Here is a 57,492-nt window from a genome sequence, read left to right on the forward strand (position 1 = left end):
CTCTATTGCTTGGTGACCATAGCGTCTGTGACCCACCCGATCCCTTCCCGAACTCGGACGTGAAACCAGTCTGCGCCGATGGTACTGTGGCTCAAGCCCCGGAAGAGTAGGGCGTCGCCAGGCATTATAGCTCGCGCTTCAATACCCATCCACAATATCTGCTTCACGCAAGAAAGCCCGCCCGCAACGGCGGGCTTTCTTGCGTCTGATACCCCAAAATCTAGAGCGTTTTCACTATGAGCGGAAACGCTCTGGTCTTTTGATGCCATTTTCCGAGCCCTTGGCCGTAAACGGTCAATTCGAAAATAGTCGAGCGCGGGTTCCGATCTGATTGAACCAGATTGCCGCCTTGGATTCCTTTTTTGCTGTGATTTCTTAACCAGCGATCGGTTCCGATCGCTTGGAAATCGCTCTAACAGCCCAAGACCAGCCTCAAACCGCCTGATGCGACTGCCCTTCCACGAAAGACCAGGAAGATCAGCGTTCCTTGGATCCAGTGCGGGACAGCAGGAAAACCACATAGCCCTTGAACTGTGGATGGCGTGACAGCATCAGCGGTGCCTGCCAGCTTCCTCCCTCGACCAGCGCGACCCGGAAGGGGATGGGAAAGTCCTTCATCCGGCGGAAATAATCCTCATAGCCGGGAATGGTGCTGCGTCCCTGATAGGTCTGGATGACCACCTCGTCGATCAGTCCTGCCAGTCGAAGCAAGGCATCTGGGTCGCCATGCGCGCTCCAGTCCATCAGACCCGTGATCGACAGTTTCCAGTCCTGCGGCAAGCGTTTGCGCAGATCGTGCAGGAAGCGCGCATAGCCGTCGATGCCTCGCGTGGCGGCATCGAAATCGACCTGAAGCCCGACGACTTCATTCCCTGCCGCCCGCCAATGCGCCAGATCATCGAAGATCGCGCTGTAAACGGCGTCATTCCAATCCAGCCGATCCGCCCTGACGACCAGCCAGACCTTTTTGCCCGGCAGGCGCGGCGTGCCCATGCGCAATCTTTCCATGCGGGCCGTTCCGCCGCGCCGGACCTCTCCATCAAGAAGATAGAGGATCCTGGCATGAACATCCCGTGTCGGACGTATGCCGGGCCAAAGGTAGAAGGCGTCATAGGCCGCCGGAACGACCTTTCCCGCGTCCGTTTCCGCCTCCTGCCGGCAACCGGCCAGCGCCAGGAACGCCAGCAGCGCCATCGTGCCTTTGCCCGCGCCCATATCTCACCAATAATAGCGCAGCGACCTGGCCCATCGACTTTGCGGATAGCGTTGCTTCAACTCCGTGAACCAGGCCTTCCGATCGGCCTGGGGCGCCTGCGCCGCATCCATTTCTTCCGAGGTCCGATAGGGACCGGCGCAGCCATTATAGCCGGATGGCGAATAGCACATGACGGCGCGGTAGAGGGCATAGGCCCGGTCGTCGGGCGCCGCTCGCCTGTCCGCGATGATCGCGGCGTAGATATCCGAGCGTGAGAGGGAACGGCCGGAAAATCCGTCCGGCCCGCTGCCGAGCATGGACCTGTCCTCGCTCGCATTGAACAGGCCGAACCCGTCGAAACCGTTCAGCCGGTAGAAATCGCCCAGGCACAGCCGCGCCTTTGCATCGCCGGGCGACTTAGCCAGTGTCGCGGCGATCTGCGCTATGCTGGGGCAAGGAAAGCCGTCGGACCATTGCCCGGTTCGGAACAGCCCGGTCGGGATCCTGTCCTGCTGGGAAAAGTCCCATAGTCCGCCTTCGCTCCCCGCATTGGCGGGCACCAGAGTCAGATCGTTGCCGAAATCGCCAAAGGCACCCCTTGTCAGATCCTTGTAGAGCAGGGTGAAACGGGCCACGTCCCGCTCGCGCGCGGGACGGGTGCCATCCCTGGCCGTCATGCGCAGGATGGCGGGCGGCGCCAGGGTTTGCAGCAGGATCGTCCGGGTCATGCTGTCCGTGATCGGCGATCCGGGGGCGAAGACCTGCTCCACCCGTCCGTCGCGCTGCCAGCGAATGGCCAGCCCCATTTCAACCAGGGGCCGCTCATAAAGCGGGCTTGCTCCCTTCAGAAGGTCGCGCCAGAAACCCGCTTCATTGGGATCGCGCGTCCGGCCGAGGGCCATGCCGCGCAGGACCTGCCGGCTGAAGGCGAGGGGCGTGAAGCCGCTGCTGCGCGCCGCATCCGGCAGCAACGCCAATATCGCCTTCGGATCGTCTCCACCATAATAGGCCCGGCTGGCCTGAAGCAGTCCATAAAGATCAGGATGGGCCGCAAACTGCCTCTTCTGCGCCGTCAATTCGCTCGCGGAAAGAGGAGCGGGATCGGTATTCTGCCCCCGCATCTGCTTGAGATCGGCGACCGCCAGCAAGAGCGGTACGCCGTTCTGACTGCCGATGATCCTGCCCGCATCCGGGCGCTCCAGCAGCTTGATATCGATTTCCTCGGCCAGGTCGGCTGCCGCTTCATCGTCGCCGGGCATCGTGGCCACCAGCTTTTCGTAGCTCTGGACAAGCGCCGCCATGTCTCCGCTCAGCCATGCGACGCGGCGCGTCAAGCCTTGTGCCGACGTGGCATAGCGGCCCTTGGGATAGGCCTTGAGATAGGCGCCGATGGCGTCGCCTGCCTGCTTGACCGCCGCCGCATCGACCTTTTCCGGCCCGGCAAAATCGCCATATTCGTCCACCGCCTTGGTCACCGCCGCGCGCAGGCCGATGCGGATCGGCATATATTGGGCGGTTTCCGCGACCCATTTGCTGCGGCTGCGCGTCAGCGAAGCAAAGCCCTGTCGCGCGCTTTGCCAGTCGCCCTTGTGGAAGGCGTCGGCCGCCTTCAGATAGGACAGATATTCGCGGCCGAGCCTGGTCGAGATCGGCGCATCGTCCCAATGGGCGGCATCGCAGCCGGTCCTGGCGCGCAGCCCGGTCAGCTCGGTCTTTTCGGCTGCCGGCAGGTCCGTCTCGACCGCAAGCGCGGCGTTGAACGCGGCCACGCCATCCGGGGAAACCGCGCAGCCGGCGGCATCGCCATTGCCCATGGCGCTGCTTTCCTGGTCCTTCTCCCCCGCTTGTGGCCAGAAGGCTGCGCGCAGGCCGGGCCATGTCATGAAGGTACGGCCGAACTGCGGATTGTTCACATCGCCGTCGGCCCCGGCGCGATCGCTGTTCACGGGTTTCAGGCTGCGCATCAGCAGCAGGATGTTGATCCGCGTATCATTGCCCGGACTGATCGCCGCCCGCCCGCCGCAATCATAATCGGGCGAAGCCAGTTGCCAGCCCGGCGAACAGGAGGAGTCGGCGCAGGCCCAGAGCGCGCCGCCCAGGCCGATCCCCGACAGCGACAGCAGGAGCAGCGTGACGGCGACCGGATGCTTTCGCGGGAAGGTCAAATTCTGGCCCATGGGAATTCCTGCCGATCATCTTCTGTCTTCATCCGGCCCAGACTGAACAAAAGATCGCGTCCAGGCAATCAGGAACGCAAGGGCAAGGGGCAGGTCGTTTACGCCACCTTCGCCCGCATGAGGAGGATGGTTCCGATCGACAAGGCAGGGGTAGTGGTGATTGCGGGTGGATGCTGCGTCGAAATGCCTCCACGACGCGCGTCATCGGGTGCCTTGCCGGGGCAATGGCAGAACAATCATCGCGCATTGAGAACTGATAATGACGAACTGAAAACAGTTGAAGCGGACAGGCAATGGGTGAATGGCGAAGAATATTTCAGATCTGAAAATTGTTTTCAGATCATGTTTGTATTCCGGAGTCACCGAAGACTGTAAAGGATAGAGGATGCGAATATCCGGTTTGCGCCAATTCGGGAAGATATCAAAAATGGCTACTCCAAAGGGTATATATCCTTTAAAAATCAGCTCCTTGGGCGTCAAATTTCCTTCTTCTCCGGGCATATGCATGGTTTCGCTAACGCTTTTCTAACCTTCTGGATGCAATGTTGATGCAGATTAAGGCGTATCGACTTCAGCGGACGGGGATCGTCATGCGCAAATATTATGCGTTTATCCTGCTGGCTCTCGTGCCAGGCAAGGCAGCGGCGACAGACGCCACTACGACAATGGGTGTTTCCGCGACAGTGTTGAATGCCTGTCTTGTCTCGGCCACGGACATGGCGTTTGGAAGTTACGATCCGACATCGGCAACGCCGAAGGATACGACCAGTACCATAACAGTGACTTGTACGCCGGGAACAGTATTCAACATAGGTTTGAATGCCGGAAGTACCGGTGGAGCGACAGTGTCCACGCGCCAGATGCTCAATGGCGCCACTCCCCTGGACTACGGATTGTACAGCAATACGGGACGCAGCACCAATTGGGGAAATTCGGTTGGATCGGACACGGTGTCGCAGACCGCGTCGACCATCCTGCCATCGGCCTTCACTGTTTACGGCCGCATTCCGGTCGGGCAGAGCGTGGCTGCGGGGAATTACGCTGATACGGTGACCGTAACCGTCAGCTATTGAAGGCGGATTTCGTCATGACAGGATCATGCCATGGTGCCGGACCCGCGCGGGTTCTGGCGGCGATAGGACTTTGTGCGCTTTTCGGGATGGCGCAGGCGGTGGACGCCGCGACGCTGCGCATTTTGCCCGTGCGGATCGAGATGGCCGCCGACAAGCAGTTCTGCTCGCTTACCATTTCCAATGATGACGCGACCCCTGCGACGGTCCAGATCAGGGGCTTTGGCTGGCGCAAGGATGCAAGCGGCGCGGACCAGCTCGACCCCGTTGACGGCCCGGTCGTCAATCCCTCCATCGTCAGCATCCCCGGCGGAGCGAGCAGGCTCGTGCGATGCAGCCTGCCGGCGCGCACTGGACCGCGCGAGGAAAGTTACCGCCTGATCATCGATGAACTGCCGACGGCTACGACCGTGCCGGGCACGGTGCGGGCATTGCTGCGCATCAGCATGCCCATATTCCGCGCACCCCCCGGTGCAGCGCCTTCGCTCCGCTGGTCCACCGCGAAGGTCGCCGACGGAGGATGGACGCTCAGCCTGTTCAACCAGGGCGACCGGCATGTCCAGGTGACCGGCATGACCCTTCGCACCGCCGCGGGCGGAGACGCGATCGCGCGCGTCGACAGGGGCTTCTACCTGCTGGCGGGCGGGCGCATCGACCTTCCGGTCCAGCCGCCGGACGGCCGCGCGGTCGCCACCGTCCAGGTGGAGACGACCCAGGGACCGCTCACCGCCCGCCCCGCAGCGTCTGGGCAGTGAAGGCGCGCAGCGGATGTCGCCCGCTCCGGCATGGCCTGGCGCAAGGCAGGGGCTTTCGATGCTGGGTAGGGCGCTCATCCCGCTTTGCCTGCCGCTGGCGCAGCCGTCCGCCGCGTCCGATCTTCCCATGACGCTCGCCGTCATGGGCAGGCCCGGCGACAGCCAACGCCCGGTGCCCGTGGGCGTCATCATCAACGGCCAACCGATCAGCGATACCGGCCTTGTCGTGCTGGACCGGGGCAGGCTGTTCGTCCGCCAGGACGTGCTGCGCCAATGGGGCCTGCAAAGGGCCGTGCCACTGCAGCGCATCGAGGTGGAAGGAGCGGATTACGCCCTGCTGGACGGCATGGACGGCCTTTCGGCGCAACTCGACAGTTCAGGCGGCACCTTGCTGATCGATGCCGCGCCCTCGCTCTTTTCCCCCACCCATGTCGGTGCCGAACAGCGCGGCCGACCGGTCATGGCGCCGGTGCCGCTGCAATATGTCGGCTATGACCTGTCGGTCGCGCGATGGGGGCGGGACTGGGCCGCTTCCCTGCTGCTGGACGCCGGCCTGTCGGGCGCCTGGGGCGTCGCCGGTACGACGGCGCTGGTGCAGCAGGGCGTGGATGGTCCGGCTGCGGTGCGTCTCGACAGCAATGTCATCCGCGACTTTCCCGATCGGCGTTTGCGGCTGGTGCTTGGCGACACCATGACGCGGGGGGCCGACTGGAACCGGCCGGTCCGTTTCGCCGGGCTGCGGCTGGGCACCGACTTCTCGCTGACGCCTGAGGCCGTGACCTATCCGCTGCCCCGGCTTTCGGGCTCTGCGGCGCTGCCCTCGGTCGTTGATCTGGCGGCGGCCAGCAGTCGCCAGAGCATGGCGGTCCAGCCCGGCGATTTCCGGATCGATTATCAGCCGCTCTTCAACGGCGCGGGCGAGGTGACGATGACCATCCGCGACGCGACCGGCACCGCCCGTGTCGTCACGCAGAGCTTCTATGCCAGCCCCCGGCTCCTGCGCGAGGGGCTGGACGATTTTTCGCTGGAAGCGGGGTTTCTGCGCAGGAATTTCGGGGAAAGCAGTTTTTCCTATGGCGCGCCGTTCGCCGCGGGTTTCTGGCGTCATGGACTGGCGGCGGGGATGACGCTGGCTGGACGGGGCGAGGCGAGCGAAAAGGTGCAGATGGCTGGGCTGGGACTTGGCGCGCTCCTGTCCTCCTGGGGCGAATTGTCGCTGTCGGCCGCCGCATCGCACAGCCGCGACGGCGACGGCCTGATGTGGCGGGCGCAGGTCCAGCGGATCACCCCGCATTATTCGGTGACGGCGAGCTATATGGAGGAAGATGCGCATTTCACGCAGGTCGGAGAGGATGAGCGGGCCGCCGCGGGACGTCGGGAACTGGCGGTCGCGGGCAGCATCAACCTGGGCCGCCGCGGCAGCATCAATGCCCATTATCTGGAAAGCCGGAGCGATGGAGACCGTTTCTCCATGGGTTCGCTTTCCTATGCCGCTGGCCTGGGCCCGGCCTGGATTACGCTGGGCGCGCGGCGGACGCGCCTCTCGGAAAGCCGGACCAGCAGTCTTTTCGGGTCGCTCACCCTGCCGCTCGGCGCGCGTTCAAGTGTCGGCCTGTTCGCGGATGGCGGGCGTACCGCCGCCAGTTTCAACCAAAGCCCGCCGCCCGACCAGGGGTGGGGCTATCGCATGCTGGCGTCGCGCGGGTCCGACGCGCCAACGCAGGTGGAAGGCGGCGTGACATGGCGCACCGCGGCCGGCGATCTCGACCTTTCCGCATCGCATATGGGGGGAATGGAGGGCGTGCGTTTCCAGGCCCATGGCGCGCTGCTGCGGGTGGGGGGACAGATCGTCGCCGCGCCGCAGCTCGACTATGCCTTCGCGGTGGTGGACGTGTCGGCCGATCAGGATGTGACGGTCTTCTTCGAGAACCGGCCCGTCGCGGGTCGGGCCGGGTCGGGCAGGTCGGCGATCGTCGCGGGCCTGCAACCCTATGCCGCCAACCGCATCGCCATTGATCTGGATGCCTTGCCGATCGATACCCTTGTGACCGCGGCCGAGCAGGTGGTGGTGCCGGGGTACAGGCAGGCGGTGAGGGTCAGCTTCGGCGGCCCGGCCGCCCGGCCACTGACATTGCGGCTGGTGGACGGCAGCGGCCTTCCCGTTCCGGCGGGGCTGACCGTAACGCTGGAGGGTACGTCGTCGGGCATTTCGGGGCATGATGGCGAAATCTACCTGGCCGACGCGCAGGACGGGCAGGAAATCCTGCTGGCGGGGCCGGCCATCGCGTGCCGCGCGACCGTTCCGACGAGGCGGGCCGACGCCGGTATCTCGCAATCGGCGCCTCGTGCCTGCCTGCCCTATCAGGAGGGGAAATGATGAAGCTGATCGGATGGACGCTTGCCATTTCGGCTGGCCTGGGGCTGGCAAGCCCGGCCTGGGCCTGCACGCTTTGCAGTTGTTCGGCATCGACGACGGGGATCAGCTTCGGCGGCTATGATCCCACCGCCTCCGCGCCCAGGGATGGCGCGGGCAGCGTGACGCTGAGCTGCACAGGGGTGATCTCGCTGGCCGGCACCATTGATATAGCGATCAGCCCCGGCCTGTCGGGCGATGCCCTGGCGCGCCAGATGGCGCAGGGCAGTGCGCGGCTCAACTATAATCTCTACACCACCGCCAGCCGGACCACCATTTGGGGAAATGGATCGTCGGGGACCAGCACCGTGACCGCGTCATTGAACGGATTGCTGTCGTTCAGCCAGACCGTCCCCGTCTATGGCCGAATAGCCGCGGGCCAGTGGCCCCAGGCGGGGGCCTATGCCGACAGCCTGATCGTCACGATCACATATTGAACCTTCGGCTTCAGCTGCCCGCGTCCGCCGCCACGGGGCCGATCATGAAGACGCCCTCCCTCTGGCCGGAGGCAGACAGAAGCGGCACGGCCTTGACCTGGACGAGCTGGCTTTCGCCATGGCCGCCCAGCAGCCTCGCCCTCATGCCGAACGGCTTGCCGTGGGTGAGAAGTTCCTCGACCGCATCGTTGATCGCGCCGCGCGCGGAAGCATCGAACAGGGTCGCGAAGCGGGTGCCGGCCAGCCGGCCTTTCTCGGTCCCGACCAGCGCCGCAAGTGCGGGTGAGATGTCGGTGATGACCGACCGGACGTTGAATGCGCCGCGGGCAAGGCCGGGCAACCCGTCGATCAGATCCTCATAGGCCGCGATCTGCGCATCCTGCGCGCGCAGCGTCACCCGATCGGCAATCTCGTCGACCAGCACGATGAATCCGCCCGGAAAGGCCGCGGCCTGCACGCGATAGACCAGCGGCGGCGGTCCCGCGACATTATGTTCGAACGTCTCCGGCACGCCGGTGTCATGGACCCTTTCCAGCGCGCGCAACAGGAAGTGCGCGTCCGAACTCTCCAGCATCTGCGGCAGGAACAGCTTGCCGACATGCTTCTCGCTGATGCCCAGCCGCCGGCGGGCGGCGAGGTTGACCCGCACCGGCTTCAGATCCCGGTCGGTCAGCAGGACCTGGGTCGGAATCATGTCGAGCAGGATTTCCAGCTGCGCGCCCTGGTCGGGGCCGGTGGATTGATCGCCCGCCAGCCGATGGAACAGGTCCGTCGCGATGAGCGTCAGCCCGACATGCCCATGGTTCATGATATGGACGGGTTCGGTCATGGCCTGGCGCGAATGCACGGCAAAATGCCGAATCAACGCTGTGGCGGTGACCACTTGGCCGGGCGGCAGATCGTCCACGGACTGGCTCCCCTTTGCCTCCATCCCTGTCGATATCGGTATTATATGTTCGAAGGGGTGTAAATCATCAAAACGGAATCGTAACGATTTTGTCTTTGCCGATCAGATATTTCCTCGACTCGCCCATCCGCCTTCGGAAAATGCAGAAGGGCCAGACGGGCAAGATGGTTCCAGCATAATGCGCAGATACGAATTTTGCGTAAAATCCTGTCCTTTCGCCTTCGCGCGGCCTTAGCGGCGACGCCTCCATTCTGGCCTGGGGACATCGCAAAGCCTGATCGAGCCGTCACCGGGATGATCAGGCCTGCCTTCAGGGGGCGGATCTATGGACCGAGGGGCGAAATGGCATCGAACCGGGACTGCCGGAAGCATCAGCCGGGGGAAGGGCCGCTGGGCTTGGCTGGCGGGCGCCGGCCTGATCGCCGGCCTGGCGCCAGGGATGACCGCCCATGCCAATGTGGTCAGCGCCTGTTCGGGCGTCAGCCTGCCGAAATCAGTGCTGACCGACACGATCGGCGATGTCATCACGCCGGTGCTGGCGCCGGTTGAATCGACCCTCAGCACCCTGACCTTCGGGACGGTTGATCTGGGCATCAACGCCGCCCTGGCCAACGCGGCGGCAGGCGCGCCGATCACCCTCAACGTTCTGGACGTGAACGGCAATGCCGTCGACCTGCTGTCGGACCCGACATGCGAAACCACGTCCGACAGTTTCAGCCTGACCACGCCCAAGGGCATCTCCTTTGGCGGCAACAAGATCACCGGACTGGGCACGCCGGGGTCCGAAGCCAGCGCGGGCGAGCTGGACGCCATCGCCATCGGCAATCTCGCCAGCACGGCCACGGGCGCCTATGGGGCGATCGCGATCGGCGCGGGCGCGTCCGCCACCCATGCGGGCAGCGTGGCGCTGGGTTCGGGATCGCTGGCGAACGGCATGACGCTGAACCTGCCCGCCTTCCTGATCGGCGGCACGGCCAGCGCGGAAGTCAATATCGGCGGCCGCCGCCTGACGGGGCTGGCGGGCGGCGCCGATCCCGGCGACGCCGTCAATGTCGCCCAATTGCAGGCGGTGAACGATGCGCTCGGAACGCTTGCCGGCAATGCGGTGCAATATGATGACGGCACCAGGACGCAGGTGACGTTGCAGGGTTCGGGCGGCACGCGCATCACCAATGTTGGCGCGGGGGCGGTGAACAGCACCAGCAGCGACGCGATCAACGGTTCCCAGTTGCAGGCGACCAACAATCTGGTGGCGCAGAACAGCGCGGCCATCACCCAGTTGAGCTATGACCTGGCGGTGCTGAACGACCTTGCCGTCAAATATCAGGACAGCAGCAAGGCCACCGTCGTGCTGGGCGGCGCGGGCGGCACGACCATAGCCAATGTCGCGGCCGGCAGCGCCCCGACCGACGCGGTCAACCTGTCGCAACTGGGTAGCGGCGGCGGAGGGACCGGCGGTGGAGGCGGGGGCGGCGGCGGCGGAACTGGCGGAGGCGGGACTGCACCGCAGGACGCGCTGCCCTATGATCCGTCGATCCAGGCCTATAATGCGGCGCGCGGCGGCATCGACCAGACGATCAGCGGCGTTGCCGCCGGTGAGTTGAGCGAAACCTCGACACAGGCGGTCAACGGTGCGCAGCTTCATGCGACCAATGTGCAACTGGCCTATAATCTGACCGCGATCACCGAGCTTCAGCAAGGGCGCGCAGGCTATCTACAGGTCAATAACAGTTCCGGCTACGCCACGCCGGTCGCCAGCGGCGCGGACAGCATGGCCGCCGGCGCGGGCGCGGTCGCCTCCGGCAGCGGCAGCCTGGCGCTGGGGACGCAGGCCCAGGCGATCGCGCCGGGCAGCGTCGCGCTGGGCTATGCTTCCGTCGCGGACCGGGCCAATACGGTATCGGTGGGCAGCGCGGGGGCCGAACGGCAGATCGTCCATGTGGCCGACGGCATCGCGCCGACCGATGCGGTGAACCTGCGCCAGCTTCAGGGCGGGATGGCAGGGGCGGTCGACAGCGCCAACGCCTATACCGACATCCGCTTCAACCTGATCAATGCCGGCCTGCGCGACCTGCGGCGCGACGCGGAGGGGGGTACCGCCGCCGCCATGGCGATTGCCGGCATACCCCAATTGTCGGAGGCGGGTGGCGGTACGCTGGGCGTCGGCGTCAGCACCTGGCAGGGGGAACATGCGATCGCCATGGGAATATCGAAGGTGTCGGACAATGGCCGCTTCATCATCCGGGCTTCAGCAGCCTATAACAGCCGCAATCAGGGAGGCGCCAATGCGGGCATGGGCATTGCTTTCTGACCGGCGGTGGATCGCCCTGCTGGCGCTGGCCCTGCATCCATGGCCCGGCCATGCGGCGGAGCCCCAGTTCCTGCCGGAAGTTGCGCCCCTGTCGGAATTTCCCGACGCGGGCAGCGCGACACGGCGCGAGGGCGTCTTCCTGCCGCCGCAGGCGCCGCGCCTGCTGACGCCCGGCATGACGAAGCGGCAGGTCTATGCCCTGTTGGGCGTCCCGCATTTTCATGAAGGCCTGCTGGGTGAACGGCGGTGGAACTATATTCTGGACTTCTACACCGGGCAGGGGACGGAATATCGGATCTGCCGCCTGCAATTGCGCTGGGATCGGCGGATGCGGCTGGAACGCATCGCCTGGAGCGACGCGTCGTGTCGCGACATGGTCTATCCTCCCGCGCAACCGCAGGCCGCCGCCGGACCGCTGCCACCTCCGGTTCCGGCGGTCCGGCCCCGGTCGCTCACTGTCCATTTCGATTTCGACAAGGCCGCTCTCAGTGAAGAAGCGCAGCGCGACCTGGCCGCCTTCATGACCGAAGCAGGCCCTGACGGCGGGATGCTCTCCGTCACGGGCTTCACCGACAGTGCAGGGCCTGACGCCTATAATGATCGGTTGAGCCTGATGCGCGCGGACAATGTCGCCAGGCATCTGGTGGCGATGGGCGTGCCGCTGTCGAAGCTGCAAATTTCCGGAGCCGGGGAGCGATCCCCGGCCCGATCATCCGACGGTCCGGCGAAAGAGCCCCTCAACCGGCGCGTTCTTCTGGAGTGGACGGCGGGCGCCGGTTGACGCCGGGAGGGTTGCTGCCGGGCGGCGGAAAATTCACCGCAGCCATGCATCGCCGTCCCGGCCGGCCGACCGCGCAAGCTGGACGAATTCCTGCCGCCAATAGTCATTCTGGCCGCCGGCGAGCCGGGCGATGTCGGCATAGCTGTAGTCGCCCAGCCGCGTGTCGCCGCGCAGCCTTTGTCCGAAGGCGGCGACCGCCACGGCAAAGGCCATGTCGCCCCGCGGCCTGTTGGCGTCGGCAAGGAGCGAGGCGGCAACCGGACGCTCTATCAGCCGGCTATGCGTCTCTTCGGGCAATTTGTAGCGCAGGCGGACGGTGGCGAACTCGCTGTTGTCCGCCGCGGGAGGGAAAGGCGCGCGATTGCCGGCATATCTGCGCGGAGCGACCCAACCCGCTTCGCCGGCCGGGACGATCTCGTACAGCGCCGTCACCTGATGACCGGCGCCGATCTCGCCCGCGTCGACACGATCATCGGCGAAGTCCTGTTCGGCAAGGCCGCGATTCTCATAGCCGATCAGGCGATATTGGCTGACCAGGGCCGGGTTGAACTCCACCTGTACCTTCACATCCTTCGCGATGGTGAAGAGGGTGGAGGACAGTTCATCGTCCAGCACTTTGCGCGCTTCCATCGCGCTGTCTATGTAAGCGTGATTGCCATTGCCCAGGTCGGCCACCGCCTCCATCATCGCATCATTGTAATTGCCCTGCCCGAAGCCCAGGGTGGTGAGCGTTACGCCGTCGTCCCTGTTGCGCTTCACCATCTCTTCCAGGCCATGCTGATCGGACAGGCCGACGTTGAAGTCGCCATCGGTCGCCATGATGATGCGGTTGATGCCCCCCGGAATGAAGTGGGCGCGGGCCAGGTCATAGGCACGTGCCAGGGCCGGGCCGCCAGCGGTCGAACCATTCGCGTCCAGCCCGTCCAGCGCGGCCTTGATCTCCGCCGGATCGTGGCTGCCCTCGACCAAGGTTTCGACGAACCCGGCATAGGTGATGATGGATATGCTGTCGTCCGGCCGCAGCGCGTCCGCCAATATGGAAAGCGACTGCTTGACCAGAGGCAGCTTGTCGGCGTCCTGCATCGAACCGGACACATCGACCATGAACACCAGATTGGCGGGCGGCCGTTGCGACCGGGCGACGTCATAGCCGCGCAGGCCGATGCGCAACAGTCGCGTGCCGGCATTCCACGGTGTCGTCGAAACCTCCGTCGTAACGCTGAACGGCGCCGAGCGGTCATCGGGCAGCGGATAATCATAGCGGAAATAGTTGATCATCTCCTCCGTGCGCACGGCTTCCGCAGGAACGGCCTGGCCGCCCAGCAACATGCGGCGGACATTGGCGTAGGCGCCCGTATCCACATCGACCGCGAAGGTTGAGACCGGCTCGGCCGCGACCTGGTGGATCGGGCTGACAGGATGACCGTCATAGCGCTCGTTGCTTGCGGCCGGACCGGCATCGTTGACGGCTTCATAGGCGACGGAACCGCCGGGAGCCTGGCCGCAGCCCGCGAGCAGGAGGCCGGGCAGAAGGGTGAGGGTGATCGCCAGATGTGATCGCATGCGCGTTTCTCCACTGTTTCGATAGAGAGAAATAGGGGCGGCAAAGCGAGGCTTGCAAGCGACGAATCGATGGTGAACGGCACGCATCGATGAGTGTCGAGGCCGGGGTTCGTATCTTTTCGGCGGAATTCCGTCCTTCTCGCGGTGGCCTGCACATTTTCTGCACCGGAACTGCGCCGATTATTGATCGGCGGCTCTCACCGATCTGCTTGGGACAGCGGCATTCTGGCACGGACATTCAGGGAGAAAGACTGATGCGCTACTCCGCCGCGCGGCCGTCCCTGGCCGCATCATGGCCCCTCTTTGCCCGCTTTCGCTGGAAGCTGGCGCCTGCCTTGCTGATCGTAGGGACCGGGGACTGGCTGTTCTACCAGCGGCATCTATATGGCGGCTATCTCGGCTTTTTCGCGCTGGCCGTGCTGGGCGCTCTGCTGGCGGGGCGGCCCGTGCTGCGGCGCGAAGGCGGGGCCTTGCTGGCGATGGCGGCGGCGGGGCTGTTCGCCTTTGCCCTGCTCTACGACGCAAGCCTGCTGGCCTGGACCCTGTTCTGGGCGGCGGCGGGGGTGGCGGCTTTGATCCCGGCAACGGCGCGCTTCGACGATGGCTGGCGCTGGTTCCAGCGGCTGATCTGGTTTGGCTTGCGCGCGCCGTTCGGGCCGCTGATCGATCTGAAGCGCATCTTGAAGCTGCGCGCGGCGGGACGCGCAGGGGCCTGGAGCCTGCATGCGGCGCTGGGGACGCTGGCCTTGCCGGTGATCGGCAGCGCGGTGATCCTGCTTCTCTTTTCCGCGGCCAATCCGTTGTTCGAGCAATTTTTCTCCTCGCTGCTGCTGCCGGACCTGTCGCCTGAATTGATCGTCAGACTGGCCTTTTGGGGGGTGTTGTTTGCGATGGCCTGGGCCTTGCTGCGGCCGCGCCTGCCCCGGCGCCTGCTGCCGGCATTTGATGGCTGGAACGACCGGCGCCTGCCGGGCGTGTCGGTCGCTTCGGTCACGCTGTCGTTGGTGGTCTTCAACCTGATCTTCGCGCTTCAGAACCTGATGGATGTCGCCTGGCTCTGGGGCTGGGCGCCGATGCCCGCGGGCATGACCATGGCCGGCTATGCCCATCGCGGTGCCTATCCGCTGGTCGCCACCGCACTGCTTGCGGCGCTGTTCGTGCTCGTGACGCTGCGGCCCGGATCGGAAACGGCGCAGAATCGGGTGGTCCGCAGCCTGGTGATGTTCTGGATCGGACAGAATGTCTTTCTGGTCGCATCGTCCATGCTGCGCACGGCGGATTATATCGAAGCCTATTCACTTACCCGGCTCCGGATCGCCGCGCTGGTCTGGATGGCGCTCGTCGCCTTCGGCCTCGCCGCGATCTGCTGGCGGCTGCTGCGGGCGCGAAGCGCGGCATGGCTCATCAACGTCAATCTGGCGGCCGCCGGGCTGGTGCTGGGCGTGATCTGCTTTGTCGATCTGGGGGCGGTGGCGGCCCAATGGAATGTGCGTCATGCGCGGGATGTCGGTGGACAAGGCGTAGCGCTGGACCTCTGCTACCTGCGCCAGTTGGGCGATTCCGCGCTGTTGCCTTTGCTGTCGCTGGAGCAACGGACCGACCTGCGACCTGATTTTCGCGAGCGGGTGAGGACGGTGAGGATGGACCTTCATGCCAGGCTGGCGCGGGAACTTGGCCAGCGCTGGACCCTGCTTGGGCAGCGGCGGCTGGAAATGGCGCGGACCATGACGGCGGCGATCGGGTCTGTCGCCGTCGATGCGGGAGCGAGGGATTGCTCTGGCGCGCTGATTCCGCCCGCGGCGGCGGCTGCACCCAATGGGAATGTTGGTCCGCAGACGGATCGCGCGTTGACAGCGGAGACGGGGAGATGATCCTATGCCCCATGCCCAGCACGATCCTGATCGTCGACGATGATCCCCATATCCGCCAACTGCTCGTCTTCGCCTTCGGCAAGGCGGGGCTCGGGACGATCGAGGCCGCCGATGGAGAGGCTGCGCTGGCGGAGGTCGAACGGCACGCGCCCGACCTCGTCATCCTCGACATCAACATGCCGCGCATGGACGGGCTGGAGGTCTGTCGCCGACTGCGGGCGCATAATGACGTGCCGATTTTCTTCCTGTCCTCCCGCGATGATGAGATCGACCGGGTGCTGGGCATAGAGCTTGGCGGCGACGACTATGTGGTAAAGCCCTTTTCCCCGCGGGAGGTGGTGGCGCGGTCCATGGCGATCCTGCGCCGCACCTCGGCCCGGCCGCCGGCGGCGGAGGCGATTGGCACGATCCGCCATGGGCGGCTTGCCCTGGATACCGAAAGCTGGTCGGCGCATTGGGGCACGGAGGAGGTGAGCTTGACGGTGACGGAATTCACCATATTGCGCACCCTGCTGGCCATGCCCTCCCGCATCTTCTCCCGCGACCAGATCATCGATCGGTTTCGTGGGCCAGGCTTTGCCTTGACCGATCGGACGGTGGACAGCCATGTCCGCAACCTGCGCCGCAAATTTGCCGATGTCGGCGGCATCGACATCATAGAGACGCGCCCCGGCATCGGCTATCGGCTGGGCGGATGCAACGGGACGGCGCCGCCTGCATGAGCGCGGCGTTGAAGGCTTGGATCGCCCGGCATTGGCCGGTCTTGCGGTTGCGCACGATCCTGCTCGGCACCCTGCTGTTCGTGGCGGCGCTGCCGGGATTGGGGGCGATCTTCCTGCGGGTCTATGAAAATGCCCTGGTGCGACGGACCGAGGCGGAACTGGTGGCGCAGGGCGCGGCGCTGGCGGCGAGCGCGGCGGTCGTGGGGAGCGGCATGGGCGCCGATCACGCCGCGGCTGCCTCGCCGGTGCGCTATCATGACCGGATGACGGAGGTGGACCTGCGTTCTTCCCCGATCCTGCCGTCGCGCCCCCGGGCGGCGGCGACGCGCGTCGGCCCTGATCGCGCCGCCCTTGCGCTTGCGAAGCGGATGATGCCTGCCTTTGCCGAAACCAAGGTGACGACCTTGTCCTCGATCCTGATGCTGGATCGGCACGGCATAGTCCTGAACGGCCCGGAAGGCGGACGGAGCCTGGCTGCCCTGCCGGAGATCAGGGCAGCACTCGGCGGCAGGGCCGTGACCGTGCTGCGGAAGAATGAAGGCATCGCCACCCATTATCCGCTGGAATGGCTGAGCCGGGCGGCGGGCATTCGCCTGCACCATGCCCGACCCATCAGCGTCGATGGGCAAGTGACGGGCGTGCTGCTGGTGTCGCGCTCGCCGCGCGCCCTTTCCCTGGGGCTATATGAGGACCGCGGCAAGATCGTGCTCGGCGTGGTGGCGATTTTCCTGATGCTGGTGCTGCTGTCGGCCATATTGTCGCGCGCCATAGTCCGCCCGATCGAAAGCCTGAGCCGCGCCACACGCGATCTGGCATTGGGCCGCCGCGTCGCGCCGCGCCATCCCTCCCTGCAGGTAGTGGAAATCCGGGCCCTCTATCGGGATTTCGAGCAGATGGCCCAGAGTATCGAAAAGCGATCCCGCTATCTGCGCGACTTTGCCTCTTCGGTCAGCCATGAATTCAAGACGCCGCTGGCCGGCATCTCCGGCGCGATCGAACTGTTGCAGGATCATGGGGCCGACATGGCGCCCGCCGATCGGCAACGCTTCCTCACCAATATGGCGGCCGATGCCCAGCGGTTGGCGCGGCTGGTGCGGCGGCTGATGGAACTGGCACGCGCCGACGTGCTGGTGGGCGAAAGCGATGCGCGAACCGATGCCGCGCCATTGCTGGCGTCGGTGGCGGATGCATTGTCCGCAGAGGATTTCGTCATCAACCTCCGTCTGCCGCAGGACCTGCCGCCGCTGAAAGTGGACGCCGGGGCGCTGGAAGCCGTGTTGACGACGCTTGCGGAAAATGCGCGGCAGGCGGGGGCGTCGCGCCTGGACATCGACGTCGCCTTGCGTGAGGGCGCGGCATGGATCGACTTTGCCGATGATGGGCCCGGCATACCGCCGGGGGACCGGAGCCGCATCTTCGACCTTTTCTTCACCACCCGGAGGGGAGAAGGCGGGACGGGCCTTGGCCTCGCCATCGCCCGGTCGCTGCTCGACGCCTATCATGGCGAACTCCACCTGCTCCCAACAGCGCGCGGCGCCGGTTTCAGGCTTGTGGTCGGCACAGAAGGTTGAAGCGGACCGAGGCGCGATTCAGCCGGTCAGCGCTCCTGGTCCATCATCCAGGCGGCATCAGCGGGAATAGCCGGGCGCGGCCTAAGGCATAGACCCCATCTATGGGATATATAGCGGAATGACCTCTGGCGTGATGGGGGCGGTTTCGCGAACCTGCATCGACGTCATGCGCACGGGGGCGGGACATGGTCCTCGTCCTGGAGCGCGCCGTACAGGACCCGCAACGGCCGGGCAGCGATGTGAGGACGGTATGGACGGAGTTCGGGTAGGTAAAAGGATCATAGGCGCGCAGGCGCCCGTCGTCGTGGGGTGGGAAAACATACCGCGCGTGGAAGGAGGACCGTTGAAGCGGTTCGTCTTCACCTGGTTCCAGCCCAGCTTGCTGTTCGCGCTGATCGCCTTCTGGTATTATGCGCCCAATTCGATCGCCAAGGCATCGACCGCCATCGGTATCGGCATCGGCGTCAGAATCCTGTTGCTCGCGCTTGAGTGGGTGAACCCGCGCCACGCAAGCTGGCGCCTGACATGGAAGGAACTCGCCAGCGATCTTTTCTATGTGGGGCTTGGCTATACGCTGCTGAACCTGGTGGAACGCTATATCGGCAGCGATGTCGTGATCGAAGCGGTGCAGCATGATTTCGACTGGGACAAGCTGGCCTGGTTCACGGGCCTGCCCCTGCTGCTGCAGGCGTTGCTGATCTCGTTCATCTTCGATTTCGGCCAATATTGGATGCATCGCGGGATGCACAACTGGTATCCGCTGTGGCTGACCCATGCGCCGCATCATTACATCACCCAGTTGAACATCAACAAGGGCGCGGTCGGCAATCCGGTTGAACTGTTCCTGATCGGCCTCGGCATAGGCGGTTTCTTCGACTTCCTGCCCCGCGCCGCCCTGCTCGCGGGTACATTGGGCCTGGCCGTCGGCACCTACCAGCATATCAATGTCCGCTTCAACTCGCCGCGCTGGTGGCGTTTCCTGTTCAATACGACGGAACATCACAGCATGCACCATTCGCAGGATTATGAAGCCACGCGCAGCAACTATGCGAGCACCTGGATCGTCATCGACCGCCTTTTCGGCACCTGCGTGGATGGCGAGGCGGAACTGCTGGGCATGGAGGGCGGGCGCAAGATGTCGATCGCCGAAACGATGACCTATCCCTTCACCGAGGGCTGGAAATCGCTGAAAGAGCGTTTCGGCAAGGCGCGTTCCGCCCCGGTGACCGCCCAGCCGGCCGAATGATCGACCCCCGGTGCCTGCAAGGGGACATCCTGTGAACCGTCGCTTCATCGATTGGCTCTGGCACGTCCGGGGCAGCCTGCCGCTCGCGCCGGGGCAATCGCGTGACGACGCCTTTGGCAGGCTTGACCCCCTGTTCCGCGAGGCGGGCACCAGCCACGACCGGACGGACGATACCCTGACCTTCCGCAAAAAGGGGCAGGGGGCGCAGGACAGGATGTCGATCTTCGACGGCGGCGTGCTTCAGATCAGGAAGGGTGCGGCGGGACTTGTGCTGCACTATCATCTCAGCAGCCGGGCCTTGCTGTTCTGCTTTCTGGCGCCCCTGCTTTTCCTGGGCTTTGCCCAATTGACCATCGTCGCCGGGAAGATCGAGAAGGCAACCGCCCATGCGACGGCGAAAAAGCCCGAGAAAAAGGATGCGATCCTGCAGCTGCATCCGATCGACAAGTTTCTGGGTGCGCCCGCGCCCGAAAAGCCGAAGAAGGACAAGGCGAAGTCGGAGGAGGATGACAAGAAACCTTCCCCCAGGGCCGCCTATATCTTCGCCGCGATCTTCGCCTGCCTCTATGTCGTCGGGCGCGTTCTGGAAGGCAGGCTGGTCAGGTCGCTGTTTCGAAAGAGCCTGCTAGGCGCATAGCGTCTTTCCGTCCGCCTGGAGCGTCGTGCGCAAAAGTGAGAACCGGTTTTGCGCAAAAACGATGCGACGTCAAAAGTATAGAGCGCGCTGCATGACTCGGATTTAACGCAACGCGCTCTAGCGAAAACGCTCCGGCCATGCATCCTCAATTGGGACGTGGGGCGACCGGATATATGATGAAATCGTCATGCACCTGCGGTTGCTCCGGTACATTCAGGGCGGCCTTGAGCCCGGTCTGAAGCTCCGTGATGCTTGCTGCCGGCAATTCCAGCAGATGTTCGTCAGGATGCGCCTTTGCTTCGTGGGGATAATCCCGGCCGGGCGACCGCGTCATTTCGATATGCGCGCCCAGCACGGCGCGGACGGGATGCCGGGCCGCGAACGCCGCCACCCGATCGACGCTGGCGCGATCGTCAGGCAGGAAATTGACGGGCACATAGAGACGGCCGGGATAAAGCGTGTCGCCTGACAGCAGGATCTTCAGCCTTGGATCATAGACCATGATCGCCGCGGCCTGGTGGCCTGGAGTCGGAATGATGGTGAGCGCGCGGCCGCCAAGGTCGAATGTGGCCAGGCTGTCGGGCCAGCGCGCAATGCCGAAGAAGCGGGCCACGTCCTGGGGCTCAAGCCCGATGACCGTCGTGTCGGGCCGGTCGCGAAAGGCGCTGTCGCCGGCGACATGATCGCCATGGCTGTGGCTGTGCGCCACGACCAGCGGAACCGCGGGGCGTCCATGCGCCGCCGACCATTGCGCCACCAGCCGGTCCACCGCGGGTCGGATGCGGCCGCCCTCCGCGCCGGTGTCGATCAGCAGCGCCTTGTCGCGGCCGAAGAGCAGGTAGAGAAAAGGTGCCTCGAAATTGGTCTTCACCGACTGGCGGATGACGAAACTGTCGTTGTCCAGCGCCTGCACCTGGACTTCCGGTTCCTGCGGCAACGTCCCGTCGATCCAACTCTCGGCAAACAGCCGGGGCGCCGCAGCTCCCTTGGCCGACAGGGATGGCTGGCCGCAAGGGACCATGATCGCCAGCATGATCCCGGCCAGCCTGGCCGATCGAACGACCGCAGTGCCGCGCGCTGTCATGTCCCGCCTCCCTTTCCTTGCAATATCTTCCGGAACATTCTCATGGGAAGGAAAGCAAGCTTTCCGTAGATGTCGAATCCTCGGTAACATCGGATGCAAGAGATCGACTTCAAAATGATCGATATATGGAAAACGGGGAGCGATCCGTCATGGATACTCCCCGTTCCCGGATGTGGTTCAATATTTGAACCGTGCTTCAATACCGAAGGTTCGTGGGCTGATGACTGCCCGCTTGTAGTAACGCAGGACCACTCCATCGTTCAGCCCGACGCGGGATCGGTCGTTGGCGACCGAAGACACCGCATATTTGTCGAAGATGTTGTTGGCAAAGATGCCCAGGCTGTATCTTTCGGTTTCATAGGCCAGCGAGGCGCGATGGAGCACATAGCCGGGCAGCTTGTCGCCAAAGGCGCGATCCCAGCCGAGCCGCGTCACGACGCTGCCGCGATAGGTCGCCGTCCAGTCTGCGACGATGTTGCCCTCCTTGAACGGCAGGGTGTAGGTCGCGCCCAGGCTGCCGCTGTTCTTCGCCGAACCGGGCAGGCGGTCGCCGGATAGCGCGTCGAGCTTGATCGGAACGCTGGGATAGGTTCCCGCCGGATCGTTGACGGGTATGTTGTCCGGCACATTCTGGGTCAATTTGGCATTCGTGTAGGAATAGGTGCCCTGGATCGACAGGCCGTCGACAGGCTTTACCTGGAAAGAGGTTTCAAAGCCTTCTGACTTCGCCTTGCCGCCGTTCACCGTGATGCCGACAATTCCGTTCAGCGTGGCCGAATCAAGCTGAATACCATCCCATTTGATATGGAAGATGTTGAAATTGAACGTCAGCTTGCGGTCGAACCATTGGGTGCGGATGCCGATTTCCGCATTCTTGGTGGTATCCGGGCCATATTGGACTTCGTTCGGCAGGCCGCAGGGCAGCTGGGTATTGTTGATATTGTCGCCGTCCGGATCGTTGGGCAGCGGATTGGGGCAGGGGGCGACACTGTTCGGACCGCCGATGCGATAGCCCTTGCTATATGTCCCATAGAGCATGATGTCGGGCGTGAAATTATAGGAGCTGTTGAACTTCCACACCCAGCCGCTCTTCTTCGCCTTGCCCCCGGCCGGCGGCATGTCATAGGGACTGACCGGATCACCGATCAGCGGCACCACAAGCGCGCCGGCGATCTTCGAAGTATATCCGAAGTATCGTGCACCTGCCGTAAGTTGCCAATTCGGCGTCACCCTGAACGTGCCTTCGCCGAAGATTGCCTTTTCGGTGACTTTCGAGCTCACATAGGATGCATATTCGACTTCGTCCGGATTGGGCTGCGTTCCGAATTCGACCCAGGGATGGTTCGGCACATGCTCGACATAGTCGCGATGCAGCTTCTGACGGTTGAAGAATCCACCCAGCACCCAGCTGAACGGCCCGCCATGCCGTGAAACGAAGCGGACCTCCTGGTTGAATTGCTTGCGTCGATCGACGGACTCGTTCCAGCTGGAGAAGGCCGGAAACGTCTCATAGCCATAATCGAGGTCGAGCAGCAGGTCGGTATTGTCGCTCCGCCTCTGGTTCCTGACGTCGGTATAGGCAGTCGTCGCGACGAGATCGGCGAAGTCCGCCAGATTCGCGTTGATTTCCATGCTGCCAAGATGCGCGCGCCGCTTCACAGGTTCGAGATAACGGGCGGCATTTTCATATCGGCCCGTCCCCAGAACGCCGTTGCTGTTATATTGGCCGCCGTCGGTCCTGGTCTGCTGATAGGCATAAGTGAAATTGGCCTGCAGATCCTCGCTGAACTGCACCAGCAACTGGTTGCGTGTGGTGAAGGTCTTTTCGAAGTTGACGTCGTCCCGCCTTTTCAGATTCGCGGCATAATCCGCGGGGGTGACGGCGTCAGGACCGCTCGGCTGCGGCAGGGACACGCCAGGCTGCTGCAACAGCAGGGGGGAATCGATGAAGCCGGGATCGTAATAATAGCCCGTCGCCGACCGGAAGGCGACATGATCCTGGAAGATCGGTATGTTGATGACCCCGTCCAGCTGGAAGCCGGTATTGCCGCTATGATCCTTGCCATAAAGGCGGCCATGCGCCTCGCTTCCGAAGGTCGTCAGGTTGGGCCGGTTCGGGATGTTGCGGATCGCGCCCGCCAGGGTGCCCAGGCCGTAAAGCGTGCCCTGCGGACCCAGCAGCGTTTCCACCCGCGCGATGTCCAGCATCTTGAAGTCGTAATAGAGCGGAACCTCGCCCAGATATACGCCGATCGCATCGTCATAGGAATTGCCCGAGCTGTCCGTGTCCGACGCGTTGAGGCCGCGCAGCACGATCGTGCCGGTCGAACCGGGGCCAGTGTCGGAAATGGTCATGCCGGGCGTGAAGTCAGCGAGATCGCGCACATCGTCGATCCGCTGCTTGGCAATCTGCTCCGCGCCCACGGCGCTGATGTTGATCGGAACGTCCTGGATGGTGGCTGCGCGGCGGGTGGCCGTGACCACGATCTCGTTGCGGTCGCCGCTCGATCCGTCATTTTCCGCGGCATCCTGCGCGAAAACCGTATTGGTGCCGACGCCCATCAAAATGGTCGCGCCCATTAGCGTATTGCGTAGCAATTTCATAGTCTCTCCGACCCCCTTGCCGTTGAGCCTTGAGTGACATCCTTCCTCTTGACGCTCTGGACGAGCCGGCGTCTTGTCACATAATTTGCCCGCCGCAGGACCGATCATTTTTATAATGGCTTACACTGCAGCCGTTTCTGAACAGCCTGTCATGGCGAAGCGGAAAGGTGACGATACATTTCCGAACATCGCGCAAATCACATGGAGTTCCGCGCTTGAATGCCGCGCGCGCTATGCGGGCGACAGCCGGTATCTCGCCCGGCACTGCTGCATCGCTGACCCCTGTTCGATCCACATGCCCTCACTTTGCGGCAGATCGCCCTTTCCCGTTCCGCCGCTCGCATGAACGACACAGGACACGGTATGGATATTACCTATCGCGTCAAGCGTAATAATTCCGCACCTGCTCAGTATGAAGGACGGAACGTGTTGCATTGCATTAAATGGCGGATTTTGGCGGGATGAGCATCTTGTCCGACAAGATGGCATCTCTTGCAACACCTCGTCAGACCCGTGTGCCGCCCAAGGATGGAAAGGCTTCGACCCGGCGAATCGCCCCGGTGGCGAACCTGTTCCGAATCGTCTGATAATCCGCTTAATGCAGCAGGATGGGAGAAGGATCTCGACGATGTCCCCGCACGTTGACGATTTTCCGACAGCGCCGGGCCGGCCCATGTCTGGTTCCGACGTTATTACATTTTATGAATGTCGTAATATTTTCTATGGACAAGGCCATGCAGCAAGGCGATGCTGCATTGCGAAAGGGGATCGAATCATGATCAGGACGGTTGGCAAGGCAGGCATGATCGCAGCGCTCGCCGGGGCTCTCATGCTCGCCTCCTGTTCACAGGCGCCCGATCCCGCGACCGGGCAGCGGAAAGAGTTCAGCATCGGCTGGTCAATCTACGCCGGATGGATGCCGTGGCCCTATGCGCAACAGGCGGGCATCGTGAAGAAGTGGGCCGATAAATACGGCATCAAGATCAATGTCGTGCAGGTCAACGACTATGTGGAATCGATCAATCAATATACTGCGGGCAAGTTCGACGGCGTGACCGTCACGAACATGGATGCGCTCACCATTCCCGCTGCCGGCGGCAAGGATACGAGCGCGATCATCGTGGGCGATTATTCGAACGGCAATGATGGCATCCTGCTGAAGGGCGCGGATCAGCTCGCCGCGATCAAGGGGCGGCAGGTGTATCTGGTCGAGCTTTCCGTGTCGCATTATCTGCTGGCGCGCGGGCTCCAGACGGCGGGCCTCAAGCCCACCGACGTCCGGACGGTGAACACGTCCGACGCGGACATAGTGGGCGCCTTTGGCAGCCCAGCGGCCAATGCGGCGGTGGCCTGGAATCCGCAGCTTTCGGTCATGAAGGCGCAGCCGGGCGTGAAGCAGGTGTTCAGCTCGGCCCAGATCCCGGGCGAAATACTGGACCTGCTCGCCGTCGATACCGCGACGCTCAAGGCGAACCCCAATCTTGGCAAGGCGCTGACAGGCATCTGGTATGAAACCGTCGCGTTGATGCAGCGGCAGGACGCGCAGGGCAAGGCGGCGCGCGCCGCCATGGCCAAATTGTCGGGCGCCACGCCGGAAAGTTTCGACGGCCAGTTGTCGACCACGCATCTCTATGCCGATCCCAAGGCAGCGGTGGCCGCGACCGTTGCTCCGGCGCTGGTCAAGACCATGACCCAGGTTCGCGACTTCAGCTTTTCCAAGGGGCTGTTCAAGGGCGCGTCGTCGGCCGACGCCGTGGGCATCGCCTTTCCCGGCGGAAAGACGCTTGGCGATCCGCAGCGGGTGACGCTGCGGTTCGACGACAGCTTCATGAAGCTGGCGGCGGACGGAAAACTCTGATCGCGTTCATTCGATCCTGCCGAAGGTGATGAGACGATGCGTTGGGTGAATCGACATGCGCGCCGAAGCGAACGGATCTTCTGGGGTTCGCTGCCGATCCTGCTGCTGGTGCTGCTTTACCTGTTCATCGCGGCGCAGCGCCATGCCGCCAATCCGCTGGACAAGATCCTGCCGCTTCCCGGCAGCATGGCAACGGCGATGGCCGCGCTGCTCTTTCAACCGGACCCGCTGACCGGCCAGCTTGTCTTCTGGGCCGACACGCTGGCCAGCCTTCAGCGCCTGGGGCTGGGCCTGGGCATCGCCACGCTCTCGGCGTTGGTGGCGGGGCTTGTGCTCGGCGTCCTGCCGCCGGTGCGCGCGACCTTCGGACCCCTGGTGACGGCGGTCGCGGTCATCCCCCCCATTGCGCTGCTGCCGATATTGTTCATCGCGCTGGGCCTGGGGGAGACGGCGAAGGTTGCGCTCATCGTGATCGGCATCGCGCCCGTCATGATGCGCGACATCGCCGCCCATGTGGCAGCCCTCCCGCGGGAGCAGATCATCAAGGCGCAGACGCTGGGTGCCAGTTCCTGGCAGATCATGATCCGCGTCGCCCTGCCGCAGGCCATGCCGCGCCTGCTGCACGCGGTCCGCCTGTCGCTTGGTCCGGCCTGGGTGTTCCTGATCTCAGCGGAGGCGATCGCGTCTGATGTGGGTCTTGGCTACCGGATATTCCTGGTCCGCCGCTATCTCTCGATGGACGTGATCATACCCTATGTCGCCTGGATCGCGATCCTTGCGATCCTGATGGATGTGGCGCTGACCCTCGCCAGCCAATGGCTTTACCCCTGGGCACATGGAGAGCGGCATTGAGCGCGCTGCTGTCCCTTCGCGACATCTGGGTCGAATATGGCGACAAGATCGTCCTGGAGAAGGTGAACCTCGACATCGAAACGGGTTCCTTCGTCTCGATCATAGGGCCCTCCGGCGCCGGAAAGAGCAGCCTGCTGCGCGTCGTCCTGGGCCAGGAAGTGCCCAGCCGCGGGACCATATTGCTGGACGGAACGCCGCTTACGCCGGAATGCGGGCCCGATCGCGGCGTCGTGTTCCAGCGCTATTCGGTGTTCCCGCACCTTTCCGCCCTGCAGAACACGATCTTCGGGCTGGAATGCGCCGAGGCTCCCTTCGCGGGCCGGCTGTTCGGCCATGCGCGCCGCGCAGCCAGGGCGGAGGCGGAGGAGATGCTGGACGCGGTCGGCCTGCGCGATTCGATGCATCTCTATCCCGCGCAGATGTCGGGCGGCATGCAGCAACGTCTTGCCATCGCCCAGGCCCTCATCAAACAGCCTCGCATCCTGCTTCTCGACGAGCCGTTCGGCGCCCTGGATCCCGGCATCCGCGCGGACATGCATGTGCTGATCACGCGGCTTTGGCGGGATTATTCGCTGACGATCATCATGGTGACCCACGACATCAGGGAAGCCTTTTCGCTCGGCACGCGGGTGCTTGCGCTCGACAAGCGCCGCCATGACCCGCACGCGCCCCATCGGTTCGGCGCGACCGCGGTTTACGACCTGCCGCTGCGCGACCGGTCAGAACCGGCGGCGAGCGAAGAATCCGACGCTCCGGACGAGAGCGAACGGAATGAAGAGGAAAGGACGGATCATGAGTAGCGACACCGGAACTCTGGCGCGGCTCAGCATGAGCCTGCCGGGCGATCTGTTCCGGCAACTCGACGCCATGGTGGAGGAACGCGGGCTGCCGTCGCGGTCCCAGCTCATTGCCGAACTGATCCGCCACGCGCTGGCCGAGCATGAGGCCTTCACCCGCCCGGACGAGATGCTCGCGGGCACCATCACGATCGTCTATCGCGGCGATCGGGGGCGGGTGCGGCATCAGCTTGCCCAGACGCAGGCGGATTATCTCAAGGAGGTGATCTCGTCCCAGCATGTGTTCCTGGAAGGGGACCAGTCGCTTGAAGTGCTGCTGGTGCAGGGGCCTGCGTCCCTGTTGAAGGAATTGTGCGACGCGCTGCGCCGGGTCCGGGGCGTCCACCAGCTTCAGCTCGTCACGACCACCGCGCTGCTGCCGCCGCTCTATGAGCAGGAAAACGGCAGCCAGAAGGGGAATGCCGCATGACCGGATCTCTCGCCAATCCCTTGGCCGCCCGTGATCACGCCCGCAGCATGGCGGGGACGGTGGTGGAGGCGATGCCGCTGTTGCCGCCGGCGGCGGATGACCTTCCGGCCGACGTGCCTGCCCAGGACCTGTTGTGGGAAGAAACGATCGCGGCCGGCGGCTATGCCACGCGCCGCCTGCCGCGCGGCGCGCGCCTGCGCCTGATCGACCTCAGGGGCGATGCCTGCGCATCGATGCTGCTGTTCAACGCGGACATGCCGACCGAGCGGCTCAACGTGGCCGATACGGTGAAGGTGCAATGGAACGCCTATCTGGGCCAGGGCAAGCTGCTGCTGTCGGACATGGGCAGGGTGCTCATGAGCTTTCTGGAGGACAGCGCGGGCACGCATGACAGCTTCTGCGGGACTTCCAACGCCGCGACCAATGCCGCCCGCTACGGCAATGGCGCCAATAGCGGGCCTTGTCCCAACGGACGCGACCGTTTCCTGCTGGGCGCGGCGAAGCACGGGTTGCAGCGGCGCGACGTCCATCCCTGCGTGACGCTGTTCAAGGGCGCGAAGATCGAGGTGGATGGCGCGATCACGCCGCTGATCGGACCCTTTCCCGCCGGCCGCAGCGTCGTGCTGCGCGCCGAGATGGACGTGACACTGGTCATCGCCAACTGCCCCCATGTCCTGGACCCGCGGGAGCGGTGGACCGTGACGCCGCTGCGGGCCAGCGCCTGGCGCGGCCCCGTGACGCCGGAGGACGACGTCATCCGCAATGCCACGCCGGAGGGACTGCGCGCCTTCCTGAATGTCGAAGATTATTATCGCCGCTAGAGCGCCTTTGCCTTTGAGCGAAAACGCTCTGTCTTTTGATCCCGCATCTTCCGGATTGTCGACCATCAGGGGCCAACTGGAAAAATGCCCAGGAAAGAACGGGTTTCCGCATGAGCTTTGATCCCCATTTGACGGGCCTTTCGGGGGCCATTGTCCATGATGTCGTGGTGCCCGCACGGGCGCCGTGGCTGCATCATGTCGATGCCGGCCAGACATTGCGCATCGTCGACCTGGAAGGCAACCAGGCCGTCGACTTCCTCCTCTATTCGGCGGCGGACGACGCTGAACGGTACAGCGCGCAGGATACCGTGGCCGCGCAGGGCAATCTGTTCCTGCGCGAGGGCACGGTGCTGCGATCCAATGAGGGGCGCGCGATGATGACCATCGCGGCGACGTCGGTCGACTATCACGATACCATCGGCGGCGCCTGTTCGTGCGAATCCAACACGCTGCGCTACGGCCACCACACCAAGTCCGAACATGCCTGCGTGGAAAACTTCCTGGAGGCCAATCTGCTGGAAGGGCGCGGCAAGCGCGACATCGTTTCCAACATCAACTTCTTCATGAACGTGCCGGTCGAGGAAGACGGTTCGCTCGGCATCGTCGACGGGATCTCCGCGCCCGGCCTGACCGTGGACCTGAAGGCGGAAATGGACGTGATCGTCGTCGTGTCGAACTGCCCGCAGATCAACAATCCCTGCAACGGCTTCAACCCAACCCCCGTCCGCATGATCGTGACCGCATGAGCTTCGATACGGTCCTCATCGCCAATCGCGGCGCTATCGCCACGCGCATCATTCGCACCTTGCGGCGCATGGGCCTGCGCTCGGTCGCGGTCTATTCCGAAGCGGACGAAAATTCCCTGCACGTCGCGCAGGCGGACGAGGCGGTCTGCATCGGCCCGGCGCGGGCGTCGGACAGCTATCTCGACATCAATGCCATATTGAGCGCCGCCCGCGCCACGGGCGCCGGCGCGATCCATCCGGGCTACGGCTTCCTTGCCGAAAATGTGGAGTTTGCCGAAGCCTGCGCCGCAGCCGGCATCGTCTTCATCGGCCCGACGACCGACAATATCCGCACCTTTGGCCTGAAGCACAGCGCGCGCGCCCTGGCGGCGGCCCATGGCGTGCCGCTGGCGCCGGGCACCGGCCTGCTGACCGATGAGGAGGAGGCCGTGGCGGCGGCGCGGGATATCGGGTTCCCCGTCATCCTGAAGGCAACGGCCGGCGGCGGCGGCATCGGCATGCGCATCTGCGAGGAGGAAAGCGACGTTCGGGAGGGCTTTGCCGCCGTGGCGCGCCAGGGCCAGAGCAATTTCGGCGACGCGGGCATATTCCTTGAACGCTATATCCGCAGGGCGCGGCACATTGAAGTGCAGCTTTTCGGCGATGGCGAAGGCCGGGTCATGCCGCTGGGAGAGCGCGACTGTTCGCTCCAGCGCCGCAACCAGAAGGTGGTCGAGGAATCCCCCGCGCCCCTGTTGCCGCCCGCCGTCCGCCGCGAGTTGATCGCCGCCGCCACCCGCCTGGGCCAGGCCGCCGTCTACCGCTCCGCCGGAACCGTGGAATTCCTCTACGACGCCGAGCGCCAGCAATTCTTCTTTCTTGAGATGAATACGCGCCTGCAGGTCGAACATGGCGTCACCGAAGAGGTGATGGGCATTGATCTGGTCGAATGGATGATCCGCGGCGGCGCGGGCGACTTTGCCTTTCTCGACGCGCCGCCGCCCCAGCCGCGCGGCCATTCGGTGGAGGTGCGGCTCTATGCCGAAGATCCGACGCTCGATTATCGTCCGACTTCCGGAACGCTGACGGCGGTTCAGTTCCCCCCCGACATCCGCGCCGAAACCTGGTGCATGGCAGGCAGCGACGTCAGCATCTGGTACGATCCGATGCTGGCCAAGCTGATCGTCCATGCCCCGACGCGTGATGAGGCGATCGCAAAGATGCAGGCCGCGCTCGACCAGAGCCGCGTCGATGGCATAGAGACAAATCTGCGCTGGCTGCGCGATGTGGTCCGGTCCGACGCCTTCGTCAGCGGCGAGGTGTCCACCCGCGCTCTTGACGGCGTCGTTTCCCATCCCAGCAGCATCCGCGTGATCAGCGGCGGCACCGCCACCACCGTTCAGGACTGGCCGGGCCGGCAGAAATTATGGGCGGTCGGCGTCCCTCCTTCGGGGCCGATGGACGATCAGTCCTTCCGCATGGGCAACCGGCTGCTGGGCAATCCCGAAGGGACCGCCGGACTGGAAGTCACGGTGACCGGCCCGACGCTGGACTTCACCGCGCCGGCGCGCATCTGCCTCATGGGCGCTGATTTCGGGGCGACGCTGGATGGCCAGGCCGTGGCACGGGGCGTCGCGATCGACGTGGTGGCCGGCCAGACGCTTGCCCTTGGCCGCGCGTCCGGCGGCGGCCTGCGGGCCTATATCCTGTTCGCCGGCGGTCTCGACATCGCGCCCTATCTCGGCAGCCGCAGCACCTTCGAACTCGGCCAGTTCGGCGGGCACGCCGCTCGCCGGCTGCTGGCGGGCGATACCCTGCACCTCGCGCGCGATCGAACAGGCGCGCCGCTTGCTTCCGCCGACCTGCCGGCTCTTTCGACGCAATGGACGTTGCGCGTCCTCTATGGTCCCCACGGCGCGCCGGATTTCTTCACCGATGCCGATATAGAGGCCATCGTCGCCGCCGAATGGCAGGTCCATTACAACAGCAATCGCACCGGCGTCCGCCTGATCGGACCCAAGCCGCAATGGGCCCGCGCCGACGGCGGCGAGGCCGGGTTGCACCCATCCAACATTCACGACAATCCCTATGCCATCGGTGCCGTCGACTTTACCGGCGACATGCCGATCATCCTGGGCCCTGACGGCCCTTCGCTTGGGGGTTTCGTCTGCCCCTTCGTGGTGATCGCGGCCGATCGGTGGAAAATCGGCCAGCTTGCGCCGGGCGACAAGCTGCGTTTCGCCCCCGTCAACATCGACGATGCGGCCGTGGCGGATGCGTTGCAGCGGCGGCTGCTCGCCTCCGGATCGGTGGAGGATGCCGCGCCGGTGCGGCCGATCGAAATGCTCTCGCCCATCCTTGCAGAGATGCCGGAGCAGCCCGGCCGTCCACGGACTGTCTATCGCCAGCAGGGTGATCGCAACATCCTGGTCGAATATGGTCCCATCATACTCGACATAGAATTGCGGATTCGGGTCCACGCACTGATGACGGAGCTGGAACGGATCGCCCTGCCCGGCATAATCGATGTCGTTCCGGGCATCCGTTCGCTGCAACTGCATTTCGACGGCGAACAACTGGATCAGCGTGCCGCGCTGGCAGCGCTGATCTCTGCGGAGGAGCGCCTGGGCGACCTTGAGGATTTCACCATTCCTTCCCGCGTGGTCCATATGCCGCTCAGCTGGCGCGATCCGGCGACGATCGAGACGATCGAGAAATATATGGGCGGCGTGCGCGCCGACGCGCCCTGGTGCCCGGACAACATCGAATTCATCCGTCGCGTCAACGGCCTTCCCGACGCGGCGGCGGTGGAGCAACTGATCTTCGAGGCGAATTACCTCGTCCTGGGGCTGGGCGACGTCTATCTGGGCGCGCCGGTCGCGACCCCGGTCGATCCGCGGCACCGGCTCGTCACCACCAAATACAACCCCGCCCGCACCTGGACGCCGCCCAATGTCGTGGGCATCGGCGGCGCCTATATGTGCATCTACGGGATGGAAGGACCGGGCGGCTATCAACTGTTCGGCCGGACCATCCAGGTGTGGAACACGCATCGCCAGACCGATGTCTTTGTCGAGGGGAAGCCCTGGCTGCTGCGCTTCTTCGATCAGATCCGATTCTATCCGGTCAGCGCGGAGGAACTGGCCGAATGGCGCCGCGATTTCCCGAGCGGGCGGCGTTCCATCCGGATCGAACCGTCGGAGTTCCGGCTGGCCGACTATCGCGCCTTCCTGGCTGAAAATGCCGATGCCATCGCCGCCTTCGAGGCGCACCGGCAGGACGCCTTCGACGAGGAGCGTGCCGAATGGCAGCGCAGCGGCGAGTTCGACCGCATCACCAGCCTGACGGAGGCCGACGCGGCCGAGCCGGACGTGATCGACGTGCCGGAGGGGGCCGATCTGGTCGAAACGCCCTTTGGCGGCAGTATCTGGAAATTGCTGGTTGAGGTCGGCGACGAAGTGAAGGCGGGCGATACGATTGCCGTCATCGAGGCCATGAAGATGGAATGCGCGGTGCAGAGCCCCTTCACCGGCACGGTCGCGGCCATCTATGTGCAGGAGCGGCAGGCATTGCAGCCCGGCGCACCGGTGCTGGCGTTGAGGGCCGGGGCATGACCGCGTTCGACCGGCGCAGCGCTGCGGCAATCGCGGGAGACATCAGGGCGGGCCATGCCAGTGCGGTTGCCGTGATGGAGGAGACGGTTGCCCGGATCGCCGCCTATGACGCCGTGCAGCCGCAGATCTGGATCAGCCGGGCAAGGCCCGACGACCTGATCGCGGCCGCGCGGGCCATCGACGCCCGCCTCGCCGCGGGAGAGGACCTGCCGCTGGCCGGCGTTCCGTTCGCGGTCAAGGACAATATCGACGCCGCCGGGTTCGACACGACCGCCGCCTGCCCGGCCTTCGCCTATCGTCCGGGACGGTCGGCGACGGTCGTCGAACGCCTGGCCGCGGCCGGCGCGATCTGCGTCGGCAAGACCAATCTCGACCAGTTCGCCACCGGCCTCAACGGCACGCGCAGCCCCTATGGCAGTCCGCGCAACGCCTATGATCTCGCCTATGTCAGTGGCGGGTCCAGTTCGGGTTCCTCGGTGGCGGTGGCGGCCGGGCTGGTCCCCTTCGCGCTGGGGACGGACACGGCCGGTTCGGGCCGCGTGCCCGCCGCCTTCCAGCATCTGGTCGGGTTCAAGCCGAGCAAGGGGAGATGGAGCAATCGCGGACTGGTGCCCGCTTGCCGCACGCTGGATTGCATCACCGTCTTCACCGGCGATACCGCTGACGCCGGCTTGCTCGACGGGATCATTGCCGGCTTCGATCCGGCGGACCCCTATTCGAAGCCGTTGTCGGACCTCCCGCGCCGGTGCAGGACCATCGGCGTGCCCCGCCGGGACCAGCGCGCCTGGTTCGGCGACGTGGAATCCGAATATCTGTACGATCGCGCATTGCAGCGGCTGGCAGGGCTGGCCGATATTGTGGAGATCGACATCGCACCGCTCCTCGAAGCGGCGCAACTTCTCTACGGCGGACCCTGGGTGGCGGAGCGGGCCGCGGCCATGGCGACGCTGCTCGCCGACGATCCCGACGCGATCGACCCCACCGTGCGGGAGGTCGTGGAACCCGGGCTGACGATTGGCGCGGTGGAATTGTTCAACGGCATCTATCGCCTGGCCGAACTCAAGCGGCATTCCGACCAGCAATGGGCCGATATCGACCTGATGGCCTTCCCGACCACAGGCACCACCTTCCGCGTTGCCGAACTGCTCGCCGCGCCGGTCGCGCTCAACAGCGCGCTTGGCTATTACACCAATTTCGTGAACCTGCTCGACATGGCTGCCGTGGCTGTTCCAGCCGGCATCAGGGCCAATGGCACCGGGTTCGGCATTACCCTGATCGGCCCCGCCGACAGCGATCGCGCCCTGCTCGACGCGGCGGACGCCTATCTCGCCAAGGCTGATCTTCCTTCCCCACCCCCGCTTGATCTGGAGGGCAAAATGCAGACCGTGAAACTCGCCGTCGTGGGCGCTCATCTCAAGGACATGCCGCTTCACTGGCAACTGACATCGCGCGAGGCGAAGTTCGTCGGCGCCTTTGAAACGGCGCCGACCTACCGGCTCTATGCCATGGCGAACAGCGTCCCGCCCAAGCCGGCGCTCGTGCACAGCGAGGATGGCGGCCCGATCGCGCTTGAGGTTTACGAGCTGGGTGTGGCGGAGTTCGGAAGTTTCGTGGCCGAAGTGCCTGCGCCGCTGGCGATCGGCACGGTGACGCTGGCGGACGGCAGCAGCGTCAAGGGCTTTGTCGCAGAGCCGCGCGCGCTGACGGGCGCGGAGGACATTACGGCGCTGGGCGGCTGGCGCGCCTATATGGACGGAAGGGCCTAGCGATGCCGAAGCTCCGCATCATGGGGCGATTTCCCGGCGATCGGCGCCGATCGCTGGCCAGGAAATCCGCGCTTGCCGCCGCGCTGACGGCAAGCTGCGCCACCTTCCTGTTCGCTTCCCCCGCAAGCGCCGAGCAGGTGATCCAGGTGCCGGGCTTTGCTGATTTCCTGGCGGTCGATGGCGACGGCGTCTGGGTGACCAACGCCGGTCGCGTCGAACGCTGGACCCGGAAGGGCAAGAAGGCGGAAGTCGCCATGGGGCGCCCCTGCGGCGCCATGGCGATATTGGCCGGATCCTTATGGGTGGCCGATTGCGCGCAAAATGCACTGGTCCGGATCGACACCGCCACCGCCGAAAAGACGGCGACCATAGCCACCGGCATCGCCAATCCGAAGGGCGAACTCAACATCGTCGCCGAAGCCGGATCGATCTGGGTCGCCAGCGACCAGAAGGGTGTCGTCTCTCGCGTCGATCCCGCGAGCAACCAGGTGACGGCGACCGTCCCGGTCAATGCGGGAACCTATTATCTCGCCTCCGGCTTCGGCTCGGTCTGGGCAGTGAGCAGCGACGGCGCGACGATCCAGCGCATCGACCCGGCGACCAACAGCGTGGTCAAGACCACGGCGCTGGGCAAGCAGCCGGGTTTTCTGGCGGCCGGCGAAGGCGCCGTCTGGGTTCAGGAACAGGGCGACGGGACGGTCGCCCGCGTCGATCCGGTCAGCGGCGAGGTGACCGGCCGCGTCAAGGTGGGCGAGGTGCTGCAATATGGCGATATCGACACGGGCGGCGGCGTCATATGGCTGCGCACGACCGAAGGGCAGACCTTCGTGGCGATTGATCCCGAAACGCTGACGATCAAGGCTCGCGTCGGCAAGGTCGAAGGCAGCGGCGCGCTGCGCTATACCCGCAAGGGCCTTTGGACATCGGCGCATGACGTGCATACGCTGAGCTGGTGGCCCCATCCGGCCAGGCTGGCGAAATGACCGGGGCGCTGCCCTGATCATGTCGCGTACTTGTTCTTCCGGAATTTGTCTGGAAATGCGTCAAAGGCGCATTTCCAGACCGTCCTTCTGGATTTCGATCTGATTGAATCAGATCACCGCTCTGGATTCCTTGTTTTCCGCGATTTCTTGACCAGCGATCGGTTCCGATCGCTTGAAAATGCGGTATCAAAAGACCAGAGCGTTTCCGCTCATGGTGGAAATGCTCTAGCGGAGCGCCGCGACGCGCACCGGCGCCGGAGTCATTGCCAGTTGCGCTTCGACCTGGGCGTGGATGTCGGCCACCACGGATGCGCGGCAGGCGCGGGCCTTGGCTTCCAGGGCGAGGTGGATGCCAGCCAGCCGGTCACCGCAGACCGCATTGGCCGCCTGCTCCATGCGGATGGCAAGACGCTGTTGTCCCTGCGCGGACGACAGGTCCAGACCCCTCAGGTCCAATATCGCCTGATCCTGCGCAAAGGGATTGTCGGCGGCGCTGGCAATCGCCGGGATGGCGCATGCGACAGCGGCAAGGGCGGCAAGGCCAATCTTCATCATCATCTCCTGTGTCTTGAACCAATGCCGCTCTCCGGCGACTGCGGATCACATAGTTCCGGGAGATGAAACTTTCAATACAAGACTTCAAATCGTTATTTTATTACTGATAGCGAAGTGTTTTATTACTTGGCGTGAACGACCAGCATCGTCAGCCTTTCACTCCGGCCCAACAGGCCTGTTGGCAGGTGGACCTCGCTCTCGCCACCGCCAACGGCAACCGTGATCGTCCGGGCATGGGGAAGCGACCATTGGCGGACAGTATCGACAGGCAGCCGCACCCGCCATTTGCGCGCGCCGTCCACCGATACCGCATGGCCGTTGATCATGACCGGGGCGCCCGCGTCATCGCGACGGCCCGACACCAGCAGGCAACTGCCGGATCGGCAATGGACCAGCCGGGTGCCCGGCTCTTCGGTCGCCAGGGCGGGCGTTGCGGCAGCGGCAAGCATCGCGCCCAGCATCAATTTGCCGAAAGGGGTCATGGCGTTGGCGTCCCTCGCTTCATGGGATGTCGATCCCGGCCTGCTCGAAATAGCGGCGCACCGGCTCCAGCACCGCCGCATGCCGTTTCCACCGCCCGACCGATCCGGTGTAGATCGGCTGTCGCACCTGGGCGGCGCTGGGGGTGGAAACCGGGGCATTATTGCTGTGGAAGGACAGGCAATCCTCCGACCAGTCCAGCCCGCAATGGGCAAGAAGCCGGCGCGTCTCACCCTCCAGATCGGCAACGAGATCCTCGTAGCGCAGCTCGATCAACTGGCCGGGCAGGGCCTGGCGCCACCGGACCATCAGCCGATCGAAGCGGACATGATAAGCGGCGGTATCCAGAAGGTCGTAGCTATAGTCATAATAGGGAGAGCCGACGGCAAACAGGTTCCGGAAATTGCTGAGCACCGTATCCATGGGATCGCGGCGCAGGCAGATGATCCTGGCCGAGGGCAGCGCCCGCGCAATGAAACCGGCGTAGAAGAAATTGCCGGGAAACTTGTCGATGAACCGAAGGGTTGCGTCGCGCCGATGGTGGCTGGCCCGTTCCAGATAGTCGCGCCCGATCGCCGCCATGTCGGCCTGCGCCGCGGCTGCGATCGTTTCCGCATCCATCACCGTGGACGTGCGCGTGCCGCCAGCCTTCTTCACGGCCAGCGGCATGGCCTGCAGTTCGCCCGCGCTTTCGACCTGCGGATGGGAGGAGAGGATGCGGTCGACCAGCGTCGTGCCGGTGCGCGGCATGCCGATGATGAAGATCGGATCGGCCGTGGATGGCCCGATCGCCTGCGGCAGCGGCCAGGCTGCCTCGATCGCGTCGAACAGCGCGGCGTCACGCGCGAAGGCATAGGGCAAGGTCCGGCGATGTTCGGCGTTCGCGACGCAAAGCCGCGCCAGCGCGTCGTCCGGCCGCCCGATGTCCTCCAGCTCCTTCGCCAGCGCATAGCTGAGCAGCAGCCGCCCTCGACCGTCGCCGGTGCCGCCCAGCGTCCGTTCCAGCCGCTCGACATGATTGCATGCCGGCGTCTGCTTGCGGATGCCGGCCAGCAGATGGTGGGCGCGGGCATCGCCGGGCGCGAGGGCGATCAGCGCCTCCAGCGCGGCATCGGCCTCTTCCGCCCGGCCCAGGAAGTTGAGCGTGACGGCCTGATTGTAGCGATAATTGCCGTTCTGCGGCTCCAGCCGGACCGCTTCGTTGAAATGCGCCAGCGCGGCGGCATGGTTCCCCAGCCGGGCATAGACGCAACCGATGGTATCGCGGCTGAACGCATCGGCGGGCGGCGCCGCTTCGGCCTCCCGCAGCGTCGCTGCGGCATCGCCGTCCCGGCGGATCATGATCAGCAGCCTGGCGAGCTGCGCGCGATATTCCCCCCTGGGGTCGATCGCCACCGCCTGATCCAGATGGCGGAGCCCGGCCTGGATGTGCCCGGCATTCGACTCCGCGACGCCAAGCAGGAAATGGCCTTCGGCCTCCGTGGGATTGTTCGCCACCATTGTGGCGGCAATCTGGCGCGTCGCCTGGATGTCGCCCCGCATCAGCGCGTTTCGCGCGGCGCTGACCTGCCGGGCGAACATCGTCGTCATGCCGGTGCCGCGCCTTCCACGGCGTTCTGGACGGCGGCATCGGCCTCGATCTGGCCGTCGGCCATGCTCCCCCGGACCCGCGCCGCGCCCTTGCCGGCCCGGGCCCTGTCGATCAGGGGCTGGAAGGGGAATAGGGTCTGTTCCCAGATCGACAGGCGGCGGCGGTCATCCTGGCCGACCAGCGCGGACTCGCCTTCCCGATAGGTGCCGAAGATGCGGTCCAGCAGGATCAGCGAATTGCCGTAATTGCAGCGCGTGCTTTCATAATCCGTCGAATGGTGCAGGCTGTGGTGGCGGATCGTCGTGAAGAAGAAGGCGTACCAGATCGGCGGATCGGCGCGGACATTGGCGTGGGCGAAGGTGGAGATCACCCCCAGCACGTTGATCGCCGCGAACACGGCGCTGTTGTCGAGGTCGAACAGCGCCACCACGCTCAGGCTGATCAGCACCAGCTCTATGGGGTTGCCCACCGCGCCCTTCGCGGCGTTCAACTGGGTCAGGTGGTGATGCGGGGCATGCGTCAGCCAGAAGGGCGTGCTGTTGTGCATCAACCGATGCATCCAATATTGGCCGAATTCGATCAGGAACACCACCAGCGCCACCTGCAGCAGCCATGGCATGTGCATGGCCCATTCCGTGGTGATGCCCAGCGAAGCCTTGGCCGCCTTGAGCGGATCCTCGGCAAGCTTCGTCGAAACCCAGGATATGACGGTTGCGCTCAGAATATTGTAGAACAGGTCGGTGAAGAATTCCTGCCTGTTCATCCGCCAGCCCGAATGGCGTTCATGGACCAGCTCCAGGAGCAGGACGATGATGGTGATGAGGGGCGACATCACCACGAACGTCCACGGGTGATCCAGCAAGGCCTTCGGACCATAGGCCCAGAACAGCAACACCGCAGCGATCATCGCGGGCGGCATGGAGTTGAAGATCCTGTCCTTCATCGCGCTTCCCGTTCCCCGGCCGTTTCCCGCCCGCTTGCGCCGACAGGCGATTCCGTCGGACAGGCGTGGCTTTCATTCGGATGGGAAGGCTGTGCTGCGCTGCGTCAATCGGGCAGACGCAAAGTTTTGATGCAATGCATAGATCAGATCTATGTCCTGGTCTTTGCCCGCAACCTGCGGATCACCTCGTCCCAGAAAAGCTGCGTGGCCGTGTCGCGGGCGCGTTCGGAACGGGACAGGAGGAAGATGTCGTAGGACGGCTCGGTATCCACATCCAGGATCGGCCACAGCCTTTCGCGCGCCACATCATCCTCGGCCGCCAGCACCGGCAGGAAGCCGATGCCGACACCCTGGACGATCAGCCGCTTCGCCTCGTTGATGTCCTCGGCCAGGCCGTTCACCTTCGTTCCCAGCCGGTATCGGCGGCGCAGATGGGTGATCAACTCGATCTCATCGTCTCCGGTAAGGACGAATCCCTCGTCCCTGAGGTCGTGGAGGCGGTTCAGCCGATATCCGAAATAGGGGCTGTAGCGGGAACAATAGAGCTGCTGGCGCTCCACCAGGAGCGGCTCGTACATCAGGCTGCCGCGAACGCTGCTGTCATAGCCGACGCCGATCTCGACCTCCCCCTGTTCCAGCGCATCGAGCACCTGACGCCAGGGCGACACCCGGATCTCGATGTGGATGGCCGGGTTGCGCCGGTGCAGGCTTGCGATCGCCTCGTCGAATTCCGGCGAAACCAGACCGGATATGATCTGGATGCGAACGATCCCCTCGACCCGCTTGGTCGCCTGGGCGATCTGGTGCGGCATCATCTGCGCCGATTCGAGCATGTCCTCGCAAAGCGCCATCATCGCCTTGCCGGCCGCCGTCATCTCCACGCCGGTCGCCGTGCGGTGGAGCAGCGTGACGCCGACATGATCCTCCAGCCGCTTGAGCGCCGCGCTGATGCTCGGCTGCTGCCGGTTGAGCTGCCGCGCCGCCGCACCGATCCCGCCGGCGCGGACGATGTCGACGAAGGTGCGCATCAGGTTCCAGTCGACACGGCTTGCGAACCTCTTGTCGACTAGGATCGATCGATCACTCATGTTCCGCCTCCTTCGCCAGAATGACGTGGTCATAGATCAAATCAATGGAAATCATCGAATCGTCCCATCTATGCCTATGCCCCGCTTCGCCTAGCGTTGCGCCATGGCTGTCCTTCCCTTTGTCGACATATCCAGGCTGGCAAGCGCTTCCCGCAAGGACAGGCTTGACGTAGCCCGCGCGCTGGACCGCGCCTGCACCGATGCGGGCTTTCTCTATATTGGCGGGGCGCAGTTGGACTGGGCACTGTTTCGCCGCCTTGTCGCGCGGGCCAAGGCGTATTTCGCGCTGGACCATGAGGCGAAGATGGCCAGCTATATCGGCCATTCGCAGAACCACAGCGGCTATGTGCCCGTGGGAGAGGAGCAGTTCGGCACGGGCACCAGCGATCTCAAGGAAGCCTATGACATCAACCGCGACTATCTGCGGCCTGACGATCGCCGGCCGCTGCTGGGCCCGAACAACTGGCCCGAAATGCCCGGATTTCGCGAGGACGTGTCGGCATATTACCGGCACCTGTCGGACATTGGCGGCCAGATTTTCCGCGCCTTCGCGCTGGCGCTGGGGCTGGAGGAGGATCATTTCGACGCGCATCGCCGGAACCCGCCCAGCCAGTTGCGGCTCATCCACTATCCGTTCGATTCCAGCGCGCAGGACAGGCCGGGCATAGGCGCCCATACCGACTATGAATGCTTCACCCTGCTCTTCGCCACGGCGGCGGGCCTGCAGATTCTCGACCGGAACGGCGACTGGGTGGACGTGCCGCTGATGGATGGCGCGATGATCATGAACATTGGCGACATGATGGAGATCCTGTCCAACGGGCGCTATGTCGCGACGACCCATCGCGTGAAGAAAGTGGCGCAGCAGCGCTACTCCTTCCCCTTCTTCCACGCCTGCGACTATGACTATGTCGTGGCCCCGCTGGTGCCGGGCGAAACACCCCGCTATCCGCCGCTCAGGGGTGGTGAACACCTGTTCAACCAGACGGCGCAGACCTTCGCCTATCTCAAGCGCCGGATCGCGAAGGGGGAACTGGTGCTGGCCAACGCCATGCCGCTCGATTCCTTCGGGCGGCGTGCGGGAAAGCCGGGCGCATGAGGCTGGCCGACTTGCCTCATGCGCTGCCCCCGGTGGTTCCGGCCCAGCCGGCCTTTCCGCGCCGCCTGCTGGGGGCTTTCCGGCGCAAGAGCATCACCTTCTGCACCGGCGTGACGGATGAGGCGACCGTGGTCTACTGGTTCCAGTCGCGCAGCTTCACGCTCGACCTGCGGCTGCCCGACGGCGCCGCCACATCGGTGTCCGACCGGCAGGGCTGGGTCGGCGACACGCTGTGGGATGAGGAAAGGCAGCAAATGTCCTGGTCGATCGCCAGAAGCTACCAGCCGCGCAACCAGTGGCCGGAACCGGCGGAGCTGCGCTTCATGGGCAACAGCGTGCTCGAATTCGCCCCATCGGGCGCCTATGTCGAGGATTGGCGGCAACAATCCTTTCGCGGCCCTCTCCTTGGCCTGCGGCTCCTGAGCCTGCATGACGAGGATATGGGGCAGGACCTGCCGATGGACGGCGGGTTGATCATCGCGGGAAACCATGTCGCCTATGCGCAATCCCGATTGCCGCGACTGGACGCGGCCCTGCGCAATGCCACCGGTCTGGACCAGGCGCTGACGGACCGGCTGCTCACGCCGGAAGAGATCGAAAGCTATGAGGTGTCGGTGGCGCTGGATGGCCGGACCATCACGCACAGTACGCAAGGCGGCAGGGTCGGCCGGCAGATCGCGTCGGGGACGTTCGCGCTTCAGCCGGACGGCAGCGTCCTGCTCTCGCGGCGGGTGGGAGGCAGGCGCTGCCGGTTGCGCTTCGCCATCGACATCCACCTGCCTGATTTCACATTCGATCGACAGACGGAGGGCGCGTCCCAGACAGCGGAGTGGATGGAGAAGGAGCGATCCCATCTTTTCCGGCACGCCGCGATCGCATCCTGACCGCCGCCCGATCGCGCTGCGACGGCTGGTCCGGTCGGCGCCGTCGTCAACAACCAGCCGATCATCGGCCTTGCATTTTGTATGAGTATAACGATACCAATTCTCGGCAGCGGCATGGCGACCCATGCCCGGCCAGGAGAGAAGCGCGTGTCCCACCAACTGCCCAGCATCCAACCCACGCGTCGGGGGCTGCTCGGCGGCGCGGGTGCGGCCGCGATCGCCGCCGGCTTCGGCGGCGTGCAGCCATCCTTCGCGGCGCAGGCGGGTGCGGCGGACAGCGTGGCGCGGCCGCCCCGGCTCAAAGCCTTCGACATGGCGGACGTGACCCTGGGGGAGGGGCCGTTCCTCCACGCCCAGCGCATGACGGAGGCCTATCTGCTGCGGCTCCAGCCCGACCGGATGCTGCATAATTTCCGCGCCAATGCGGGGCTGAAGCCAAAGGCGCCGGTCTATGGCGGATGGGAATCGGAACCGACCTGGGCTGACATAAACTGCCACGGCCACACGCTGGGCCATTATCTTTCCGCCTGCGCGCTTGCCTATCGCTCCACGAAGGACCGGCGCTTCAGGCAGCGCGTCGACTATATAGCGGGCGAACTGGCGGCCTGTCAGAAGGCGGCGGGATCGGGGCTGGTCTGTGCCTTTCCCGACGGCCCGGCGCTGGTGGCTGCGCACATCCGCGGGGAAAGGATCACCGGCGTTCCCTGGTACACGCTGCACAAGGTCTATGCGGGCCTTCGCGACGGCGCGCTGCTGGCCGACAGCGCAGCGGCGCGCGACGTGCTGATCCGGCTGGCCGACTGGGGCGTGGCCGCCACCCGCCCGCTTTCCGCCGCGCAGTTCGAAGCGATGCTGGCCACCGAACATGGCGGCATGAACGAAATCTATGCCGACCTTTTCGCCATGACCGGCAGGGAGGAATATCGGCATCTCTCCCGGCGCTTCTCCCACCAGGCGGTGATGGAACCCCTGGCGGAGGGCCGCGACCTGCTGGACGGCATGCACGCCAACACCAATGTGCCCAAGGTCGTCGGCTTCCAGCGCGTCTATGAAGTAACCGGCGATGATCGCTACGCCAGGGCGGCCGCCTTCTTCTTCCGCACGGTCGCCCACACCCGCTCCTTCGCGACGGGCGGCCATGGCGACAATGAACATTTCTTCGCCATGGCGGATTTCGACCGGCACGTCTTCTCGGCCAAGGGATCGGAAACCTGCTGCCAGCACAATATGCTGAAACTGGCGCGGCTGCTCTTCATGCAGGATCCGCAGGCGGATTACGCCGATTATCATGAACGCACGCTCTATAACGGCATCCTCGCCTCGCAGGATCCGGACAGCGGCATGACGACCTATTTCCAGGGCGCGCGGCCCGGCTATATGAAGCTCTACCACACGCCGGAGGACAGCTTCTGGTGCTGCACCGGGACCGGCATGGAAAATCACGTGAAATACCGGGATTCCATCTATTTTCACGATGACCGCGCGCTCTATGTCAATCTGTTCCTGCCATCCTCGGTGCTGTGGCGGGAAAAGGGCGCGGAACTGGTCCAGCGCACCGCCTTCCCCGACGCACCCGTGACCAGCCTGCAATGGAAACTCCGCGCCCCAGCGCAGATCGCGCTGCGCCTGCGCCATCCCCGCTGGAGCCGCACCGCCACGGTGTCGGTCAACGGACAGGAGGTGCTGCGCTCCTCGACGCCCGGCAGCTATGTCGAGGTCGACCGCCTGTGGCAGGACGGCGACCGGGTGGAGCTGCGCCTCGCCATGGAAGCTGTGGTCGAAAGCACACCCGCCGCGCCGGACATCGTCGCCTTCACCTATGGACCGATCGTCCTGGCGGGCGCGCTTGGCAGGCAGGGCCTGGCCCCGGGCGCCGACATCATCGTCAACGAACGCAAATATGGCGAATATAATGGGGGCGCCGTCGCCGTGCCGACCCTTGCCGGCGATCCGAAGGCGCTGGCGCAACAGATCAGGCCCGGCGCAGCCCCGCTGGAATTCACCATCGCGGCGAAGGACGGCACGCCGGTCCGGCTCATCCCCTATCACCGCATCGCGCATGAACGCTATGCGACCTATTGGCGGGTGGAGCCGGCATAGAGCGTCCCCGCCAAGTCCCAAACGGTCAGCCTGTCGTCCACCCTCCGCCCAATGCCCTGAACAGGTCGACCTGCGCGAAGGCCACGGCGCGGTTGGCCGCCGCAAGGTCGCCTTCCGCCGCCGCCAGCGTCCGCTGCGCATCCAGCACGGTCAGAAAGTCGATCTGCCCCTCCCGCTGCCGGGCGAGGCTGATGCGCGCGGCCCTGTCCGCCGCCTCCCGCGCCGCCTTCAACGTATCGCGGCGCTCCAGCGCATGGGCATAGACCGACAGCGCCGTTTCCGTTTCCTCCAGCGCCTGCAGGACTGTCCCGTCAAAGCTCGCCAGCGATCCGTCGGCATCGGCCCTGGCCGCCGCGATCCGGGCGCGATTGGCTTCCTGGTTGGGAAAGGCCCAGTTGATCAGCGGCCCCAGTAGCCAGCGAAAGGGGCCGCCGCCCAGAATATCGCCGCCACCAATGGCCGTCGTGCCGATCGATCCGCCCAGCGTGATGCGCGGATAGAGATCCGCCGTCGCCACGCCGATCCGTGCGGTATCGGCGGCCAGCCTCTGTTCCGCCGCGCGCACGTCCGGCCGGCGGGCCAGCAATGCGCGGCCGTCGCCGACCGGGATGGGCTGGCTGAGGTCGGGCGTCTTCTCCTGGTCGCGGATGGGGGCGGGCAATTGCTGCGGCGCCCGGCCCGTCAGCGTCGCCAGCCGGAACAGCGCGCCGTCCCGGTCCGCGATCAGGCTGGGGATGATCGCCGCCTGCTGGTCGCGCAGCGCCGTCACGCGGATCACGTCCAGCCGGTCCGACCGGCCGACCTCGAACCGGGCGTTGGTGATGCGGATGCTGTTGTCGAGCAGGGCGACCGTGCGCTGCGCCACGGCGATGCGCTCGGCCGAGCTGGTGGCGTCGACATAGGCGCGCACCGTGTCGGCGACCACCGCCACGCGCACGGCGTCGGCATCGGCCGACGCGGCGTTGACGTCGCCCCTGGCCGCCTCGATGCTGCGCTTCACGCGCCCGAACAGATCGACCTCATAGGCGACGTTCATCCCCGCATCGATGGTCCAGTTTTCGCGGTCTGCACCAGGCAGCGTCTGCGCGGCCGACGCCCGGCCATAGCTGGGCGAACCGCTCAACCTCGTCTGCGGCAATCTGTCGGAACGGGCGCCGCGCAACTGGGCGCGGGCCTTTTCCAGCCGGGCGACCGCCACGCGGATGTCGGTGTTGGCCTTCAGCGCATCCTGCACCAGCCCGTCCAGCACCGGATCGCTGTAGAGCCGCCACCAATGGTCGTCGGCCTGCGCCGTGCTGACTGCCGGGCCGGTCGCGCCGATGAACGCGCCCGCAGCGGCGGTGGGTGTTGCCGGGGCCTTGTAGTCCGGCCCCGCGGCGCAGGCCGTCAGGGCGGACGCGCCCAGCAGGAGGGGGAGGAGAGTCTTGATCATCGTGCCGTTCCTTATTCGGCGGGTTGCAGCGCGGCGGGGGCCTGACCCTTGCCCTTGCGGGAAAAGCGGTCGCCCAATGCGCGGCACACGACATAGAAAGTGGGGGTGAAGAGCAGGCCGAACGCCGTCACGCCGGTCATGCCGAAGAAGACCGCCGTACCCAAGGCCTGCCGCAGTTCCGCGCCGGCCCCGCTCGCGATCACCAGCGGCACCGCGCCCAGGATGAAGGCGAAGCTGGTCATCAGGATCGGCCGCAGGCGGGTCTGGGCGGCCTGCACCGCGGCGTCGACGGGTGACAGCCCCTGTTCCTCCTCGGCCTGCTTTGCGAACTCGACCACCAGGATGGCGTTCTTCGCCGCCAGCGCGATCAGCACGACCAGCCCGATCTGCGTCAGGATGTTGTTGTCCATCCCGCGCAGGTTCACGCCCAGCATGGCCGCGAACAGGCACATCGGCACGATCAGGATGATCGACAGCGGCAGGGTCAGGCTTTCATATTGCGCCGCCAGCACCAGGAAGACGAAGAAGACCGCCATGGCGAAGACGATCCCGGCGGTGTTGCCGGCGATCACCTGCTGATAGGCGACGCCTGTCCACTCCCTGCCATAACCGGCGGGAAGGGTGGTGGAGGCGAGCTTCTCCATCGTCGTCAGCGACTGGCCGCTGCTGTAGCCGGGCGCCGTATCGCCGTCGATCTCCACCGCGGGAAGCAGGTTGTAGCGGACCACGCGATAGGGGCCGGTCTTGTCCCTGAAGGTCGAGACCGAACCGATCGGCACCATCTGCCCGCTGTTCGACCGGGTCTTCAGGTTGGCGATGTCCGCCACCGTGTCGCGATGGCCGGCATCGGCCTGCGCCGTGACGCGATAGGTGCGGCCCAGCAGGTTGAAGTCGTTGACGAAGGCCGAACCCAGATAGACCTGCATCGCTTCGAACACGCGTTCCGGCGGTACGCCCAGCAGGTCGGCCTTGCGGCGATCCACATTGGCATAGATGCGGGGCGTGCCGACGTCGAACAGGGTGTAGACCATCTTGAGGCCGGGGGTCTGGTTGGCCTTGGCGATGAAGTCCTGCGCCTGCCTGTTCAGTTCGGCATAGCCATGGTCCTCGCGGTCCTGGATCATCATGCGGAAACCGCCCGGCGGCACCAGGCCGGTGATGGTCGGCGGCGGCAGCAACAGGATGCGGGCCTTGTCATAACCGGCGACTGCCTTGCTCGCCTGCTCCATGATCCCGGCATAGGTGACGCCTTCCGCCTTCCGCTCGGCGAAGGTCTTGAACGGGAAGTAGATGGCGGCGCTGTTGGGCGCCTGCGTCTGGGACGGCCCGTGGAACCCGGCGAACATCACCGCGCCGCGCAGCCCCTTGATGGGCAGGATCCTCGCCGCGACGTCCCGCGTCACCTTGTCGGTGCGCTCCAGCGACGCGCCGGAGGGAAGCTGCACCACCGCCAGGAAATAGCCCTGGTCCTGCGCCGGGATGAAGCCGCCGGGCGTCACCCAGAACAGGGCGATGGTGGCGGCGATCAGCCCCGAATAGGTCAGCAGCATCTTCTTGGGCCGCGCGACGAGGAAGCGGGTAAGCCGCCCATAGCCCGCGCTCAGCCGGTCGAAGCCGCGATTGAAGCGGTCGGCGGCCCGCGCCGCCAGCCGGCGCCAGCGCGGCGCATCGCGCAGGTCATGTCCGTCATGCTTCGACTTCAGCAGCAGCGCGGCCGCCGCCGGAGACAGCGTCAGCGACAGGATCAGCGAAATGATCGTCGCGGTCGAAATGGTGACGGCGAACTGCTTGTAGAAGGCGCCCGAAATGCCGGTGATGAACAGCGTGGGCACGAACACCGCGCACAGGACGAGGACGATGGCGATCAGGGCCGTCGAGACCTCGTCCATGGAGATGCGGGCGGCCTCCAGCGGCGACATGCCCCGCTCGATATTGCGCTCCACATTCTCCACCACGACGATGGCGTCGTCGACGACGATGCCGATGGCCAGCACCAGCCCGAACAGGGAGAGGTTGTTCAGCGAATAGCCCAGGGCGGCCAGGACCGCCGCCGTCCCGATCAGCGAAACCGGAATGGCGATGATCGGGATGACCGCGGCGCGCCAGTTCTGGAGGAAGACCAGGATGACGATGACGACCAGGATCACGGCTTCGAACAGCGTGTGATAGACGGCGTCGATGGACTGGCTGATGAATTCGGTCGGATTGTAGATGACGCTGTATTCCAGCCCCTTGGGGAAGCGCCTGGACAGCTGCTCCATCTCCGCCTTCACCTTCTCCGCCGCGTCCAGCGCGTTGGAGCCGGGACGCTGCATCGCCGCGATGACGACGGTGGGCTTGTTCGACAGATAGGTGTTGATGCCATAATCCTGCGCGCCCAGCTCGACGCGGGCGACGTCGCCCACGCGCACCTGGCGGCCGTCCGCATCGCTGCGGATGACGATGTCGGCAAATTGCTGTGGCTCGGTCAGGCGGCCCTGCATCTCGACGCCAAGCTGGAAGGCTTCACTCCCATGCGAACCGGCGTCATAGGGCGGTTGGCCGATGGCCCCGGCGGACACCTGCACATTCTGGGCGCGCAGGGCCTGCACGATCTCGCCCGCCGTCAGGTTGAGCGCGGCGGCGCGATCGGGGTCGATCCAGATGCGCATGGCATAGTCGCGCGATCCGAAAAGCTGCACATCGCCCACGCCGTCCAGCCGCGCCAGCCGGTCGCGCACCTGCGTCAGCGCATAGTTGGAGATATAATTGCGGTCGAACGTCCCGTCGGGCGACTGCAGGTTGACGACCATCAGGAATTCCGGCGTCGTCTTGCGGGTGACGACGCCCAGCCGCTGCACCTCTTCCGGCAGGCGCGGAATGGCGACGGCGACGCGGTTCTGGACCAGCACCTGCGCGGCGTCCAGGTCGGTGCCGACCTTGAAGGTGACGGTGATCGTGACCTTGCCGTCGCCGGTCGACTGGCTGCTCTGGTAAAGCATGTCGTCGACGCCGTTGATCTCCTGCTCGATCGGCGCGGCAACGGTCGACGCGACGGTTTCGGCGGAGGCGCCGGGATATTGGGCCGAAACCGTGACCGTGGGCGGCACGATGTCGGGATATTGCGAAACGGGCAGGCCGACAAAGGCGAGTCCGCCGATCACGGTGATGACCACCGCGATCACGGCGGCGAAGATCGGCCGGTCGATGAAGAAACGGGAGAGGCGCATCGGACGAATTCCTCGATGGCGTGAAAAGGGGTTTGCGATCCGGGGGGACGGATCGGCTATATTCTCGGTGCCCCTGCGAAGGCAGGAGCACGCTGTTCCGGGGGCTATCGCGCGAAGGTTGCCTGGGCAGCTATCGGCGCGGCGCTATCCGTCGGCGCAACCGGCGCCGGGCTGGCCGTGATGACCACCGGCCTGGTCGCGACCTTCGCGCCGGGCATGGCTGCCTGGATGTTCGACACGATGACCCGGTCGCCGGGCGTCAGCCCCGACCGGATGATGCGCAGCCCGTCGACCACGGGGCCCAGTTCCACCGGCTTGGCCGCGACGCTGTCGTCCCGCCCGACCACCAGCACGGTCTTGCGCGCCTGATCGGATTGGATGGCCTCGTCAGGCACCAGCAGGGCATTGACCTTGCCGCCATTGGCCAGCCGCATATTGCCGAACATCCCCGGCGTCAGGAACATGTCCGCATTGTCGAACACGGCGCGCACCCGGATCGTCCCCGAACGCGGGTCCAGCCCATTGTCGGTGAAGTCGAGCCGGCCCTTGTGCCGGTAGTCGGCTTCGTCCTGCAACCGGACCTCGACCGCGCCGCCCGCGCCCTTGTCACGCTGCGACTTCAGGTACAGCGCCTCCGACGCGTCGAAGTTGAAGTAGATGGGGTCCAGCTTGTTGACCGTCGTCAGCAGCGTCGCGCCGGTGCCTTCGCCCGCCGAGACCAGATTGCCGATATCCACCCGCCGGTCCGAAACGCGCCCCGAAATCGGCGCGCGGACCTGCGTGAACTCGACGTCCAGCGCCCGCTGCCGCTCGCGTGCCTGCGCGCCCGCCAGCGCGGCCTGCGCCGCCTGCAGGCGGGACCTCAGCGAATCCACCTCGCTGGCCGAAACCGCCTCGTCCCCGGTCAGGCGCTGGACGCGGCTATAGTCATTCTGCGCCAGCAGCAGCGCGCTGCGGGCGCTGGCGGTGCTGGCCTTCGCTTCCGCCAGGGCCGCCAGGAAGGGCCGCTGGTCGATGGTGAAGAGCAGTTGCCCGGCCTTCACATAGTCGCCGTCCCTGAAATGAATGGCCGTCACCGACCCCGAGACGCGCGGGCGGATCTCCACCGTCTGGCTGGGGGCGAAGCGACCGACATATTCGTCCCATTGCGTCACCGCGCGGGTCAGCGGGGCGGATATGCCCACGGTGACCAGCGGGGTGGCGGCGGCCTGCGCCTCCGGCCTGTCGAGCAGCTTCCACGTCACGCCCCCGACCAGGGCCAGCGCGATGACGCCCAGCGAAACATGACGCTTTCGCCAGCGGACAAGGGGGCTTGCCGACCGGGTGTCGATGTCGATGGGGCTGTGCATGTTCATAGTGTCAACTCCGGGAACCTTGGGGCGGCAGGCGCCCTGATCAAAAGGCGGCGCGTCTTTGCGCGCTGATATTGGCGAGCAGCGTCTCAAGCTGGCCTTCGCTGAAGCCAGCCTTGAGAAACGCCTTCAGGAAGGACGGGCGCACCGTATAGCCGCGATGCCAGGCGTCGACCGCCAGGCGGCGCAGGCTTTCCAGCCGCCCGTTGGCAAGGCGCGGATTGGCCCGCTCTCCGAATATCCAGCTTATCAGCCGGTCCCAACGGTTCGGCGCGCGCAGCGACGCCAGCCCGTCCCGCCGTGCAAGCTGGATGATCTGCCATTCGACGGGCGCGAAACCGGCATTCGGCGCCGCTGCCGCACCGATCGTCCCGCCATCTTCGCCAAGCGTGGCAAGTTGCAGAAATGCCATGGCAATTCCCCTGTAAAGGACGCAAGGGCGGGATGTCCGGGCCGACAAGTCGTCGTCCGCTGCAAGCCATCCCGGCCGAACGTGGAAAAAACCTCTCCGCCGCGCGACCGTCGGGCCACGCGTCGAAGGATGAAATGATGGTCAGGTCGCGCTGCCCCGGTGGGCTGCACGCGTCAGGTCGTCAGCGACGACAGAGTTTCAGAAATGTCCGCATCCTATGACCCCTTTGCGGTGGCAGGTCCATTCAATACTGAATGGTATATAATGTACTGCAGCAGCAGGGTCAAGGGACTTTTATACCGATTGGTAATTTTTCGGTATCTAATTCCGAAAGGCTTGCTTTTCCGTCACTTGCCTGGCCAGACGGCCAGGGTCGTCTCCACAAGCTGCTCCAGCAGCTCCCGCGACATTCCGGCGCTGGCATGCACGGCCATGCCCTGCATCACGGCGGTCAGATAGGTGGCCAGCGCCTGCGGCTCGATCGTCTCGGGGAAGTCGCCTTCCTCGCGCGCCCGTTCCAGCCGGGCGACCAGGGCCGCGTCGGATGAGGCGCGCCGCGCAATGACCTCGTCGCGGATCGACTCGGCCTGGGTGGCGCAGGCGACCGCGCTGATCACGCCCAGGCAGCCATGCGGATCGGTCGCCCCGGTCTGGATCGCCAGCGAACCGCGCAGCAGCCGCTCGACCACGCCCTTCGCCGTGGGTTCATCCAGCGCCGACCTGATGTAGCACAGCTTGTCGCGCTCATAGAGGTCGAGCGCCTTGCGGAACAGCGACTCCTTGTTGCCGAAACAGGCGTAGAGGCTGGGCTTGGTGATGCCCATCGCCTCGGTCAGCTCGGCCATGGACGCGCCTTCATAGCCGCGCCGCCAGAAAACGGTGAGCGCAGCGCTAAGCGCCTGTTCGGGATCGAACTCCCTCGGCCTTCCCCTCGTTGTCTGAGTCTGTGTTTCCATACCGAGCGGTATATAGTGCGGATGGCGCCCATCGTCCAGACCCGGCTTCTACCGCGCGCCACTTTGTCCTATCAGCCGGAAAACAGCGAGTAAAACGCATGCAGACCCGTCTCCTTCAATATTTCCTGGCTCTGGAGAGGGAGGGGCATTTCGCGCGGGCGGCGGCCGCATGCCATGTGTCGCAACCCACGCTTTCCGCCGGCATTTCCGCGCTGGAGGCGCAACTGGGCAAAAGGCTGATCCTGCGCAACCGCCGCTATGCGGGCCTGACGGAGGAAGGCCGGGCGATCCTCCCCTGGGCGCAGCAGCTTGTCGCGGCGACCGACAATCTGATGCAGGCGGCCGCCGTCGCCAAGGGGCCGTTGCAGGGCGAATTGCGGCTGGGCGCGATCCCCGCGGCGATGCCGGCCGTCGGCCCGCTGGTCGAGTCGCTGCTGGAACGGCATCCCGGCCTCAACATCTCGGTGCGTGCGCTGACCTCGCGCCAGATCGAGCGGGAACTGTCCGCCTTCGAACTGGATGCGGGCCTCACCTATCTGGATTTCGAGCCGCCCTCCCACATGCTGGCCGCCCCGCTTTATGTCGAACGCTACATGCTCGTGGCGGCGCGGGGCGTGCTGGATGAAAAGCGTCCGCCCGAATGGGAGGATGTGGCCGCCCTGCCGTTGTGCCTGCTGCACCAGGGCATGCAGAACCGGCGCATATTGGACGCGCGCCTGGGCGAGCGGGGCCTCGCGCTGCGTCCGGTGGTGACGGCGGACAGTTATGTCGCCCTGTTCGCGCTGGTCCGGCAGGGGCGGCTCTGCTCGATCGTGCCCGACAGCCATGCGATGCTGCTGGACGGGCTGGACTGGGTACGCACCTTCGCCCTGCCCGACGCGGAGGACGGCAGCCGCATCGGCGTGATCGTCTCGGACCGTGCGCCGCTGGGGCCGCTAGCCCAGGCGGTACTGGCCGTGGCGCGGGACATTTCGGGGCGGATCGACGGGATTTAAGGAGCATCTCCCCCTCCGCTCCTCATCCCGCATCACCCAGCACGATCGCATCGATCCGCCGCAACATGGCGACGAACGTCTCCACTTCCTCCGCGCTGAAATGCGAAAAAACCCGGCCTTCCAGTTCCAGCGCCTTGGGGGCGATGGCGTCATGCAGACGCTGCCCTTCCTCCGTCAGCGCCAGCAGATGCGATCGCCGGTCCTGCGCATGGGGCAGGCGCTGGACAATCCCGCGTTCGGTGAGCGCGATGGCGGCCCGGCTGACCGTCACCTTGTCCATGCGGCTCTGCGCGCAGATCTGCTGCTGCGTGATCGTCCCCCGCTCCGCCACCCAGGCGATGACACGCCATTCGGCGATGCTGATGCCGAACAGCCGTTCATAGCTTTGCGCGATGCTGTCGCTCAGCAACGCCGCCGTGAAGGACAGGCGATAGGGGATGAAATCGTCAAGGCGCAGCGTTTTCCCGGTCATTGCCATCTGGTAACATTTGATACTTCCCTGGCAAAGCGCTATGATGGTAACAATTGATACCAGATAGCGGCCGGGGAATCGGCCAGGAGTTCGGTCAAGTGAGGCAGGATGGGATGGCACGGAACGCCGGGCAGGACGCCGCCGGCATGACAGGCATGATGCCCGGCTTCGGCAATCATTTCGCGACGGAGGCCGTGCCCGGCGCGCTGCCGGTGGGCCGCAACTCGCCGCAACATGCGCCCTATGGCCTTTTTACCGAGCAATTTTCGGGCACCGCCTTCACCGCCCCGCGCGGCGAGAACCGGCGAAGCTGGCTCTACCGCCTGCGGCCGGCGGCCAACCATCCGCCCTATCGGCCCTATGCCCGCGATACGCTGCTGCGCAGCGGCCCCTTCGATGAAGTGCCGCCCACGCCCAACCGCCTGCGCTGGGATCCGATGCCGCTGCCCGGACATCCGGTCGATTTCCTCGACGGGCTGGTCAGCTATTGCGGCGCGGGTGATCCGGCGGCGGGCGAGGGGCTGGCCGTCCATCTCTACGCCGCCAACCGCCCGATGGAAAAGCGCGCCTTCACCAATGCCGACGGCGAAATGCTGATCGTGCCGCAGCAGGGCAGGCTGCGCCTCACCACCGAATTGGGCGTGATGGAGGTCGCGCCGGAACAGGTCGCGCTGATCCCCCGTGGCGTCCGGTTCAGCGTGGACCTGCCCGACGGGACGGCGCGCGGCTATGTCTGCGAAAATTACGGGGCCTTGTTCCGCCTGCCCGATCTCGGCCCGATCGGCGCCAACGGCCTTGCCAATGCCCGCGATTTCGAAACGCCCGTCGCCTGCTATGAGGATGACGATACCCCTCATGAAATCGTCCAGAAATACGGCGGAAGCCTGTGGGTCACGACGCAGGACCATTCTCCCTTCGACGTGGTGGCCTGGCACGGCAATCTCGCCCCCTGCCGCTACGATCTGCGGCGGTTCAACACGATGAACACGGTCAGCTACGACCATCCCGATCCGTCGATCTTCACCGTGCTGACCTCCCCCAGCGATCGCGCCGGAACCGCCAATTGCGACTTCGTGATCTTCCCGCCGCGCTGGATGGTGGCAGAGGATACATTCCGCCCGCCATGGTTTCACCGCAATGTGATGAGCGAGTTCATGGGGCTGGTCCACGGCGCCTATGATGCGAAGGCGGGCGGTTTCGCGCCCGGCGGCGCCTCGCTGCACAATTGCATGGCCGGGCATGGCCCGGACAGGGCCAGCTATGAAGGCGCGCTCGCCGCGCAGTTGAAGCCGCACCGGATCAGCGACACCATGGCCTTCATGTTCGAAAGCCGCTTCCCTTTCCGCCCGACCCGTTTCGCGATGGAAACGCCCCTCGGTCAACTGGATTATGACGATTGCTGGTCTGGCTTTGCCAAGGCGCAACTGCCGCAGGGGGATGGTTCGACAGAAGAGGAGGGGGCATGAGCTTTCCGCAGATCGATGAAACCCATGACCCTGCCCGGTCGAGCTGGGTGGAGGGGGCCAATGGCCATACCGACTTCCCGGTGCAGAACCTGCCCTACGGCATTTTCTCGCCCCCCGGCGGGGAAGCGCGGGCGGGCGTCGCGATAGGGGACCGGATATTCGACCTGCGTGTCGCTGCGGAGGCGGGCCTGCTTCCCGCCTCGGCCGCCGCCGTGCTGGGCGGAACCACCCTCAACGCCCTGATGGCGCTCCCGGCGGCGGACCGGCTGGCGCTGCGTCGCTGGTTGAGCGCGCTTTTCAGCGATGAGGAACAGCGGCAGGCGGTCGAACCCCTGCTGCACCGGGCGACGGATTGCGCGCTGCATCTGCCCGCCGCGATCGGCGACTATACCGATTTCTATGTCGGCATTCACCACGCGACCAATATCGGCAGGCTGTTCCGTCCCGACAATCCCTTGCTGCCCAATTATAAATATGTGCCGATCGGCTATCATGGACGGGCATCCTCCATCCGCCCGTCCGGCGTGCCGGTGATCCGCCCCCAGGGCCAGCGCAAGGCCCCCGATGCCGAAGTGCCCGTCGTCGGACCCAGCCAAAGGCTGGACTATGAACTGGAACTGGGCATCTGGATCGGCGCCGGGAATGCGCTGGGCGAAACCGTGCCGATCGCCGAGGCGGCGGACCATATTGCCGGCTTCTGCCTGCTCAACGACTGGTCGGCGCGCGACTTCCAGGCCTGGGAATATGTGCCGCTGGGCCCGTTCCTTGCCAAGAATTTCCACTCGACCATCTCCCCCTGGGTGGTGACGGCGGAGGCGATGGCCCCCTTCCGCATCGCCCAGCCTCCCCGGCCGCAGGGCGATCCCCGGCCCTTGCCCTATTTGTGGGACGAAGCCGATCAGGCCGGCGGCGCGCTGGCCCTCGACCTGGAGGTCCATCTGTCGAGCGCAAGGATGCGGGCGGCCGGCATGGCGCCGATGCGCCTTTCGCGCGGGCCTGCCTCGTGGATGTACTGGACCGCGCAGCAGATCGTCGCCCACCACGCCTCCAACGGCTGCAATCTCAATCCCGGCGACCTGCTGGGCACGGGCACGCTCTCCGGCCCGACCCCGGACAGCTATGGTAGCCTCATGGAACTGACCGAAGGCGGCAAGGTGCGGATCACCCTGCCGACCGGCGAGGAACGCGCCTTCCTGGAGGATGGCGACGAACTGGCGCTGACCGCGGTGGCGCGGGCGCCGGGCCATATATCCATCGGCTTTGGCGAATGCCGCGCCCTGGTCGGGCCTGCGCGATGAGCGCGCTGACGCTCCATGGCTATTGGCGGTCCAGCGCCGCCTATCGCGTGCGGATCGCGCTCAACCTGAAGGCCCTGGCCTATGACCAGGTGGCCCATGACCTGCGCGTCGGCGCCCAGCGGGATGCGGGCTATCAGGCGCTGTCGCCCCAGGGGCTGGTCCCGGTGATCGAGGCGGACGGCCTCATCCTCGCGCAGAGCCCGGCGATATTGGAATGGATCGAGGAACGCTGGCCCCGGCCGCCCCTGCTGCCGTCCGACCGGGACCAGCGGGCGATCGTGCGCTCCATGGCGGCGCTGATCGGCTGCGACATCCATCCCCTCAACAATCTGCGCGTGCTGAAGGCCCTCAAGGCCGATCTCGGCGGGGATCAGGGCGCGATCGACAGGTGGATGGCCCGCTGGATTACCGAGGGTTTCGCCGCGCTGGAAATATGGGTGGCGCGCCACGGCCGGGGTTTCGCATTTGGCGACCGGCCGGGACTGGCGGACTGCTATCTGGTGCCGCAGCTCTATTCGGCGGAGCGGTTCAAGGTCGACCTGTCGCCCTTTCCCGCGCTCGTCGCGGCAGGAGAGAAGGCGCGGGCCTTAGCCCCGTTCGCGGCCGCCCATCCCTCGGTCCAGCCCGATGCCGATCCATGAGCACCCTTCCAGGAGTTTGATAGATAATTTCTATCAAACATGATCCTCTTCAATTTGACGCAGCCTCTTCCAGGGCGCAGCATAGCGCCCCGGAAAGGCGAGGAAGATGCAGCAGGAAGAGACGACAAGGCTGATAGAGGAATGGACGCAGGTTCATGGCCGCACCCGCGACCGCCTGCTGCCGCTGCTGCACATGTTGCAGGAAGAGATAGGCTTTGTCGATGACGCGGCCATTCCCGCCATCGCCGCTGCACTCAACCTCTCTCGCGCGGACGTTCATGGAGTCGTGACCTTCTACCATGATTTCCGCCGCGCCCCCGCCGGCCGCCATGTGGTGAAACTCTGCCGCGCCGAAAGCTGCCAGGCCCGCGGCGGCGCAGCGATGGAAAGGGCGGCGGCCGATCGGCTGGGCGTCGCCATGGGCGAAACGCGGCGCGATGGTCAGGTGACGCTGGAACCTGTCTATTGCCTGGGCCTGTGCGCCATCGGACCCAATGCCCTGGTCGACGGCAGGCCCGTCGCCCGGATCGACGCCGCCGCGCTTGACCGGATCGCGCAGGAGATCGCGGCATGACGCGCGTCTACATCAGTCGGGACATGGCCTCGGTCGCCCTGGGCGCTGACGAAGTCGCGCGCGCCTTCGAAGCGGCTGGATGCGATGTGGTGCGCACTGGCAGCCGAGGCCTCTTCTCCATCGAACCGCTGGTCGAGGTGGAGAGCGACGGGAAGCGGATTGGCTTCGGCCCGGTAAGGCCCGAAGAGGTGGCGGCCGTGCTGGATGGCAGCCATGCCTCCCGGCTGGGTGAGCTGGCGGCCCTGCCTTTCTTCGCCGGACAGCAGCGCTTCACCTTCGCGCGCTGCGGCATCATCGATCCGCTCAGCCTGGCCGACTATGCCGCGCTGGGCGGCTGGCGCGGTCTGGACGCGGCGCGGTCGATGCCGTCCCAGGCGGTGGTGGACATGGTCAAGGCATCCGGGCTGCGCGGACGGGGCGGGGCGGGCTTTCCCACCGGGATCAAATGGCAGACCGTTCTGGATGCGGCGTCCGACACCAAGTTCATCGTCTGCAACGCCGATGAGGGCGACAGCGGCACCTTTGCCGACCGGATGCTGATGGAGGGCGACCCCTTCTGCCTGATCGAAGCCATGGCGATTGCGGGTCATGCCGTGCAGGCGAGCCAGGGCTATATCTATATCCGCAGCGAATATCCCTTCGCCATTGCCACCATGCAGGATGCGATCGCGCTGTCGGCCGATCGGATCGCGCCCTTCACGCTCGAAGTGCGCGTC

General features: G+C 65.2%; 47 protein-coding genes and 1 rRNA gene (1 of these 48 only partly in view). 30 read left to right on the forward strand and 18 right to left on the reverse strand.

The window, feature by feature from the left end; genetic code table 11:
• The first annotated feature begins 8 nt into the window (after nt 1-8).
• A 5S ribosomal RNA gene (gene rrf, locus MRBLMC3_RS13460) occupies nt 9-123 on the forward strand.
• 354 nt (nt 124-477) lie between these two features.
• On the opposite strand, the gene MRBLMC3_RS13465 is transcribed toward rrf, so the two are convergent.
• The 3 genes from MRBLMC3_RS13465 to MRBLMC3_RS13475 all read right to left on the reverse strand — a co-directional run bounded on the left by MRBLMC3_RS13465 (nt 478) and on the right by MRBLMC3_RS13475 (nt 3,873).
• Nucleotides 478-1,215, reverse strand: a complete 738-nt coding sequence (locus tag MRBLMC3_RS13465) for a DUF3142 domain-containing protein (protein ID WP_363829578.1) — start codon at nt 1,213-1,215, stop codon at nt 478-480.
• Nucleotides 1,216-1,218: 3 nt separating this feature from the next.
• Nucleotides 1,219-3,372, reverse strand: a complete 2,154-nt coding sequence (locus MRBLMC3_RS13470) for a hypothetical protein (protein WP_363829580.1) — start codon at nt 3,370-3,372, stop codon at nt 1,219-1,221.
• 201 nt (nt 3,373-3,573) lie between these two features.
• Entirely contained in the window at nt 3,574-3,873 is a 300-nt protein-coding gene (locus MRBLMC3_RS13475) for a hypothetical protein (protein ID WP_363829582.1), read from the reverse strand.
• A gap of 41 nt (nt 3,874-3,914) precedes the next feature.
• On the opposite strand from MRBLMC3_RS13475, the gene MRBLMC3_RS13480 reads away from it, so the two are divergent.
• The 4 genes from MRBLMC3_RS13480 to MRBLMC3_RS13495 are packed head-to-tail and all read left to right on the forward strand — an operon-like array spanning nt 3,915 to nt 8,047.
• Nucleotides 3,915-4,445, forward strand: coding sequence for a Csu type fimbrial protein (locus MRBLMC3_RS13480; protein ID WP_363829584.1), 531 nt, complete (start codon nt 3,915-3,917; stop codon nt 4,443-4,445).
• Between the two features lie 14 nt (nt 4,446-4,459).
• Nucleotides 4,460-5,197 (forward strand): fimbrial biogenesis chaperone, encoded by a 738-nt coding sequence (locus MRBLMC3_RS13485; RefSeq protein ID WP_363829586.1) that lies wholly within the window; start codon nt 4,460-4,462, stop codon nt 5,195-5,197.
• 58 nt (nt 5,198-5,255) lie between these two features.
• A complete protein-coding gene (locus MRBLMC3_RS13490; RefSeq protein WP_363829589.1) occupies nt 5,256-7,574 on the forward strand; it encodes a fimbria/pilus outer membrane usher protein in 2,319 nt (772 codons plus the stop codon).
• Nucleotides 7,571-8,047, forward strand: a complete 477-nt coding sequence (locus MRBLMC3_RS13495) for a Csu type fimbrial protein (protein WP_363829591.1) — start codon at nt 7,571-7,573, stop codon at nt 8,045-8,047. Before MRBLMC3_RS13490 ends, MRBLMC3_RS13495 begins: the two co-directional genes overlap by 4 nt.
• A 10-nt stretch (nt 8,048-8,057) precedes the next feature.
• On the opposite strand, the gene MRBLMC3_RS13500 is transcribed toward MRBLMC3_RS13495, so the two are convergent.
• Nucleotides 8,058-8,954, reverse strand: a complete 897-nt coding sequence (locus MRBLMC3_RS13500; RefSeq protein ID WP_363737421.1) for a PAS domain-containing protein — start codon at nt 8,952-8,954, stop codon at nt 8,058-8,060.
• 325 nt (nt 8,955-9,279) lie between these two features.
• Here MRBLMC3_RS13500 and MRBLMC3_RS13505 point away from each other — a divergent pair, with 325 nt between their 5' ends.
• Entirely contained in the window at nt 9,280-11,265 is a 1,986-nt protein-coding gene (locus MRBLMC3_RS13505) for a YadA family autotransporter adhesin (protein WP_363829593.1), read from the forward strand.
• Nucleotides 11,240-12,046: an OmpA family protein gene (locus MRBLMC3_RS13510; protein WP_363755784.1), complete on the forward strand. Its 807-nt coding sequence runs from the start codon at nt 11,240-11,242 to the stop codon at nt 12,044-12,046. Before MRBLMC3_RS13505 ends, MRBLMC3_RS13510 begins: the two co-directional genes overlap by 26 nt.
• 33 nt (nt 12,047-12,079) lie before the next feature.
• Here the strand turns inward: MRBLMC3_RS13510 and MRBLMC3_RS13515 are convergent, their stop codons facing one another.
• The gene (locus MRBLMC3_RS13515; RefSeq protein WP_363829595.1) at nt 12,080-13,609 is read right to left on the reverse strand and encodes a vWA domain-containing protein; all 1,530 of its coding nucleotides are present in this window, start codon (nt 13,607-13,609) and stop codon (nt 12,080-12,082) included.
• Between the two features lie 254 nt (nt 13,610-13,863).
• Between MRBLMC3_RS13515 and MRBLMC3_RS13520 the strand changes: the two genes are divergently transcribed.
• The 5 genes from MRBLMC3_RS13520 to MRBLMC3_RS13540 all read left to right on the forward strand — a co-directional run bounded on the left by MRBLMC3_RS13520 (nt 13,864) and on the right by MRBLMC3_RS13540 (nt 19,656).
• Nucleotides 13,864-15,480 (forward strand): DUF4153 domain-containing protein, encoded by a 1,617-nt coding sequence (locus MRBLMC3_RS13520; RefSeq protein WP_363829598.1) that lies wholly within the window; start codon nt 13,864-13,866, stop codon nt 15,478-15,480.
• An 11-nt stretch (nt 15,481-15,491) separates the two neighbouring features.
• Nucleotides 15,492-16,202 (forward strand): response regulator transcription factor, encoded by a 711-nt coding sequence (locus MRBLMC3_RS13525; protein ID WP_363829600.1) that lies wholly within the window; start codon nt 15,492-15,494, stop codon nt 16,200-16,202.
• Nucleotides 16,199-17,773: a sensor histidine kinase gene (locus MRBLMC3_RS13530; protein ID WP_363829602.1), complete on the forward strand. Its 1,575-nt coding sequence runs from the start codon at nt 16,199-16,201 to the stop codon at nt 17,771-17,773. Before MRBLMC3_RS13525 ends, MRBLMC3_RS13530 begins: the two co-directional genes overlap by 4 nt.
• Before the next feature lie 250 nt (nt 17,774-18,023).
• A complete protein-coding gene (locus MRBLMC3_RS13535) occupies nt 18,024-19,019 on the forward strand; it encodes a sterol desaturase family protein (protein ID WP_363829605.1) in 996 nt (331 codons plus the stop codon).
• A 31-nt stretch (nt 19,020-19,050) separates the two neighbouring features.
• Nucleotides 19,051-19,656, forward strand: a complete 606-nt coding sequence (locus MRBLMC3_RS13540) for a hypothetical protein (RefSeq protein WP_363829607.1) — start codon at nt 19,051-19,053, stop codon at nt 19,654-19,656.
• 145 nt (nt 19,657-19,801) lie between these two features.
• Here MRBLMC3_RS13540 and MRBLMC3_RS13545 read toward each other — a convergent pair whose 3' ends face one another.
• Both MRBLMC3_RS13545 and MRBLMC3_RS13550 read right to left on the reverse strand, forming a co-directional pair.
• Nucleotides 19,802-20,740, reverse strand: a complete 939-nt coding sequence (locus MRBLMC3_RS13545; RefSeq protein ID WP_363829609.1) for an MBL fold metallo-hydrolase — start codon at nt 20,738-20,740, stop codon at nt 19,802-19,804.
• Between the two features lie 177 nt (nt 20,741-20,917).
• Nucleotides 20,918-23,344 carry a TonB-dependent receptor gene (locus MRBLMC3_RS13550; protein ID WP_363829611.1) on the reverse strand — a complete coding sequence of 809 codons (2,427 nt, stop codon included), beginning with the start codon at nt 23,342-23,344 and terminating at the stop codon, nt 20,918-20,920.
• A gap of 775 nt (nt 23,345-24,119) precedes the next feature.
• Here MRBLMC3_RS13550 and MRBLMC3_RS13555 point away from each other — a divergent pair.
• The 9 genes from MRBLMC3_RS13555 (at nt 24,120) to MRBLMC3_RS13595 (ending at nt 35,229) form a co-directional block, all read left to right on the forward strand.
• On the forward strand, nt 24,120-25,202 hold the full coding sequence (locus MRBLMC3_RS13555) for a putative urea ABC transporter substrate-binding protein (protein WP_363737410.1): 1,083 nt from the start codon (nt 24,120-24,122) through the stop codon (nt 25,200-25,202).
• Between the two features lie 36 nt (nt 25,203-25,238).
• Nucleotides 25,239-26,054, forward strand: a complete 816-nt coding sequence (locus tag MRBLMC3_RS13560) for an ABC transporter permease (RefSeq protein ID WP_363829613.1) — start codon at nt 25,239-25,241, stop codon at nt 26,052-26,054.
• Nucleotides 26,051-26,854, forward strand: coding sequence for an ATP-binding cassette domain-containing protein (locus MRBLMC3_RS13565; RefSeq protein WP_363829616.1), 804 nt, complete (start codon nt 26,051-26,053; stop codon nt 26,852-26,854). The genes MRBLMC3_RS13560 and MRBLMC3_RS13565 overlap by 4 nt, the downstream gene beginning before the upstream one ends.
• Nucleotides 26,847-27,320 carry a CopG family ribbon-helix-helix protein gene (locus MRBLMC3_RS13570; RefSeq protein WP_133652750.1) on the forward strand — a complete coding sequence of 158 codons (474 nt, stop codon included), beginning with the start codon at nt 26,847-26,849 and terminating at the stop codon, nt 27,318-27,320. Before MRBLMC3_RS13565 ends, MRBLMC3_RS13570 begins: the two co-directional genes overlap by 8 nt.
• Nucleotides 27,317-28,141 (forward strand): urea amidolyase associated protein UAAP1, encoded by an 825-nt coding sequence (locus MRBLMC3_RS13575; RefSeq protein WP_363829618.1) that lies wholly within the window; start codon nt 27,317-27,319, stop codon nt 28,139-28,141. Before MRBLMC3_RS13570 ends, MRBLMC3_RS13575 begins: the two co-directional genes overlap by 4 nt.
• Before the next feature lie 110 nt (nt 28,142-28,251).
• Entirely contained in the window at nt 28,252-28,887 is a 636-nt protein-coding gene (locus MRBLMC3_RS13580; protein ID WP_363829620.1) for an urea amidolyase associated protein UAAP2, read from the forward strand.
• Nucleotides 28,884-32,480, forward strand: coding sequence for an urea carboxylase (gene uca, locus MRBLMC3_RS13585; protein WP_363829623.1), 3,597 nt, complete (start codon nt 28,884-28,886; stop codon nt 32,478-32,480). Before MRBLMC3_RS13580 ends, uca begins: the two co-directional genes overlap by 4 nt.
• Nucleotides 32,477-34,246 (forward strand): allophanate hydrolase, encoded by a 1,770-nt coding sequence (gene atzF / locus MRBLMC3_RS13590; protein ID WP_363829625.1) that lies wholly within the window; start codon nt 32,477-32,479, stop codon nt 34,244-34,246. The genes uca and atzF overlap by 4 nt, the downstream gene beginning before the upstream one ends.
• A gap of 2 nt (nt 34,247-34,248) precedes the next feature.
• Entirely contained in the window at nt 34,249-35,229 is a 981-nt protein-coding gene (locus tag MRBLMC3_RS13595) for a DUF6923 family protein (RefSeq protein ID WP_414714647.1), read from the forward strand.
• Nucleotides 35,230-35,454: 225 nt separating this feature from the next.
• Here MRBLMC3_RS13595 and MRBLMC3_RS13600 read toward each other — a convergent pair whose 3' ends face one another.
• From MRBLMC3_RS13600 to MRBLMC3_RS13620, 5 genes are all read right to left on the reverse strand, one after another.
• Entirely contained in the window at nt 35,455-35,787 is a 333-nt protein-coding gene (locus tag MRBLMC3_RS13600; RefSeq protein ID WP_363737402.1) for a UrcA family protein, read from the reverse strand.
• A 119-nt stretch (nt 35,788-35,906) separates the two neighbouring features.
• Nucleotides 35,907-36,266: a hypothetical protein gene (locus tag MRBLMC3_RS13605; RefSeq protein WP_363829627.1), complete on the reverse strand. Its 360-nt coding sequence runs from the start codon at nt 36,264-36,266 to the stop codon at nt 35,907-35,909.
• 19 nt (nt 36,267-36,285) lie between these two features.
• Nucleotides 36,286-37,854, reverse strand: coding sequence for a tetratricopeptide repeat-containing sulfotransferase family protein (locus MRBLMC3_RS13610; RefSeq protein ID WP_363829629.1), 1,569 nt, complete (start codon nt 37,852-37,854; stop codon nt 36,286-36,288).
• Nucleotides 37,851-38,798, reverse strand: a complete 948-nt coding sequence (locus MRBLMC3_RS13615) for a sterol desaturase family protein (protein ID WP_363737399.1) — start codon at nt 38,796-38,798, stop codon at nt 37,851-37,853. The genes MRBLMC3_RS13610 and MRBLMC3_RS13615 overlap by 4 nt, the downstream gene beginning before the upstream one ends.
• A 149-nt stretch (nt 38,799-38,947) precedes the next feature.
• A complete protein-coding gene (locus MRBLMC3_RS13620; RefSeq protein ID WP_363829632.1) occupies nt 38,948-39,886 on the reverse strand; it encodes a LysR family transcriptional regulator in 939 nt (312 codons plus the stop codon).
• Nucleotides 39,887-39,989: 103 nt separating this feature from the next.
• Here MRBLMC3_RS13620 and MRBLMC3_RS13625 point away from each other — a divergent pair, with 103 nt between their 5' ends.
• The 3 genes from MRBLMC3_RS13625 (at nt 39,990) to MRBLMC3_RS13635 (ending at nt 43,969) form a co-directional block, all read left to right on the forward strand.
• On the forward strand, nt 39,990-40,985 hold the full coding sequence (locus tag MRBLMC3_RS13625) for an isopenicillin N synthase family dioxygenase (RefSeq protein WP_363829634.1): 996 nt from the start codon (nt 39,990-39,992) through the stop codon (nt 40,983-40,985).
• A complete protein-coding gene (locus MRBLMC3_RS13630) occupies nt 40,982-41,869 on the forward strand; it encodes a hypothetical protein (RefSeq protein ID WP_363829636.1) in 888 nt (295 codons plus the stop codon). Before MRBLMC3_RS13625 ends, MRBLMC3_RS13630 begins: the two co-directional genes overlap by 4 nt.
• 312 nt (nt 41,870-42,181) lie before the next feature.
• Nucleotides 42,182-43,969 carry a glycoside hydrolase family 127 protein gene (locus tag MRBLMC3_RS13635; protein ID WP_363830430.1) on the forward strand — a complete coding sequence of 596 codons (1,788 nt, stop codon included), beginning with the start codon at nt 42,182-42,184 and terminating at the stop codon, nt 43,967-43,969.
• 25 nt (nt 43,970-43,994) lie between these two features.
• Here MRBLMC3_RS13635 and MRBLMC3_RS13640 read toward each other — a convergent pair whose 3' ends face one another.
• The 5 genes from MRBLMC3_RS13640 to MRBLMC3_RS13660 all read right to left on the reverse strand — a co-directional run bounded on the left by MRBLMC3_RS13640 (nt 43,995) and on the right by MRBLMC3_RS13660 (nt 51,330).
• The gene (locus tag MRBLMC3_RS13640; RefSeq protein WP_363829638.1) at nt 43,995-45,401 is read right to left on the reverse strand and encodes a TolC family protein; all 1,407 of its coding nucleotides are present in this window, start codon (nt 45,399-45,401) and stop codon (nt 43,995-43,997) included.
• An 11-nt stretch (nt 45,402-45,412) separates the two neighbouring features.
• Nucleotides 45,413-48,610, reverse strand: coding sequence for an efflux RND transporter permease subunit (locus MRBLMC3_RS13645; RefSeq protein ID WP_363829641.1), 3,198 nt, complete (start codon nt 48,608-48,610; stop codon nt 45,413-45,415).
• Nucleotides 48,611-48,714: 104 nt separating this feature from the next.
• Nucleotides 48,715-49,965, reverse strand: a complete 1,251-nt coding sequence (locus MRBLMC3_RS13650; RefSeq protein WP_363737393.1) for an efflux RND transporter periplasmic adaptor subunit — start codon at nt 49,963-49,965, stop codon at nt 48,715-48,717.
• A 40-nt stretch (nt 49,966-50,005) separates the two neighbouring features.
• On the reverse strand, nt 50,006-50,374 hold the full coding sequence (locus tag MRBLMC3_RS13655; RefSeq protein WP_363755816.1) for a hypothetical protein: 369 nt from the start codon (nt 50,372-50,374) through the stop codon (nt 50,006-50,008).
• A 347-nt stretch (nt 50,375-50,721) separates the two neighbouring features.
• Complete coding sequence (locus MRBLMC3_RS13660) at nt 50,722-51,330, reverse strand: TetR/AcrR family transcriptional regulator (protein ID WP_363829643.1); 609 nt, start codon at nt 51,328-51,330, stop codon at nt 50,722-50,724.
• A 98-nt stretch (nt 51,331-51,428) separates the two neighbouring features.
• On the opposite strand from MRBLMC3_RS13660, the gene MRBLMC3_RS13665 reads away from it, so the two are divergent.
• Nucleotides 51,429-52,325, forward strand: a complete 897-nt coding sequence (locus tag MRBLMC3_RS13665) for a LysR family transcriptional regulator (RefSeq protein WP_363829645.1) — start codon at nt 51,429-51,431, stop codon at nt 52,323-52,325.
• A gap of 22 nt (nt 52,326-52,347) precedes the next feature.
• Here the strand turns inward: MRBLMC3_RS13665 and MRBLMC3_RS13670 are convergent, their stop codons facing one another.
• A complete protein-coding gene (locus MRBLMC3_RS13670; RefSeq protein ID WP_363829647.1) occupies nt 52,348-52,797 on the reverse strand; it encodes a MarR family winged helix-turn-helix transcriptional regulator in 450 nt (149 codons plus the stop codon).
• A 158-nt stretch (nt 52,798-52,955) separates the two neighbouring features.
• Here MRBLMC3_RS13670 and hmgA point away from each other — a divergent pair, with 158 nt between their 5' ends.
• The 5 genes from hmgA to MRBLMC3_RS13695 all read left to right on the forward strand — a co-directional run.
• Nucleotides 52,956-54,263 (forward strand): homogentisate 1,2-dioxygenase, encoded by a 1,308-nt coding sequence (gene hmgA, locus MRBLMC3_RS13675; RefSeq protein WP_363830432.1) that lies wholly within the window; start codon nt 52,956-52,958, stop codon nt 54,261-54,263.
• A complete protein-coding gene (gene fahA / locus MRBLMC3_RS13680; RefSeq protein ID WP_363829649.1) occupies nt 54,260-55,561 on the forward strand; it encodes a fumarylacetoacetase in 1,302 nt (433 codons plus the stop codon). The genes hmgA and fahA overlap by 4 nt, the downstream gene beginning before the upstream one ends.
• Nucleotides 55,558-56,202, forward strand: coding sequence for a maleylacetoacetate isomerase (gene maiA / locus MRBLMC3_RS13685; protein WP_363829650.1), 645 nt, complete (start codon nt 55,558-55,560; stop codon nt 56,200-56,202). The genes fahA and maiA overlap by 4 nt, the downstream gene beginning before the upstream one ends.
• Nucleotides 56,203-56,308: 106 nt before the next feature.
• Nucleotides 56,309-56,776, forward strand: a complete 468-nt coding sequence (locus tag MRBLMC3_RS13690; protein ID WP_363755824.1) for a formate dehydrogenase subunit gamma — start codon at nt 56,309-56,311, stop codon at nt 56,774-56,776.
• Nucleotides 56,773-57,492 carry the 5' end (the start) of a formate dehydrogenase beta subunit gene (locus MRBLMC3_RS13695; RefSeq protein ID WP_363829652.1) on the forward strand. Its footprint extends 861 nt past the window's final position, so the window shows 720 of its 1,581 coding nt (coding positions 1-720); the start codon lies at nt 56,773-56,775; the stop codon falls past the right edge of the window. Before MRBLMC3_RS13690 ends, MRBLMC3_RS13695 begins: the two co-directional genes overlap by 4 nt.

This window comes from Sphingobium sp. LMC3-1-1.1, from assembly GCF_040676285.1.
Taxonomy (GTDB): Bacteria; Pseudomonadota; Alphaproteobacteria; order Sphingomonadales; family Sphingomonadaceae; genus Sphingobium.

Excerpts from the sequence above, each read along its gene's own strand:
- MRBLMC3_RS13465 (WP_363829578.1), bottom strand. The coding sequence starts at position 1,215 with ATGGGCGCGGGCAAAGGCACGATGGCGCTGCTGGCGTTCCTGGCGCTG.
- MRBLMC3_RS13470 (WP_363829580.1), bottom strand. The coding sequence starts at position 3,372 with ATGGGCCAGAATTTGACCTTCCCGCGAAAGCATCCGGTCGCCGTCACG.
- MRBLMC3_RS13475 (WP_363829582.1), bottom strand. The coding sequence starts at position 3,873 with ATGCCCGGAGAAGAAGGAAATTTGACGCCCAAGGAGCTGATTTTTAAA.
- MRBLMC3_RS13480 (WP_363829584.1), top strand. The coding sequence starts at position 3,915 with ATGTTGATGCAGATTAAGGCGTATCGACTTCAGCGGACGGGGATCGTC.
- MRBLMC3_RS13485 (WP_363829586.1), top strand. The coding sequence starts at position 4,460 with ATGACAGGATCATGCCATGGTGCCGGACCCGCGCGGGTTCTGGCGGCG.
- MRBLMC3_RS13490 (WP_363829589.1), top strand. The coding sequence starts at position 5,256 with ATGCTGGGTAGGGCGCTCATCCCGCTTTGCCTGCCGCTGGCGCAGCCG.
- MRBLMC3_RS13495 (WP_363829591.1), top strand. The coding sequence starts at position 7,571 with ATGATGAAGCTGATCGGATGGACGCTTGCCATTTCGGCTGGCCTGGGG.
- MRBLMC3_RS13505 (WP_363829593.1), top strand. The coding sequence starts at position 9,280 with ATGGACCGAGGGGCGAAATGGCATCGAACCGGGACTGCCGGAAGCATC.
- MRBLMC3_RS13510 (WP_363755784.1), top strand. The coding sequence starts at position 11,240 with ATGCGGGCATGGGCATTGCTTTCTGACCGGCGGTGGATCGCCCTGCTG.
- MRBLMC3_RS13515 (WP_363829595.1), bottom strand. The coding sequence starts at position 13,609 with ATGCGATCACATCTGGCGATCACCCTCACCCTTCTGCCCGGCCTCCTG.
- MRBLMC3_RS13520 (WP_363829598.1), top strand. The coding sequence starts at position 13,864 with ATGCGCTACTCCGCCGCGCGGCCGTCCCTGGCCGCATCATGGCCCCTC.
- MRBLMC3_RS13525 (WP_363829600.1), top strand. The coding sequence starts at position 15,492 with ATGCCCAGCACGATCCTGATCGTCGACGATGATCCCCATATCCGCCAA.
- MRBLMC3_RS13530 (WP_363829602.1), top strand. The coding sequence starts at position 16,199 with ATGAGCGCGGCGTTGAAGGCTTGGATCGCCCGGCATTGGCCGGTCTTG.
- MRBLMC3_RS13535 (WP_363829605.1), top strand. The coding sequence starts at position 18,024 with ATGGACGGAGTTCGGGTAGGTAAAAGGATCATAGGCGCGCAGGCGCCC.
- MRBLMC3_RS13545 (WP_363829609.1), bottom strand. The coding sequence starts at position 20,740 with ATGACAGCGCGCGGCACTGCGGTCGTTCGATCGGCCAGGCTGGCCGGG.
- MRBLMC3_RS13550 (WP_363829611.1), bottom strand. The coding sequence starts at position 23,344 with ATGAAATTGCTACGCAATACGCTAATGGGCGCGACCATTTTGATGGGC.
- MRBLMC3_RS13555 (WP_363737410.1), top strand. The coding sequence starts at position 24,120 with ATGATCAGGACGGTTGGCAAGGCAGGCATGATCGCAGCGCTCGCCGGG.
- MRBLMC3_RS13560 (WP_363829613.1), top strand. The coding sequence starts at position 25,239 with ATGCGTTGGGTGAATCGACATGCGCGCCGAAGCGAACGGATCTTCTGG.
- MRBLMC3_RS13570 (WP_133652750.1), top strand. The coding sequence starts at position 26,847 with ATGAGTAGCGACACCGGAACTCTGGCGCGGCTCAGCATGAGCCTGCCG.
- MRBLMC3_RS13575 (WP_363829618.1), top strand. The coding sequence starts at position 27,317 with ATGACCGGATCTCTCGCCAATCCCTTGGCCGCCCGTGATCACGCCCGC.
- MRBLMC3_RS13580 (WP_363829620.1), top strand. The coding sequence starts at position 28,252 with ATGAGCTTTGATCCCCATTTGACGGGCCTTTCGGGGGCCATTGTCCAT.
- uca (WP_363829623.1), top strand. The coding sequence starts at position 28,884 with ATGAGCTTCGATACGGTCCTCATCGCCAATCGCGGCGCTATCGCCACG.
- atzF (WP_363829625.1), top strand. The coding sequence starts at position 32,477 with ATGACCGCGTTCGACCGGCGCAGCGCTGCGGCAATCGCGGGAGACATC.
- MRBLMC3_RS13595 (WP_414714647.1), top strand. The coding sequence starts at position 34,249 with ATGCCGAAGCTCCGCATCATGGGGCGATTTCCCGGCGATCGGCGCCGA.
- MRBLMC3_RS13600 (WP_363737402.1), bottom strand. The coding sequence starts at position 35,787 with ATGATGATGAAGATTGGCCTTGCCGCCCTTGCCGCTGTCGCATGCGCC.
- MRBLMC3_RS13605 (WP_363829627.1), bottom strand. The coding sequence starts at position 36,266 with ATGACCCCTTTCGGCAAATTGATGCTGGGCGCGATGCTTGCCGCTGCC.
- MRBLMC3_RS13610 (WP_363829629.1), bottom strand. The coding sequence starts at position 37,854 with ATGACGACGATGTTCGCCCGGCAGGTCAGCGCCGCGCGAAACGCGCTG.
- MRBLMC3_RS13615 (WP_363737399.1), bottom strand. The coding sequence starts at position 38,798 with ATGAAGGACAGGATCTTCAACTCCATGCCGCCCGCGATGATCGCTGCG.
- MRBLMC3_RS13620 (WP_363829632.1), bottom strand. The coding sequence starts at position 39,886 with ATGAGTGATCGATCGATCCTAGTCGACAAGAGGTTCGCAAGCCGTGTC.
- MRBLMC3_RS13625 (WP_363829634.1), top strand. The coding sequence starts at position 39,990 with ATGGCTGTCCTTCCCTTTGTCGACATATCCAGGCTGGCAAGCGCTTCC.
- MRBLMC3_RS13630 (WP_363829636.1), top strand. The coding sequence starts at position 40,982 with ATGAGGCTGGCCGACTTGCCTCATGCGCTGCCCCCGGTGGTTCCGGCC.
- MRBLMC3_RS13635 (WP_363830430.1), top strand. The coding sequence starts at position 42,182 with ATGGCGGACGTGACCCTGGGGGAGGGGCCGTTCCTCCACGCCCAGCGC.
- MRBLMC3_RS13640 (WP_363829638.1), bottom strand. The coding sequence starts at position 45,401 with ATGATCAAGACTCTCCTCCCCCTCCTGCTGGGCGCGTCCGCCCTGACG.
- MRBLMC3_RS13645 (WP_363829641.1), bottom strand. The coding sequence starts at position 48,610 with ATGCGCCTCTCCCGTTTCTTCATCGACCGGCCGATCTTCGCCGCCGTG.
- MRBLMC3_RS13650 (WP_363737393.1), bottom strand. The coding sequence starts at position 49,965 with ATGAACATGCACAGCCCCATCGACATCGACACCCGGTCGGCAAGCCCC.
- MRBLMC3_RS13655 (WP_363755816.1), bottom strand. The coding sequence starts at position 50,374 with ATGGCATTTCTGCAACTTGCCACGCTTGGCGAAGATGGCGGGACGATC.
- MRBLMC3_RS13660 (WP_363829643.1), bottom strand. The coding sequence starts at position 51,330 with ATGGAAACACAGACTCAGACAACGAGGGGAAGGCCGAGGGAGTTCGAT.
- MRBLMC3_RS13665 (WP_363829645.1), top strand. The coding sequence starts at position 51,429 with ATGCAGACCCGTCTCCTTCAATATTTCCTGGCTCTGGAGAGGGAGGGG.
- MRBLMC3_RS13670 (WP_363829647.1), bottom strand. The coding sequence starts at position 52,797 with ATGACCGGGAAAACGCTGCGCCTTGACGATTTCATCCCCTATCGCCTG.
- hmgA (WP_363830432.1), top strand. The coding sequence starts at position 52,956 with ATGCCCGGCTTCGGCAATCATTTCGCGACGGAGGCCGTGCCCGGCGCG.
- fahA (WP_363829649.1), top strand. The coding sequence starts at position 54,260 with ATGAGCTTTCCGCAGATCGATGAAACCCATGACCCTGCCCGGTCGAGC.
- maiA (WP_363829650.1), top strand. The coding sequence starts at position 55,558 with ATGAGCGCGCTGACGCTCCATGGCTATTGGCGGTCCAGCGCCGCCTAT.
- MRBLMC3_RS13690 (WP_363755824.1), top strand. The coding sequence starts at position 56,309 with ATGCAGCAGGAAGAGACGACAAGGCTGATAGAGGAATGGACGCAGGTT.